Source organism: Rubritalea profundi, assembly GCF_002954445.1.
Taxonomy (GTDB): Bacteria; Verrucomicrobiota; Verrucomicrobiia; order Verrucomicrobiales; family Akkermansiaceae; genus Rubritalea; species Rubritalea profundi.
This window is the reverse complement of sequence record NZ_MQWA01000001.1, coordinates 1,650,573-1,706,470: the sequence shown is the minus strand read 5'-3', so window position 1 is coordinate 1,706,470 and position 55,898 is coordinate 1,650,573. Positions and strand designations below refer to the sequence as shown.

Genomic DNA, 55,898 nt, shown 5'->3' with positions numbered 1-55,898 from the left:
TAGAATACTCCGCTAGAAGCCGGGGAAATAAATAACATGAAACATATACTAAATAGCAAATGGGCGTTGATTTTGGTAGCAATTCTGGCGGTGATTTCGTCTGAGGCGAAAGCTGCGAAAGAAAACCTGCAGGGAAGCAAACCCAACATCATCCTGGTAATGACCGACGACCAAGGATACGGCGACCTCAGCTGCCACGGTCACCCTTACCTCAAAACGCCCAACATTGACAAACTTCACGGCCAAAGTATACGCTTTACCGATTTCCACGCCAGCCCGACCTGCGCCCCTACGCGCGCCGCACTGATGTCGGGTCGCGCCCCCTTTAAGAATGGGGTCACCCACACCATCCTCGAGCGCGAACGTATGGCGCTCAAGACCACTACCATAGGCCCAGGTGCTCAAAACAGCCGGCTACACTACTGGCATCTTTGGTAAATGGCACCTCGGCGACGCCGCCCCCTACCAGCCTAACAACCGCGGCTTCGACGAGTCGTTCATCCACGGTGCTGGCGGTATCGGCCAAAACTTCCCGGGAACCGAAAGCAACCCGCCAAACAACGGCTACTTCGATCCCGCCATCAAACACAATAACACCTTTGTGAGAACCAAAGGCTACTGCACCGACGTTTTCTTTAAACAATCCCTCGCATAGATCAAACAATGCAGCGATCAAAAGAAACCCTTCTTCGCCTACATCTCCACCAACGCCCCCATGGCCCGTTCATCGTTGCCGACAAATATAAAGTTCCCTATGTCGGAAAAGGGGCAACAGCCAATGGCAAAAAGGGTAAACGCAAAGACAACTCAGCCGCCTTCTACGGCATGATTGCAAACGTCGATGAAAATATGGGCGTGCTCATGCTGAAACTCGATGAGTGGGGGCTCTCCGACAAAACCCTGCTGATCTTTATGACCGACAACGGAAGCTCCGCCGGAAACTACAACGCCGGCATGAAAGGGAAAAAAGGCTCAGCCAACGAAGGTGGCTCCCGCGTCCCGCTCTTCATGCGGCTCCCAGGGAAAATAAAACCAGCCACCGATGTCGCACGCCTCACCCGCCACTACGACCTCTTCCCGACACTCGCCTCCATCGCCGCTGCCGCCATCCGAAAAAACCTCGACCTCGACCTCGACGGCCGCAGTTTGCTTCCCCTGATCGATAACCCCAAAGCCACTTGGCCCGACCGCTACACAGTTTTCCACAAAGGACGCTGGAACAAAAAAGACGCCGCAGGAAGATGGGGCCAAGGCAACACCGATCCGGATCAAGCCAAATATAAAGGCTTCGCCGTCCGCAACGAGTCATGGCGTCTCGTCGTAGACGCCCTCTACAACATCGAGAAAGACCCGGGCGAAACCACCGACGTCGCCCAACAACACCCGGAAATCGCCGCCACCATGCGCAAAAACTTCGACGTCTGGTGGACCGACGTCCGACCCCTGATGGTCAACGAATACGCCACCCTCGATACTGATAAACCCTTCCTCGACCAATACCTCAAACAAGAAAAATCAACTGGCATCCCCAAGTGGATTGAACCGAAACTGTAAGTTTTAAACTCCAAATACCAAGTTTCACTTTAGCGTCTTTCGGTTTTAAAAACAGACCACAACATGAATGTCCTGCACAAATTCCTCATAACTCAACTTTCAGTTTTGTGCGTCACTGCTGGCTCGGTGCAGGCCGATACACTGCCTAACATCGTCTTCCTGCTCGCCGATGACCAATGCACCTACTCCGTTGGTTGTTACGGCAACAAGGATGTAAAGACGCCGCAGATGGATCGTCTCGGGCGCGACGGCATCAGCTTCGACAAGCACTACAACACCTCCGCCATCTGTATGGCCAGCCGGGCTAACATCATGACCGGGATGTATGAATATAAAACCGGCACCAACTTCAGCCACGGCAACATGAAAGCCGAAACCTGGAAAAAATCCTACCCGGTTTTGCTGCGCGAAAGCGGATACCTCACAGCCTTTGCCGGTAAGTTCGGATTTGTCGTCGAGGGTCAGCGGCTTTGCGAAAGGGATTTTGACGCCTGGGGTGGGGGGCCGGGACAGACAAATTACCAGACGAGCAAAAATAAATCCATGGCCAGCTACGCCAAGGACTACCCCCACTCGACCCGCGCCTACGGAGCCTTCGGCCAGAACGTGATCAAACGGGCGGCTAAAGAAGGGAAACCCTTCTGCCTGTCGATCAGTTTCAAAGCACCACACCGGCCGGTCACGCCTGACCCTAAATTCGATCACGTTTACGCCGGTAAAACGTTTGTCAAACCCGCCAACTACGGAAGGAAATTCGCCGATCACCTTTCGGAGCAGAGTAAGCAGGGCCGGCAATACACGCGTTTCAGCGAGTGGAAATACGACACCGACTACGATGGAGTGATGGCCAAGTACCATCAGCAGATTTACGCCATCGACGTCTCGCTCGGAATGATCCGCGATGAGCTCGACAGGCAGGGTGCTGCCGACAACACCGTCATCATCTACACCAGCGACAACGGTTTCCTCTGCGGCTCTCACGGCTACGGCTCCAAGGTTCTCCCGCTTGAAGAATCCTCGCGTGTCCCGTTGATGATCTTTGACCCGCGCAGCAAGACATCGGGGAAAAAACTCCGGAGCCAGGCATTGAAAGGAAACATCGACTTCGCACCGACCCTACTCGAACTAGCAGGCCTGCCCGTGCCGAAAAACATGGATGGAAAAAGCTTGCTACCACTCATCGTAAACCCCGCCGGAGACGTCCGTGATCAGATGATATTGATCAACGTTTGGGGTGAAAAACCCACCCATTGTTTGACCACGCTCACCAAGAAATCAAAGTACACCTACTGGTGGTACGGCGGCGACGGGATGACGCCCGCCGAGGAACTGTTCGACACCTCGAACGACCCACTGGAACTGAAAAATCTGGCTAAGAATCCAGAACACAGCACCACGCTGAAACGCATGCGTAAAAAGTATGATGCCGAGCTGGCCGTGTGGAAAAAACACGCCGTCCCCTACAACAACTATCAACCCTACGGCACACTCTTCGATCGCAATATCCCGTGGTCGGAAAAGGGAGAATTGGCGGGCAGCCAAAAATCACCTAGAAAGAAAAAAAAGCCAGCGCAAGTAGCGCCATGAAATTCCCGGCGCCACAGCTCGATGCCATCGACCTAAGGGCTGGAATGAAGATCGCGTGAGCTCACTTGAGCGTCCTATTGTCAGAGGGGTTTTGTTCAAGGTGATTTTACCGGGGTCGCTATCGTTGCTCTGGCAGATAGGCCTAGGGCCCCGCGACCGTGGGTAGCGACGAGTGAACGTGGCGATTTCTAACAAGCGCCAAGGAACAGAAAATATGATCCAATACCGCTGCAGAATCCTTTTTTCTCTGATCAAATCTTGATCTGCGGCAAAGGGGTTTTCCATCTGCGTTCCAATAGAATAATAATGTTCTCTAAATGAATAACCTAACAATATTGGCGCTCGCGTCCAGCGTGGCCCTCAGCCAGATGAGTCTAGCAGAAGAAGCCAAGTCGGCTGATGATATTGCCAAATCTCTGGCAAACCCCAACACGCCATTGGCAAGTATGCAGCTAAAGAACCAAGTGCGTAGTTTCTCTGGCTCATTGCCAAATGCCTCAAGCCAGACTGGCTATACCGCCTTGTTTCAGCCGAGTCTTCCGTTTGCTTTGAACAATGGGAGTTTGTTGCTCTGGCGACCCGCACTACCGATCGTTGTCGATCAACCGGTCTTCAATGCTGATACATTAGATTTCGAGAGCGAAAGTGGTCTCGGTGACCTGGCCTTTGATCTGGCCTACTCAACCACATCCGATGAAGGTCTGTTGACTGCCTTTGGTTTGATAACGACCTTGCAGACCGCAAGCTCCAGTGCGCTAGGTTCTGGTAAATGGTCGATTGGGCCTGGGGTGTTAGTCGGTAAAATCACTGACAAGTACGTGCTTGGTGCTTTCCCTAACCACCAATGGGATGTCGCTGGATGGGGTGACAACTCAGTGCGACTTGGCTTCCTGGTGGTGGCTGGAATGTGGGATCGTCACCTATTTCTAGCTACGATTGGACTAACTCACAGTGGAATATCCCGATCAACTTTCAGGTTGGGAAAACCGTCATCTGGAATGAGACTCCTTGGAAACTCACTGCTGAAGTGAACTACTACGTCGAAAAATCCGATGCCTTTGGCGCCGAGTGGATGGTGAGCTTCAACATCGCGCCTGTGGTGCAAAACGCTCTGGCTAAAATTTTTAAGTAAACATAAAAACCTAGAAAGTAATATATATGAAATCGACTCTCATTCCCTTAGCGGCGATCTCTGGAGCTCTCTTGTTGAATTCCTTAGCCCACGCTGAAACCGCCGGTGGTGGTGACTTTGGCTCGCCCACCAGTATTGAGAACACCCTAGCCGACGACGATTACCCAACGCGATTGAAGCGCTGGAATGACCTCAAAAAGAAGGTCGAGGAGAAGACCGCCTTACACTATTCCTTTGAATACAGTTCTTTGGCTCAAGGCTACACAGATGCTGGTGCGGGTGAAGACTTTACCGCCAGTGGGATAGCTCGGTTCTACGGGACTTGGACACCATTCAACCATCAGCAAAAGAACTGGGGGCGGTTTTCCTTCCGCATAGACAACCGCCATCGCTACACCGATGTCGCACCGCAGAATGCAGGATTTACCGTTGGCCAGAGCTCGATCAATGGTTCGCTCTATTCTGGCCGTGAGTGGGGGCTGGTGAACCTGCAATGGACGCAGTCGTTGTTAGATGGACGGGTTGGTGTCTCTGTCGGCTTTGTTCCTGCGGACGATTATTTCCACGCCTATGCTCTAGCAAACCCACTCACCCACTTCTCTAACTTAGCCTTCACCACTGGCGGGGTGGTCTCGGTTCCCGACTCAGGAATGGCGATCGCAGGGGCGGGAATGCTAGGAGAAAATTTCTATTTCAAAGCCGGAATCCACGATGCCAATGGCAGCGCATCTGACCCTACCCTCGATGTCTTTAGCGACGGAGAATTTTACAAGAACCTCGAGATTGGTTGGACCTCTGAGCAAGCTAGACTCTACCTCGACAATGCCCACCTGGGCGTGTGGCACAGTGACAGACGCGATGCCGCTGGCGTGCCAGAAAGCTGGGGAGTCGCCTTCAACTGGTCGCACTACTGCGATGAGGGGCGCTGGATGCCCTTCGTCCGAGGTGGTTGGTCAGACGGTGGTGGCGCGCTCTACGAGAAATTGATCTCGGCTGGATTGAGCAAACAATTCCGCGAGAAAGACGTGTTCGGTCTCGGCCTCAGTTGGAGCGAGCCTTCAGATCCACTCGCTGGCCAACAATGGTCTAACGAATTGTTCTACCGTGTTCAGCTCGAAAACCTAGCCATCACCCCCAGTGTCCAAATGATCGTCAACCCATCCTACCGCCCCGACCAAGACGTGATGTTTATAGCTGGATTGCGCGCGCGAATTGTGTTTTAGTTAAAACTCAAAAATTCTAACAATTAAAAAATTATTCAAAACCACCCACCTAGGACTACTCGCTCTAGGAGTAGTATGTTCCAGCCTGACCACTCCCATGCTGGCTGAGGATGCTAAACAAACCATTGGCGAACGCATGCTTCACCATCGCGCGATCGATGCCGCGGTGTGGGCCATGCCCTTGATGAATTTCAAGTTTTATAGAGACGCACTTGCGGATGCGGGGGTGGGGCCGAACGACGTCGGCGACTACTCCAAACTCCAGGACTGGAAGTTCCAGACCGCTACGCCGAACAACACGACGCCCTACATCCTAAGCTATTGGAATTTAAAAGACGGGCCCATTGTGGTCGAGATGCCTGCTTCGGTGGAAGGGGTCGGCGTCTTTGGAACCATCATGGACGCCTGACAGAGGCCGCTCGACGATGTGGGTGCCAATGGTCGCGATGGCGGTCGCGGTGCGACATACCTGCTTGTCCCGCCCAATTACGATGGCCCACTGCTGCCGAACGCTTTGGTCTACGAGCAGGAAACCAATCACGGCTGGGTGGCCTTGCGTCCGATCATGGCGGGTGGTGCCACCAAGGAGAATCTAGCCAAGGCTACAGCGCTGACCAAGCAGATAAAGATCTACCCATTGTCCAAAGCCGCCGCCCCGCCGGAAATGAAATTCGTCGACCTCTACGGGAAATTACTTGAGATGACCTCAAAGATGGACGGGACGATCTACCGAGAGATTCACGAAATGATCGATCAGGAAGTCGCCTTAGATCGGGATCTTTCGATGATGGGGTTGTTGGCCCGCATCGGCCCTTAAGAAGGGGGAGCCCTTCAAGCCAGACGCAAAGTTGCAGTCCGTCTACGACAAGGCTGGACCCGAAGCGCTCGAGTAAATGATCGAACAATACCACCGCGTCCTAAACCCGTTCGTTTACGAGGGTAAGAAGTGGTCTGCGCTGGTCCCCGACGGTTCGCGGGAGACGGAGTGGCCTTACGAGTATCCTCCCTACTACGACTATTACGCGCGTGGCTCACTGTACTACGCGATTATCACCAGCGTAAAAAACTACGGTACCGCCACCTACTATCTGGACTGTGCGGAAACAGCCGACGGTGAATGGCTAGACGGCGGAAAGAACTACAAGCTAGTGATGCCCGCCAAGGTGCCAGTGAAGGATTTCTGGGCGATCACAACCTACGACTTAGAAAGCGCTTCCTACATCCGCAACATGAACAAGAGTAGCATCGACTCCAACATGAAGGACGTGAAGAAGAACGCCGACGGAACCTTGGACATCTACTTCGGACCCAAGCCTCCAAAGGGAAAGGAGAGCAACTGGCTGCCCACCGACCCGAAGCGTCGCTTCTTTCTGCTCGCTCGTTTTTATGGACCGGAGCCGAGGCTCTTCGACAAGGGATTTACTCTGAACAATGTCGAGCTCGTGGAGTGACGTCGAACCAACGAGAGAGACGAAAACCGTATACCTATAAATATGTCCCACATTTAAAATGAAAACACTACTCATAACACTGGCAGCCTGTGAGCTGATCATGGGCGCGGCTACATGATGAATGCTTTTGACAAGGGAGCGACCGGTTGTGGTGAACTCTCAAAGATTCTTGAGGCGATTACCGATGACCTCTGGAAGCGCGGCTATTCCAACGAAGACCTGCAGAAAATCTACGGCGGCAACAAAATGCGTGTCTACCAACAAGTATGGGAATGCGTCCCAGCCGAAGAGAAAAAGAAAGGCGCCGAGCATCGTGCGAAAGGCATCAAGAAGTTGAAACATGAAATTCTAGGCGACCCACACGACCCACTTAACCCGAAGGTGGCTGCCAGTCTCTAGGATTCTGCAGACTGCCAGTCTGAGGCTTGGCGATCTCAGCGTTGACGTGCGATCAGCGATTTTCTAACGTGGGAGTTATATGGCTGGGAAAAATCATAAAATGCGGGTTCGTGACACGATCGACTACCTCGAACTCTTTCCACACCTGGACGACGACGAGCGCGTCAATCTAGAGAACCAGTTGCGCGAGGGGTCTGCGTGGAGCATGAACTTCGGCGTGATGCTAGGTTGTTCTGTGATTCTTGCTGGCTTGGGGCTGCTACAGAACTCTGTGGCGGTAATTATCGGGGGCGATGTTGGTGGCTCCATTGATGACTCCGCTCATCGCGACGGGTCTGGGGCTGGTGCAGGGGAATTTTGATTTGTTACAAACGGCGGCAAAGTCGATGTGGCGAGGTGTTGCGATCGGGTTGATCTTAGGAATATTGTTACGAGTCGTCATTCCAGGAAGTGAGCTGACCCAAGAAGTCGAGTCGCGTGGATCTGCTAACATCCTTGATCTATTTATCGCCTTTTTTGCTGGAGCGGCGGCGGCCTATGCGATGGCTCGGCCTAAGATGTCTGGCGCGCTTCCCGGGGTAGCGATCGCGGTGGCATTGGTCCCACCTCTGACATCTTCGGGTATAGCGATCGGATCGCAGGACTGGATGATTGCATTGGGAGCCTTCATTTTACTACTGACCAACCTGGTGATGATTGTGCTCGGCAGCGCGTTGGTTTTCCGACTCCATGGGCTAAAAACCAAGGATTTGGAGGAAGGCGTAGCGCTGACGATGAAGCGTATTTTCACGGGACTGATTGGCGCCGGTGTTTTGGCCATGGCTCCACTGGGTTATCGTTTGATCGATCAAGTGCGTGAAGGTCAATCCAAGCCGGCAGCATTTCCTCTGGCCGAAGAGCTGTGGTACGCCGTGAACTCGCGGGTGGATGAAGAGAAGGGTGTGGAGCTGATGCGCGCGATACGTGCGGGTGTCGAGCGACCTGGCGATGTTTACATCTACCTGATCGCTGACAGACCGGTGAGGCAGCTGTTGTTGGATGACATTGACAAGCTAGTCAAACATCACATGGGCGAAGAGACCATCAGCATCGTCAAAGCTAGTCAAAGCGCCGCGATCCTGCCGATCACGAAAGAGGCCCCTACGTTTTCGAGGCCTCAATAGATCGAGGTGAAATGGTTAGCCATAATTAGGCTGGTGATGTAGGATCCCTTTACTTGAATTTTTGGCTGAGTAAGTGAAAGATTTTGTCCTGTAATCTCTTATCTATCTAATCAATGGGAATCCTACTATTTCGACTCCTAATATCTCGAAAATAGCCTGCAAGAATCCCGCAGGCTCTTGGCGTATGGATTCGGATCATCCGAACTAACCATCTACAAAAATAATGATTAAAAAACTATCACTCACCGCTGTCGCTCGTTTGTCACTGCTACTGGCACCTCTAGCTCTATGGGCACCTCTCGTTGCAGCTGAAGACAGCAAGACGCATCAAGTCAAAATCGAAGGCGCGGAAAAGCTGTTTAACGGCAAGGATTTAAGTGGTTGGAAAGGAAACCTCGATCTTTGGTCGGTTAAAGACGGCGTGATTCATGGAACGACCCACGGTCGTAAGATCAAAGGTAACACCTTCCTGATTCTAGATGCCGCTGATGTGGAGGATTTCCACCTGGTCTACGAAGCCCGCTGCCAAGGTAATAACTCCGGGGTGATGTACCGCAGCCTGGTCGTCGATGAAAAGAAGTTTTCGATGAAAGGATACCAGTGTGACCTTCACCCGAAAGCACCCTACCTCGCGATGATTTACGGCGAAAAAGAACGTGGCATCATCATCACGCGTGGCCAGAAAATGGTGATCGATGAGGCTGGGGAAAAAACCGTGGAGTCATCGGAAAAGCCGGGGGAAGTCGATTCATCCCAGTGGCAGACGTACGAGATAATCTGCAAAGGCAATCACATCATCCACAAACTGAACGGTAAGGTCGCCATTGACCTGACGGACAATTTCAAGGACCGGATCAAAAAAGGAAAAATCGGCCTGCAGCTCCACGCGGGTGAAGCCATGATGGTTGACTTCAGAAATATTCAACTGAAGCGATTGAAGTAATTTTTAAATTACCTAAGTGCACTGACTGCTCAGCGGTCGGTGAACTTTACTTTCATCTCAAAAATGAATCCTAACTGGCTCGGTGTTATCTCAGCGATTCTGGCGTTCGCAGCCTTCTCTGTGGTCTACCGAGGGGCCAAGGGCTTATCCATCAAGTCCAAGATCCTCCTATCTATTCTCGCGATATTTGCCGCTATGCCGGGCGCGAGTTTTGCGGCGTATTACGCGCACATTCTTCCCGAGCCTAGTTGGTATTACCAGTTCCGCAGTATTTGGGGAACAGAGTTGCTGATTGTGTTTCTGGGGATCGCAGGCGGATTGGTAGCCACGCTGTTGCCTCGGATGCTTCTCGTACTACCGCTTCTTGGAGTAGCGGCGTTCTCGATTGCTCCAATCATCAAGCCCTTCGTCGGTCCGATTCCAGGTGGCACGCTGCGGGACGAGTGGGATGGTGAGGTTTGTCTTCAGAGCACGCCGTCGACGTGTGGGGCCGCATCGACAGCCACTATATTGAAGCAATTTGGAGTCGATGCGAAGGAGTCAGAGATAGCAGCAGAAGCCCACTCGTACGGCGGAGGGACGGAGGCATGGTATTTGGCGAGGGCGGCAAGATCGCGAGGATTCGATGTCGACTTTGTGTTCCGCCCCGAATTCACACCAGAGGACGGACTTCCAGCAGTGGTGGGTGTCCGGCTGGAATCGATAGGGCATTTCATTCCAATTCTCGGCCAGCAGGGGGATCGGTTCATCATTGGAGACCCTCTGCGAGGAAGAGAATTGTTGTCGCGCGAGGAGTTACAGCAGCGGTATGATTTCACCGGCTTTCACATGCGAATCAAAAAGTAAAGGCGAGTAAGGCGCTCCCCCTGGCGAGTCGACATCCCCCCCCCTAATCCCAAAGCCTGTAGATACTCGGCGTTCCTGTTAGCGGATGCAAGCGCTCTGACGCATGGCTAAATTTCGTTAGTAGAGTTGTGTAGGGAAGATGATTTTGCTACGTAGGGAGCTGGTTCACAAAGCCACACCTTTCTATGCACAAACTCCTCATCGTTCTCTTACTCAGTCTCTGTTTTTGTAGCTGTGGTGAAAAGACTCCTAGCCTCAGTGATTCCCCAGTAAAACCGACAAAGGAGAAAACGCATGCTGAGCTTCACGCCAGTCTCGGCGATCAGCCTGGCACCAATGCTCTATCCAGCCGCTGTGCCGAATGCCATAAGGACATTCACCACCATTGGCAGAAGTCCCATCACGGCCAAGCTAACCGCTTGATGTCCACAGAGCTAGATGGCGAAGCTTTTCTAACGAAGAGCTGAAATCCATTGCGGCCCACTGGAAATTTACCAAAGACCCCGATTCATTTAGTGTTACTGCGAATGGAGAAAAACACCATGCGGGGATGGCGATCGGTCTGACTCCATTGATTCAATACCTTGTTTCTGCTGAGGGTGGGCGCTGGCAGACTCCCAGCGTGGCATGGGATCCAGCTAAAAAAGAATGGTTCGATGTGCTCGACGGCGACGACCGAACCGCAGCGGACTGGGGTCATTGGTCGGGCCGTGGTATGACCTGGAACACCCAGTGTGCCTGGTGCCACATGACGGATTATAAAAAAGGCTACGATGCTGCTACAGACAGCTATAAGTCTAACTGGAAAGAAATGGGTGTCGGCTGTACTCAGTGTCACGGCGATATAGCAGCCGCTCCAGATGCTAAAAATGGTTGTCTCATCGATCTCAAAAAGCACCACACTACCAAGAAGTCTAAAGGTCTAACGATTGATAACTGCGCCACCTGTCATAGCCGGCGTGGCCAGCTCGATGGAGACTTCCATGTGGGAGAAAAATTTGGCGACCACTTCCAGCTCCAACTTCCTACACAAGACCGCCTCTACTATGCGGATGGCCAGATTAAAGATGAAGACTACGTCTGGACCTCACTCCGCCTGAGCAAGATGGGTCACAAGGGCGTCAACTGCCTAGACTGCCATGATCCACACACAACAAAGCTAAAACTGCCGTTAGAGAACAACACTCTCTGCATGTCCTGCCACGGAGGAGGAAGTAATGGTAGGATTGACGGTGCAACAGTCATCAATCCGCTCAGCCACACCAAGCATGAACCTAACAGCACCGGAAGTTCCTGTGTCTCATGTCACATGACCCACACCACCTACATGGGCCGCGATCCACGCCGCGACCACGGCTTCCACGTCCCAGATCCATTGCTGACAAAGGAACTCGGCATCCCCAATGCCTGCAATAAGTGCCACACGGACAAAGACACAGATTGGGCGGTCAAATCAACTCAAGCCTTGTTCGGCGAAAAAATGCACACACCTGAGCGCGAGCGCCAACGCGCACGAACCCGTGCTATCGCCACTGCATTCAACGGTCAACAAAATGCAATCGACGCGCTGCTGAAATCCTATTCAAATGAAGACAACCCAGCATGGCAAGCGACTTTGCTGCAGGTCATGCGGGCGTGGTCGACAGACCCCCGAGTCCAAAAAATTGCCCTAGATGCCGTGAAGCACGATGACCCACTTGTCCGATCATCCTCTTGTGAGATTCTAGCATTTGGTACGGGAACCAGTACGGTGTTAGATTCGATGTTCAAGGATCCAGTCAAAGAAGTGCGGGTGGCAGCGGCCTGGGCCTCGCGTGCGCGTCTGTCCCAGTATCCAGATATGTTCAAGGAGCTGAAGGAGTCGCTCTCCTTTTCCGCAGATCAGCCGACCGGCGCGATGAGTATGGCGCAGCTTTCTCTGGACTCTAACCAGTTAGAAGAGGCTGAAAAGTGGCTGAAAAAGGCAGTGCATCAGGACCAAACATCAGCAGCAGGCCATGAGGCATATGCTGTTCTTCTTAGCCGTATGGGTAAGACTCAGCAGGCACTCGATCAGCTAGAAATAGCGATCAAACTAGAGCCAGATAATATCCGATTCAGCTACCTCATTGCGCTGACCTACGCTGAACTGGGTGATACAGAAAAGACCGAGACTCTACTGCGCGATATTGTGAAACGAGCCCCTACCCATGACAGATCTCACTACAACCTAGGACTTCTGTTAGCTGGTAAAGAAAAGTTAGGTGAAGCCATTTTATCGATCATGCGTGCAGAAAATGCGAATCCACAATCACCGGATTATCCCTACGCCCGAGCCACCCTACACATGCGCCAAGGGGACAACGAAAGGGCCTTCGAAGCCTGCCGCACAGCACTAGGCATTCAGCGCGACTACCAACCCGCACTGAATCTCATCCGCCAGATTGCACAGCAGCAACGGCGTAAGTAGTGTTCCGTTTACGGCGAGACACTACTGAGAGTTTTCAGGCTTCTTATACTTCTCCACCTTTGCTTGCTCAAAGGAATAGCTGACATTGATGTCGGCTTTGCCATCCACAAGGAAGAGCTCCTGGAGCTGAGTCTTTAGCTGAATTTTACCTGTCACTGTGACGGCCTCAAACATCCCTTTGCTTTCAAAGGGGGTCGTGACCACGACCAGAGCAATCTGATTCGGCGGTGGTGGTGGTGTGTGGATACAGGCGCCAACCCATGGAACTAACAAAAATTCCTTCACCTTTTTATCTTCAAATTCTAATGGCAGGACAAAACCTGAGAGAGTCACTAACTTTCCATTCAGCTTCTCGACTCCTAGGTTCGCACGCTTTTTGCGCAGTTCTTTGATCTCGTCACGCTTGGCGAGTAATCCGTCGATATCGATACTCTGATCGATCAACAACTTTTCAGAAGCCATTTTCTCTTTCACCATCTCCTCGCTCACTGGCTTACCATTTTTCTTGCCACGTATTTCTAGCTGGCGGACTCTGGCGACCATCGAGAGATTGAGCAATTGCTCTGACCTCAGTTTGATGAACGGATCTTCGAACTTATATTCAGCTTTCATGTCATCCCAAGTGACTTTCTGTGGTGCGTCATCAGCCACCGCTGACGCCATTAGGCCGATACCAAAGGCTGAATTGAAAAGAAGTGATTTCATAATTTAATAGTGAGTCCGTCTGAGAGTGAACTGCGGTAGCAGCGCCATGCTGGGAGAAGGGCAATGACCACGCCAGAGCAAAAGATGATTCCTAACATCGTCCACTCGGTAGAGGTCGGAGGCGTGATCTCGATCCACATTCCCACACGCTCTTGGATAAGCGGCCGCAAAGCAAACAAGGCGGCATAAAGCAAGACGGCACCAAGGACTATAGCGCTAAGTGTCACAAGCATCGCCTCACCTAACACCAGAGAAACGATGTGACGTGGTCGGGCTCCCACAGAGCGGAGAATCGCGATCTCCCTGCGGCGCTCCTTGATGCTCATCATCAGCGCGCCAAACATGCTGGCGAGCGACACAAAGAGCACCAAAATAGACACTACAAAAAGGATATTTTCTACTACGCCAACCACCTGCCACAGCTCGGTCAGAGCTACACCAGGAAGCACGGCGGTGAGAGCCTCGCCATCATGCACGTTGATCGCGCGTTGCAGCATCACGGCATCTGAGCGCGACTTCATGCCCACTAGAAATGCGGTGACTTCGGATGGTGTTAGATCCACTTCTTCCTCGCCAGCGAGCAATGCGTCAAAGGCATCTATGCTAGAGGCTTCTTTCTGGTGACTCGCGTGATTGCAACCCGCATGGTGGACGTGGCCCTCTCCGTTGTTGAAATCCAAATGGATCGCCTCGATCCCTTCCAGCGAGACATGCACTGTCTGATCAATCGGTGTTCCGGTTCGCTTGAGCACTCCCACCACGGTGAATGGATTCTCAGTATGCTCTACAAAACTCAACTCTCCCGAGCCATGCGCTAACACAATCTGCTGACCGATACTGTAGCCTAGACTTTCCGCTACCTCAGCACCTAGAACCGCATCGTAGGTGTCAGCGAGTACTTCGCCTTCAGCCAGCGCTAACATTCGCTTCTGACCGTATTTATAGTGCTTGAAATAGCCATTGTTAGTGCCTAGAACTGTGTAGCCTTTGTGGCTGTCGCCGAGCGAGATGGGAATCGTCCACGCCACCTGCGGGTTGGTTTTTATTTTCTGATAGGTTTCCCAGCTCACGTTGTCCGTGACATTGCCAATATGGAAAATTGACGTGAGCAAGAGCGATACCGAACCCGAGCGAGCGCCCACGATCAAGTCGGTCTCAGAGATCGTGTTGGTAAACCCATAGCGCGCTTCATTTCGAATACGCTCGACCCCTAACAATAAAGCCACTCCAAGCGCCAAAGAGGCCACTGTGATCACCACCGATCCCATGCGGTGCTTCATGCTTTTCACCGACAAACTATACGGGCTCATGATTCCTCACCTCCTAATAAATAGCTTCGATCAAATCGCTCAGCTAGAATCGAGTCGTGACTGACAAAGATCAATGTGGCTCCAGTGTCTTCACACTGCTGAAAAAGGAGGTCAACAAATGCTCGGCTGTTGGTCTCATCCAGTGCTGACGTCGGTTCGTCTGCCAGCACGATCTCAGGCCCACCAATTAAGGCGCGCGCCGCAGCCACCCGTTGTTGCTGGCCTACGCTCAGATCAATCACCCGACGCTCGATGAACTTTTCCATCCCGAGATGCCTGAGTAAGCGGAGACCCTCGGCTTTGGCATCGCTCACCCGCGCACTTCGCCGGTTGGAAAAGCGCAAGGGTAGGGTCACATTCTCTAACACCGAGAGAAAGGGGATCAAATTGAACATTTGGAAAATATAGCCAACGTGGTCGGCACGAAAAACGTCACGCTGAGAGTCGGACATTGAAGAGAGATTTTTACCTAACAACTCCACTGAGCCACTTGTCGGCTGAGCCACTCCAGAAAGCAGACTCAGCAACGAGCTCTTTCCGCTACCGCTGGGACCACCGACGAAAAGTTTTTCGCCCTGCCGAACCTCAAAGCGATCAAGCTCCAACACGACTTCTTGTTCCCAAGCAAAGCGTAGGTTATTGAGCTGAACTGCTATCTCTCCCTTCATTGGCTAAGAAACTAGGAATATCTTAGAAAATGGCGAGGAAATAGAAGCACATTTGGGATGAATATTTCTCAGATCGTCCTCGGGTCACTCTCCAAACGAGTTGCCAGCAAATGAGAATGTTTTAGTGGTGACACTTACAGGATCTGAGCTATGGCTAAATTATTGCGTTTTTTCTACAGACGCATCTAACAGTCTTTTTCTTCTCCAGACAACAAACAATCCCAATAAAAAATCAAATCTATCCAAACTTAAGAGCCAAGCTGACCCTTCTCGGAGGTCTCTGCATGGCGTCCCCCATAGTTGCCCAAGAAAAATCCACTCTGGTGGTTCCTCCTGTCACCGTCATTCATAACGTCCACGTCTGGGATGGGACGAGCGATAAACTGAAAAAGGACAATGACGTTCTGATCGTCGGCGACAAAATCCGCAAAGTCGCGAAGGACATCCCGACCGGCGGGACGGTCGAGGTCGACGCAGTTCGCAAGACGATGAAACAAGTCGCTGATGCGCCGGGCCTCGAGGGCGGAACCTATAATTTCAACGTCACCAACGACAAAGGGGAAGTGGAGAAAGTGGCAGCCAAGGTTACCGTGATTGACGGCAAGGGTGGTTATCTCATCCCGGGCATCATCGACTCCCACCAGCACATCATGCTGTCCAAAAAAACTGGACCTCTGGACATCTTGAACAACCAACTGCTCTACACTCCCGCTTACAATGCGATTCCCCAAGGCATGACCATGCTAATGATGGGCGTGACCTCCATTCGTGACACAGGTGGTCCATCGGTTGAACTGGGCAAGGCCATCGACGCCGGTTACGTGGATGGTCCTCGCATCTACTCTAGTGGTGCAGCAGTTAGCTGTACATCCGGTCACGGCGATTTTGGTGGGCAGGCTCCTGGTCAAGGACAGATGTATCCTGGTAGCACCGCTCAGTGGTCGTCCACAGTGAGTTTTATGACTCTTGCTGACGGGCCTCCCGAGGTTCGCAAGGCGACTCGTTGGGCTCTAGCTCAAGGGGCTAGCCAGATCAAGATCATGGCCGGTGGAGGTGTTGCCTCACTGAAGGACCCCCTTGAAAGTGTGGGTTACTCAGAGGCAGAAATGCGTGCGGCGGTGGAGGCTGCCACCGACTACGATACCTACGTCATGGCTCACGCCTACAATGATGAGTCGATAAAGCGATGCATCAAGGCTGGGGTCAAAGATATCGTGCCCGGCCATTTACTCAGCGAGGAAGTGGGCAAGATGATGGCCGAGAACGACGTCTGGCTCGGCAGCTTGTCTTCACCTTTTGGCCTGATGGATGTGCCTTGGTTTACCGAGGAAAATCGCAGGAAGGGTCGGGAAATTCTCAGCGGCTACGAGAACACCATGAAGTTGGCCAAGAAGCATGGCGTCAAGATGGGCTTCGGCACTGACGCCGCCGCCGGGATGGTGGACACTATCCTCTATGAGTTCGAGATGCGCTCGAAATTCTTCACGCCGCTAGAGATGCTGAAGCAGGCTACCTCAACCAATGCCGAACTGTTGCGCCATTCCAACTCGCGTGACCCCTACAAGGCCGCGCCGCTTGGCGTGATCAAAGAGGGAGCCTGGGCCGACATGTTGATCTACGACGGCAATCCATTGAAAAATATAGATTTCGTCACCAAGCCAAAGGACCACCTCAAGCTCATCATCAAGGGCGGCAAGGTCTATAAAAACGAACTCAAGTAGGTAAAGCTCTCGGTTCGATGAAATCAATTTTAGCAACGGCGACACTCTTTTTGAGTGTCGCCGTTTTTGTTCAAGCCCAGTGGCAGCCATTGCCGAGTGGTGGGATCTCTCGCGTGGCCTTTGGTTCTTGCGCCAAACATTGGCAGGCGCAACCGATCTGGAATGCTATCATTCAGAAGAAACCTGATCTCTTTCTCTTTTTAGGGGATAATATCTACGCGGACACCGATGGGAAGTCGGCTTGGTCGGTGACTGAACAGAGCCTTCGTGGCGAGTGGAATAGGCTGGCTGATAAACCTGAATTTCAAGCGGCTCAGGCGGCATTCCCTTTCTTGGCAACATGGGATAACCTCGGCTACGGAACGCACAATGGCGGTGCGGAGTACCCACTGAAACTGCAATCCAAAGCTGTCTTTCTCGATTTTTTTGGTGAAGCGCCCGAGGCAGCACGGCGTAGCCATTCGGGGATTTATGATGCAAAAGTCATTGGGCCTGAAGGGCAGCGGGTTCAGGTCATTTTGCTCGATACTCGCTACTACAAAGGAGCCTTTATCAAAGGAACGATGGGTAAGGAGGCGGCCAAAGAACGGAAAGTCGTGGGGAAATACGCGCTGAATACCGACACCTCTGTCACCCTCTTAGGAGAGAAGCAATGGCAATGGTTAGATGCTGAGCTCAAGAAGCCTGCCAAACTGAGATTGGTATGTTCCAGCAGCCAAGTCATCCGAGACGAAAAAGGGATGGATGAATGGGGAAACTACCCACACGAGTGCGCACGTTTGCTCCAGCTTCTCTCCACCACTAAGGGCTCCAAAACCATCCTCCTTAGCGGAAATGCCCATTTTACAGAGATCTCGGAATCGAAAAAATTTGGAGGATTGCTCGAGTTTACATCCTCAGGAATGACCCATACCAATCCCTACTAGCACAATGTAAAAACTCGTACAGAGTTGCTGGCCCATCAGATTCACTCAATTTTGGATTGCTAGAGATCGATTGGGAAAAGAGACAAATCGAATTACAAGCATGCGACGCCAAGGGTGATCCCTTGTTTAGTAAGCAAGTAAAGTTTCTACCATAGCGAGCTAACTAAGCATGAAGTGTTTCTTCCACGCGCTCGTTTCGGGGTCGGTCAATGTGTAAGCGATGTTCTTGATTCAGAGCAATCGCCGCCACTTAAGTGCTTGCTGAAGCACAGACAATAAGTAATTGTCCGAGCGAGCTAACATCAAAGTAGTCGGGCATTTGCGAAATCCAGCAAAGTTACTGACAAACTTCAGTTTTTTGTTCGCCTGGTGAGCGAATTCCGTGCATAACGCGAGCGAATTTCCACCGCAGAATCACTTCTTTATCATCCTCTTACGCCCTTTCCTATGACGACATCTGATCCACCTCCCTCGACAAAAAGCGACTCACTTCTCAGCCAGTTCAAATCCTTCCGTACCGTCTTCTGGCTGGCGGGCTGGATGGAGCTTGTCGAGCGCTTCGCCTACTACGGCGTGCGAGTGATACTGCCAGTTTTCATGGTGGCCGCGATCGACAATGGTGGTCCCGAACTTGACCAGATCCAGAAGGGCAGTTTATACGCGGTATGGGCTATTGTGCAGTCTTTCGTGCCCATTCTTTCCGGCGGCTTCGCTGACCGGTATGGCTATAAGATCAACATCGCCGGCGCGACGCTTCTCAAGATCATCGGTTACATGATCATGGCCTACTGCATGCCGCTGGCCGAGATGCTGGTCGGTATGCCGCTGGCCGAAGCCCGCGCCCTAGGCATCGACCAAGTCTACGGCGTCCTGTTCACTGGAGCGATGTTCGTCGCCTTCGGTACCGCGATTTTCAAGCCGGGCATCGGAGGCCTGGTCGCGAGCCAGCTCGACAAGAAGAACTCCTCTCTTGGGTGGAGCATCTTCTACCAGCTCGTTAATATCGGCGGCTTCTTCGGGCCGCTGGTCGCTGGATACCTGCGGGTGATCAGCTGGGACTGGGTGTTCATCATCTGCTCAATGGCTGTCGCTCTGAACTTCATCCCGTTATTCTTCTTTAAGGAACCCGCCCGCAAGGCGCTGGCGGAAGGCGAGAAGAAGCCTGGACCATGCCAGATGCTCTTCGAGTCGCTGCGCGGACTGCTCGAGCCGCGGCTGTTCTTCTTCACGATCAGCTTCGCCGGGTTCTGGCTGCTGACCTTCCAGCTCTTCGACATCCTGCCGAACTTCATCGACGACTGGGTCGATTCGCGACACCTTGCGGCGGCCTTGGCTTCAATCATTGGTGAGAGCGCCGTGCCCACGATCAACGGCGGCAACCTGACCCAGGAGTGGATGATCAACTTCAACGCCCTGCTGATCAGCCTCGGCACTTTCATGATGGGTTACTTCACCCGCAAGGTGCCCACGCTGGTCACCATCACCATCGGCATCGTGATGGCGATCATCGCCACCTATGGACTCGGCATGAGTATGAGTGGCTGGTGGATTCTCGGTGCCATCGGCTTCTTCTCCTTGGGCGAAATGCTGTCGGGCCCTGGCACCGCACGTTACATCGTGGAGATCGCTCCGCCGGGTCGGGAGGGACTCTACATTGGATACGGCAACTTCACTGTCGGCATCGGCTGGTCGATCGGCTCACTCATCGCTGGCCACCTCTACCAAAGCGGCGGCGACAAGGTGGTGCTCGCTAAGCGCTATCTCATCGATCAACTCGGAATGAGCGCGGACAAGGTCAACAGCCTACCTAAGCAGGAAGTCGTGCCAACGCTCGCGGAGGCGACTGGAACCGACGCTTTCGGGGCCGCGGATCTTCTCTGGAACACCTATGCCCCTTACTCCATGTGGTCGATTTTTGCGGCGATCGGCCTCGGATCGATGCTAATGCTCATCGCCTACAATTTCGCAGTTAACGGCGCCAACAAAAAACCGAATCACACTTTAAATGTCCATGGAAACCTGTGGGTGAAGGTCTTACTCATACCTATCACCGTCATCCTTATCGGTGCAACTATCTGGAGAATGAAGGTGGATATTCAGGTTCCCGATAGCGCTTGGTCTTCCGTTACTCTTGCCAACCTCGGTCTAATCCTCAATGCCACCTTCTTCTCGATGATGCTGATCATTTCCTTCCTGCCTTCCACCCGCCGTATGTTCCAGCCAGCAGGATCTACCGAGAGTTGAGGAAAGGTCTCGCATGCGTAATGCCGATCGCTTGCACCAACACCCGCCAATGCAACACCCGCCGATGCACCAATCGGCGGGCTCTCGCGACGGTCGATGGGGAGTTCATGCTGGTCACCTGTGTGGAATCGGCTGATGGTTCTGGTTGAAATACTGAACGCAACTCAGGACCAGGCCGCTGCTCAAAGGGAGCGACGTCCACTTCTTGAGCGGCGAACATCAAGCCGTGCTGGGGAATGCCGTCGGCGATGCCGTTACTCAAGCGCTCGAACGCAGGATTTCGGATAAAAATTAACAACGCACAAAAAAGAATAAAGTTGGCATGATAAAAAGATTATTACTCGCGCTGGTGTTGCTAGCATCCACGCTCCACGCCGAGATTATTCTACCCAAAGTAATCGGATCCGGAATGGTCCTTCAGCGGGAATCCCAAGCCGCCATCTGGGGCTCAGCCGATCCAGGAGAAGCCATCACCATCAGCTGCAGCTGGCTTAACAAACCCATCAACGTCAAAGCGGGTGCCGATGGTAATTGGTTGGCTAAACTCAAAACTGGCCAGGCCGGTGGCCCCCACACCATCAAACTAACATCCTCCAACTCTATTGAGCTGGAGGACGTTCTATTTGGTGAGGTATGGCTTGATTCAGGCCAGTCGAACATGGAGATGCCGATCGCTCCAGTATCCTCTGCCTACACTGGTATCAAGGACTGGGAGTCGGAGCTGGCCACCGCCGATTACCCACAAATCCGCCTCTTTCAGGTTGGCAATATCGCGAGCAAGGAACCGCAGAAGGATGTCCAGCCAGGTGTGTTGATCTACGGCGTCAAGGTCCCGCCATGCAAGTGGCAGAATTGCACACCCGAGACCGTCAAGCACTTCAGCTCGACCGCCTACTTTTTTGCTAGAAAGCTTCACAAGGACCTCGGTGTGCCCATCGGCATCATCGATGCGTCATGGGGAGGCACCGCCATCGAGCCATGGATAGGTAAAAAACACCTTAGCCAGGCCGGCTTCGACGAGATTGCCAGGAAGGGCGAAGACAAACCAGACCAACCCAACGCCAGAGGGATTTCCAGCCGACTCTACAATGGCATGATCGCGCCACTGATGCCATTCACCCTGAAAGGTGCGATCTGGTACCAGGGCGAAAGCAACCAAGCGAGGCCACAAACCTACAAGCGACTGATGCAGGCGATGATCGCCGACTGGCGGGATGGCTTCAAAAGTGATCTCTCATTCTATTACGTGCAGATCGCTCCATTTACCTACAAGCAAAATGCCGCCTACCTGCGCGAGCAACAGCTTCAGGCGCTTTCGATCAGAAAATCCGGTATGGTCGTCACGACGGATATCGGTGACCTCAAGGACATCCACCCGAAAAACAAACAGGAGGTCGGACGTCGACTCGCACTCCAGGCGTTGGCAAACGATTACGGTATGAAAGTCGCCTGTGATGGCCCACGATTGAAGGTGATGGAAATCAAGGACAGCAAAGCCATCCTGCATTTCGATCATGTTGGCGGCGGCCTGACCGTCTATGGCGGCGACGAATTAAAGGATTTTGAAATTGCCGGAGCCGACAAAAAATTCGTTAAAGCATCCGCCACGATCGTTGGTGATAAACTTGTTGTCGGAGCCCCCGAGGTCAAACAACCAGTAGCGGTGCGTTACGCCTTCTCCAGTCAAGCCACCGGTTCTTTAATGAACAAAGACGGCCTCCCCGCCTCCCCGTTCCGGACGGACGACTGGAAATAGCTTGCACTGGAACATATTGACATTAGCACCCTAACTCGACATCTATTCATCATGACCCGCTGCACGATCATCGTCTGTTTTCTATCCTTGCTAGCCCTTTCTGTGTTGGTGTCACCCGCCTCCGCAGAGGCCCGGCCACCGAATGTTATCCTGATCATGGCCGATGACATGGGCTACAACGATCTGGGCTGTTACGGCCATTCTGAAATCAAGACACCCGTTCTCGATCAACTTGCCAAGGAGGGCATCCGGCTAACCAGCTTCTACTCCGGCGCCACCGTTTGCACACCCTCGCGCATGGCCTTGTTGACCGGTACCTATCCGAGCCGACTCGGCTGGACCCAGGGGGTCGTGGGGTACTTGATCAGCACCAAACAGGGACTCAACCCTAAAGCCCTGACCATGGCCGAGGTTTTTAAAACCGAAGGCTACACCACTGGGCTCATCGGTAAATGGCACCTCGCGACAGCGAACCGCTCCGCCCTCACCGCCAAGGGTTTGATTCCACCTACTACATCAATAAAAGTAACAACCAGAGCAAGACGATCTGGCGCGGTGACAAAGCTGTGGAAAAACCCTTCGATAACCGCCTACTCACTGAGCAGTTCACCACCGAAGCTGTTCGCTTCATCCAGTCTAACAAAAACAAACCCTTCTTCCTTTACCTCCCGTTCACCGCACCGCATTTCCCTGTGCAGTCGCATCCCGACTGGAAAGGCAAGTCAGCCTTTGGAGGGGAGGGGATCAAGGCAAGGATACGAGATTACGGCGATGTCGTCGAGGAGCTGGACCATCGTATCGGCGATATACTCAAATCTTTAAAAACCGAAAAACTCGATCAAAACACCATCGTAATATTTACATCCGACAATGGACCGCAGGGGGGACAACTGGCCCAGGAAAAACCCTACCGTGGTAAAAAATGGAGTGCCCTGGAAGGTGGCACTCGCGTTCCATGTATTATCCGCTGGCCGGGTACCATCCCCGCCGGAAAAGAAAGTAACCAACTCATCGGCGCCATTGATTTTCTCCCGACACTGAGCCACGCCTGTGATATCGACCTGAAGGCCGTCAGCAATAATAGCCCAGTCATCGACGGAGTTAATGTCCTAGACTCACTCATAGGAAAAGCGGGCGCATCTCACCCGCGCAAGGACCTTCTCTACTGGCACGGAAAAACTGGTTTCCACGCATCCGCGTCGGCGATTGGAAACTCTTCCTCAACCGCGAGGGTGCCGAGCTCCCCAATGACACTGGCTCCGGCCTCGTCTTAATCAATCTTGCCAATGATGACGAGGAACTCACCGACCTCAGTCGCAAACACCCTGAGAAAGTCCAGGAGATGCAGGCTCTCGCCAAAACACGCCTTGCCAATATCAAGGCACACAGCATCCCGCTCGGGGGACAAGCTGGTGAGTAGAACAACGGTCGGAATTCGCGAGCATCAAGAAAAGGCCTTTGAAAGACACCTAGATAAAGGTCCGTGTTTCACCTTTGACGTAGCTACAGAAAGAAACAGATCATGTTGAGAAAATCAAAAATTAGAATCGCTCTATTGTTCTCGTACATCCTTGTCATGCAGGTTGTGGCAGCCCAAGAGAAAACCTTGATTATCGGGTTGATAGGCGACTCTACCGTTGCGAGTACCTATGGATGGGGGCCAGCCTTGGCGGCTGAAGTCAATGACCACGTGAAGGTGCTGAACTATGCAAAAAATGGGGCAACTCTAGATTCGCTATCCAAAAAACTGGATACGCTAATCAAGCAGAAACCGGACTATGTCCTGATTCAATTCGGCCACAACGACATGAAACGATATGAGACGAACGCTTACGGCGAAAAGCTAAAAGATTATGTGGAGAGAGTCACAGATGGTGGCAGCAAAGCGATCGTTTTGAGCTCGGTCACCCGTCGCAATTTTGATGAAAATGGTAAAATTGCACCTCGAATCATAAAGGGTGATCGATCATTGCCTGCATTCGCTCAGGCTGCTCAAGCCGTCGCCAAAGAAACCAAAGTGCCGTTTATTGATCTTAATTCTATCAGTATTGAGCACCACAACAAGATAGGGCCGGACGCGAGTGCGGCTTACAATTTCACGGACACTGATACAACGCACTTCAGCAAGAAAGGCGCCAAAGCCATTGCTGATTTGATCATCAAGGAACTCAAAGCTGCGGCCCCAGAACTGGTGAATTATTTAAATTGATTGTCGGCTAGTCCACGCCGGTCGCCATCCTCATCGGCTGCAGGCGGATTTAAATGCGCTCGAGCTTCAGTGGATAGGTGTTTCCTGAGTCGAACTGGGCGACGTAGAGGCTGTCGTCCTTACCGACGGTTAGATCATGTGGGTGCATGAAGATTGGGTCGGTGGTTTTCATTGGTTGGAGTTTGCCGTCGTCATCATATTGCGGAGCGCTGCCGGCGATGTTAGCGACGACGCGGAGGTCGTCATCTAGGATGGAGATGAAGCCGCGGCTCTTGCGGTCGGCTGGCCAGTTGTCGGCGAGGTGGGGGACGAAGAAGTGCTTGCCGTTTTGGTGGAGATGGCGCGGGTTGCCGCCGGGCAGCGGGGTGGAACCGAGAATCTTGCCGTCGAGGTCTAGGCGGAGGAGTTCTTGCTGGTCGCTCATGGCGATGAGTAGGGCGGGGTTGGCGATCGCGCAGGTCAGTGATGCCGCCGTGCGGTCCCCAGTGCTTGATGCCGCCTTCTTTGCCGCCGAAGGTTTTCTTGAGCGAGCCGTCGGCGCCGTAGTGCATGATGTAGTCGCGGCCGTAGCCATCGAGCACGAAGAAGTCGCCGTTAGGGGTATGGAGAGTCCAGGATGGGCGGTATTGGCGGGACTTTTCGTATTTTCCGGAAGCCTCGGGCCACGCCCATTGGTTGAGAATTTCACCGGAGAGGGTGGCTTTGAAAACCATGCCGCGGCCGAGATCGGTGAAGTAGAGGACTTCGCGATCGTTCTCGACGACTAATGAGAGGCCGTGGGCGCCGGGGTAGTCGTGGCCCCATTTGTGGAGCAACTTACCGTTAGAGTCGTAGACGATGACGTTGTTCTTCACTTCATCAGTGAGCAAGATGATGTGACCTTCACGGGTGCAGACGATGCCGTGGCAGTTCTTGACTGGCGTCTTGGGGCCGAGGACTCCCCAATCTGGAACCAGACGGTATTTGAAATCGCCCTGGCCGAGGACGGCTTCCTTTCCACTGAGAATGGTGGGGAAGGCTGCAGCTGCCGCGGTGGTGGCGAGGAAGTTACGGCGAGAAAAGGAGCGTTGGAGCATGCGGAAACTTATTCAAGCGCGCTTGTGATGTAAATCATTTTGAGTGCTCTGAGTTTGCTTTTTGAATGCGTTTAGGCATAGGGCTCCACCGACGAAATAAATAAAATTAGATTCTGGAGTTCTAGAAGAAATTCGACATCATTTTTCCAACAAGTATGAAACATCGTTCAATCATCAAGCCCCTAGCTGTTCTAGCACTCTTGCTTACCGGCCCGCTCAGCGCGGAAAACAAAAAGCCTAACATTGTCCTCATCCTCTCCGACGACCAGTCTTGGACGGATTACAGCTTTATGGGACACCCAGTCATCAAGACACCACAGCTCGATAAGCTTTCCAAGCAGAGTGTCACGTTCCGCCGTGGCTACGTGCCCACCGCCTTGTGCCGCCCCGCACTGACCACTCTGGCAACTGGCCTCTACTCGCACCAGAACATGATCACCGGCAATGACCCTGGAAGAACTGCAAAAAACAAGCAACACGCGGAAAGAACTGGCAAGGATCCTAGGGAGTTGTTGATTTCCAACGTCGATAAAAACCCGACCGTACCCCGCACACTCCGCCGGAGCGTTTGCTGAAAAAATACGCCACAGCCGACCGACCTATTTCAGTCGCCAAATACTACGCCATGTGTGAGTGGTTCGATGAAACCTGCGGCGAACTGATCGACGGCCTCGATCAAAAAGGCCTCTCCGAGAACACGCTCGTCATTTACCTCACCGACAACGGATCCAGGACCCGAAGAGTTCGCGCTTTGCCGCCCGCTCGAAACTCACCGCCTACGAAGGAGGCACCCGCACTCCCATCATGTTCCGCTGGCCCGGAAAAATCAAACCCGCCGACCGACCTGAGCTTTGCAGCAGCATCGACATCGTGCCTACCATCCTCGCCGTCGCCGGCGTCGATATCCCGAAACGTCTGCCCGGCCTGAACCTGCTCGCCAACCTACAAGAGGGAAAACCGATCAAACGCAACACCCTCTTTGGCGAAAATTTCGACCACAATATCGAGGACATCGAGGACCCGGAAGCGTCTCTGCTCAACCGCTGGGTGATCCGCGGCGACTACAAACTTCTACTCACCTACGATGGCGTTGCAGGCTCTGGATACGGCCGACGGGTACTACCCACGGACCCCCAGCCACAGTTGTTCGACCTCAAATCCGACCCCCACGAAAAAACCAACCTAGCCACCAAAAAACCTGAACTCCTCAAGGAACTCAGCGGCCTGATCCACGGCTGGTACCCGCTCAAAAATCGTAAGGTCAACACTCTGCCGAGGCAAAAATGATAAGGTGACATAGAGGGGGATTGGCGTCATAATTACGGACGCTGATGCAGTATAAATCATCCAGGAAAACCCTCTATTTTTGCTTGGATCCACGGTGGATTTTATCGATCGCGGTGGCCACCTTGCTAGCATCCTGCTCAGCCCCGACCTGGGTGAACCAGCCAAGCCAAGCACTACCGGCACAGCCACAGCTAGCGGAAAACAGCTACACATCTTTTGATGGTGACTCGCTAGGATACCGCAAATGGCTGCCCAGCAAAAGGGAGCCGAAAACGGTCATCATAGGGATTCATGGGATTTCCGGATATTCAGGTGATTATAAAAATCTGGCTAAATTCCTGCTCAAAAACAACCCGGACACGGCGATGTACGCCGCTGAAACACGTGGTCAAGGTATGGACCCTAAGCTGTGCCGACGCGGGGATATTTGTCATGTCGATGATTGGTACAATGACCTCTACACCTTTACCGGCCTCGTTCGGAAGGTGCACCCTAAGGCGAAAATTGTGTGGTTTGGTGAAAGCATGGGCTCACTGATCGCGATGCATTCCTATGTCCATACTCCCCCTGGCGCACAAAAACCGGATGCAATGATCATCTCTTCACCTATTGTGGATGTGAATGACAAGTTGCAACCATGGAAATACACCATGGTCCGAACTACCTCCCTGCTTTTTCCCACACTAAAAGTCTCACTCGAATCTCTCTCCGGTGGCCAGTCCGTTGTGGTGACCGAAGATGATATCCACGAAGACCAAGTCTTAAAGAATGAATGGTATATCAAACAATACACCCTGCGCTTGTTGCTTAAGCTCGGGAATATGTCCGCATCTCTCAACCGGCCCGCCTCGACAGTCGCCTGCCCGGTGCTGGTGCTTCACGGCGGGAAAGACATCTTTACTTCGGACAGCAGCGTCAGAAAGTTTTATGCTGGATTCCCAGGGGGCACGGATAAAAATATCAAAATATACCCCGGTTCCTACCACCTCCTGATGTACGACCACGAGCGCGATAAAATTTTTGCCGATATCTCAGAGTGGCTACACCAACTCAAATAAAATGGGTCTAGGAAACCCATTTTCGAACCTGCGGCACAAACAACCACGCACTAGAATCATTACCAATTCATCCATGCCATAGTTGGGAAGAGGAGCTAACGAAGAAAAAGTTGCGTTAGTTAGCTGAATCCAACTAGTGTTAGTTGAAAAGAAGCTAAGATCCAGCACGTTCAATCATACTACCCTTTCAGCGACCTCATGAAATATCCATTGACCCTACTTTCAGTCTTGCTCACCAGCCTGTGTTCCTTTGCTGCTGAGAAGCCTAACATTCTCTACATCAACATCGATGACCTCGGCTGGGCTGATGTTTCTATCAATGGTTCGAAATACTACGAAACGCCGAACATCGATCGGCTCGCCAAGGAGGGCATGATCTTCACCAATGGCTATTCCTCTGCTGCGAATTGTGCGCCCTCGCGCGCCTGTGCTATTTCCGGTCAGAGCACCCCGCGTCACGGAGTCTACACAGTGAAAAACTCGGATCGCGGAAAGTCCAGCACCCGCAAGCTCATTCCCACCAAGAACACCCTGCACCTTAAACAGGACAATCTCACCTTTGGTCACGCTCTGAAAGCTGCTGGTTACACCACTGCCACCATGGGGAAATGGCACGTCACCAAGGATCCGCTCAAAAATGGTTTTGACATCAATGTCGGAGGAACCGCTGCTGGTGGACCGTACAATGGCGGCTACCATTCCCCCTTCAAATACCCCAACCTAGAAGTCAAAGAAAAGGGCCACTACCTAACAGACGTCCTCACCGACAAAGCTATCGAGTTCATTGGCGAGCATAAAGCCGGCCCGTTCTGTCTCTATCTCCCCTACTTTACCGTCCACAGCCCGCTCCAAGCCAAGCCTGAGCTAGTCAAAAAGTATAAGAATAAAAAAGCCACCGAGGCGCAGAACAACCCCGTTTACGCAGCGATGATCGAGTCGCTCGACCAAAACATCGGCCGCGTGCTCGACGCCTTAGAATCTAACGGCATCACTGACAACACCCTCGTGATTTTCACCTCCGACAATGGTGGTGTCAATGTCTCCAGCCTCCAATGGCCGCTGCGTGGTGGTAAAGGCATGTATTATGAAGGCGGCATTCGCGAGCCCTTCTTCATCCGCTGGCCTGAGAAGATCAAGGCCGGATCCAGCTGCGACACCCCTGTCAGTAATCTCGATTTCTACCCCACCTTTTGTGATGTGGCTGGAACCTCAGCTCCAAAAGGCAAGATCCTAGATGGGCTAAGTCTCAATCCTCTGTTTGAGGGGAAAGTACTGGCTGAGCGCTCACTCTTCTGGCACTTCCCTATCTACCTACAAGGGTATGGAAAAGCTGACAGCCCCGGAATGAAAGAAGCTCAGGACACGCTTTTCCGCATTCGCCCAGGCTCAGCTATTCGCCACGGCGACTGGAAACTCATCGAGTACTTTGAGAATGGTGAGTTCGAACTCTACAATCTAAAGCAGGACGTAGGCGAGAAAAACAACCTCGCCAAGAAGCATCCAGAAAAGCTGCAAGAGCTTTACTCCAAACTCAATAATTGGCGGAAAGAACTCAATGCTCCAGTTCCGACTGAGAAGAATTCAAAGTTCGAAGGATGATTCACTCATCCAAATAATCCGTTCTAAACAATAAGAAGGGTATGTACTTTGACGTACACACCCTCCTCAATCATGTTAACAACCACATTAACTACACAATGAAAATTTTAGAACATGTCCTTCAGACGAAGCTGTTGTTTCAGCTCACCTAGCATCTTATCAACCGAGTTGAACTTCGAAGCAGTGAACCTAGAAAACTCTTTTCCTTTGGTGTCTAACAAAACTACTGTGGGTACACCAGAAACGCGATACTTTTCTAAAACTTTCTGATTTTTCGCTTTCAGTTTTTTATCGCCATTAGGAATATCGATTTTTACAAGAATGAAATCTTTCTCGGCACCTGATTTGAAAGCCTCTTTTGAGAAAACTTTTTTCTCCATCATCATACATGGAGGACACCAGTCGGAGCCGGTGAACTCAACAAAGAGAGGTTTATTCTCTTTCTTACTGAGCTTCTTCGCTTCGTCTATATTAGTCATCCAGCCTTCACCAGCAAACAGGCTGGTAGCGGTGACGGCGAGAGTGGCAATGGCGCTTAGTAGTGTTTTTTTTGGACTCATCATAAGCATAAGCGGCACGAGCAAGGTATTTTATTCCCAACTCTGAAATAAAATGCAAAAAGAACGTATGAACCAATCGACTGAAATCCTTATAGCCACTGGCAATTCCCATAAGACAGAAGAGATCAAAAATATTCTCGGAGGTAACTATGCGGTCGATGATTTGACTAGGAAAGATTTTGCAAAAGTCGATGAGACTGGCACCACATTCTTAGAAAATGCCACGCTCAAAGCCGTCGAAATCAGCAAACTCACCGACCAATGGGTGCTGTCGGATGACTCGGGACTCGAGGTAGATGCCCTGTACGGAGACCCAGGTGTCTATTCCTCTCGCTATGCTGGTGAGGATAGTAATGACGCTGCCAACAACGCTAAATTACTTGCAGAGCTGAAGAAACTACCCCGCGAATGCAGCCGAGCAGCACGCTTTCGCTGTGTCATTGTGTTGGCAAAAAATGGCGAACGAATGGCGCATTTTTCAGGCGCAGTGGAAGGGCGCATCATCGACGTCTTGAGCGGTGATGCTGGCTTCGGCTACGACCCACTGTTCATTCCAGAAGGGTACGATCAGACCTTCGCTCAGCTCCCTATCAGCGCAAAAAATCAGCTCAGCCATCGCTCTATGGCTCTTGAGGCTGCACTCCCATGGATTAACGAGAACCTCTAAATTTCGGGCATTTTAAACTCGAAGATTGCCTTGAAGTGCCTTTGGTATATCAGTCCTATAGCTGTTGCTTAGCTTTTATTAGATGGACGAAGAAAGATACGAAATTAATTCCCTCTTAGGGAAAGGCCGCACTGGCGGAGTCTATGCAGCTGAGGACACTCAGATGAGTAGGACCGTTGCTGTTCGCCGCTTCTATTCCGCTGGTGGAGACACCTCATCCGCGGACTGGGAAGAAGAATTTCTGACAATTGCTCAAAAGTTAGGCAACCTCCAAGATTCAAACCTGCTGACAGTGCTCGATGCAGGAGTGGACGAAGATGGAGCCTTTCTCGTCTCACAGTTACTTGAGGGACAGCGTCTCTCTGATGTCGTTGTCCAAGCTCCTTTTGAGGAACATGAGGCTCACGAAATGGCCAGTCAGTTGCTCGACGCTCTCACTTACTCGCACGAAGCCGGCTTCATCCACGGGGCTCTCACAGCGGGTTCTATCATGCTCACTAGCCGCGCACGCGGAGGCTACCGCTACATCATCATGGACATGGGCCTATCACGGCTCGCTCCTTTGATCCAGGGAGCCGACTCCAGCTACGCCATGATGGCCGACCCCGCACTATTAGCACCAGAGATTTTCGACGGCGAGCCTGCGACTGCGGTCTCAGACTACTACATGCTCGGCCACTTGGTCTATCTCAGCTTGATTGGTGGCCATCCATTTGCGTTCAAGCCCATCGACGAAGTCAAAGACCTACATAAATCTGGAGCCTTTCCACCCATCTCTAACTACAGAGAGGATATCACACCTGCATTTGTTGACTGGCTCAAAAGTCTCACTCACTATGATATTTCCAAACGCCCACAGTCAGCGGCAGAAGCCCTCAAGACGCTTCCCAAACTTCCTCCTAAAAAAAGCACAGTAGCTGTGTCAGCTACCCCACCCGCGCCACAGCCCTCTGCCCAAGTTCAGGTACCACTTCCACCGGCAGCCAACCGCTCGGCCCCAGTAGTCGCATCGCCCTCTATCAATACTCTCAGCGCTCCACAAGCAAAGGGTAAAAAGAAGCTGATCCTCGCCATCATACTCCCTCTGTTACTCATTGCGGGTGTTAGCATAGCTTACATTGAACCTCAGGACTCTAACGCGGAGACATTCTACCAAGAGGAAGCTGAGAAGACTGAGACTAAGCCAATCAATGCAAAGCTAAAATCCTCCAAAATCATCAGCTTTGACATCATTTCTATAGAGGGAATGCATCCCACTAAGGGCCATAAGGACCGCAAGGTATTCAGTGACGGGAAGCTAGACTGGGTTGTTTTTAAAGCCCCACTCAGTGATTGGGATAAATTTAGCCTCGCAAAGAGTAATTTCATCCAGAAGCCATCTCTCATAGGCAAAGCATTAGACTCAAAAAAACCAGCCGGCAACCTCACCTTCTTAGTCCGCAAGGGAACGAAGATAAATCCAAACCTTTACGCCGAGTCCTCCGACATAGGTGATGGCTGGAGAATCAAAATCTCCAATAAGCAAGCCAAGACCACGCTCGAACTTATACTCCATTTCACCTCGTGGAACTGCGATGCCAAACTCCGCATCCTCTCCGCAGATGGAACAACAGAGCTGATCCCAGCCTACGATTATAAAAGCGACAGCGAGAACACCTCCTTTCGCACCACAATCATGCTGGATAAAGAGCTGCTCGATGATCACAGATCTTTCCTTCTCGAGCTCACCACCACTGAAGCCAAGCCAGGGAATCCCTCCGGCCTCACACTCAGTGCCCTCATCGTAAAGTAGGACGAGTGCCTCCGACACCGTTCTAATTTGCCTATCTAGCAAAACGGACTCTCAGTCACGCTGTAGCCTCTATCCTTCTACCTGCTTGAAATGCTTGTAGAGGTCTTCTACTTTGTAGCGAGCCCATGGGGTCTTGCGGAGGAACTTAAGGCTCGATTTAACGCTCGGGTCCTTGGCGAAACAATTGATGCGAATACGGCAAGCCATGTCATCCCAACCGTAAAAATCGACCAACTCATTGAGCATCGTCTCAAGGGTAACTCCATGGAGGGGGGCGTTCGGGTGCTCACGTTTTTCGCTCATTCCCCTCAGCATCCACACTCCTCGTCTACTGTCACGACCTATCGCTTTGTAATCTGCTCAAAAACGTGTAGCGTGCCGCCGTGGATTCAATCACCCAAGCAGCTCTCGGCGGACTCTGTGGCGAACTTCTCCTGCGCAAACAACTCGGCTGGAAGGGCGCGGCGTGGGGCGTCTTTTTCGGCACTCTACCAGATCTCGACCTTGTGATCGCCCCCTTTGTCGATTCTATGGACTGGCTGCGCACCCACCGCAGCCTGTCGCATTCACTCTTTCTCATGCTGCTAGTCAGCCCCTTGTTTGGCTATTTGTTGGGCAAGCTCCACAGCAAAGTCAGCGTAGCGCGAGGCACCAGTTTTGTCCTTCTCACTTGGTCCACCCACGTGCTGATCGATTGCTTCAACAGCTACGGTACACAGATTTTTGTACCTTTCAGCGACTATCGGGTCACGCTCAATAACATGTCGATCATTGATCCACTCTTTACCGTGCCGATGGTGGTGGGGAATTTCATTTGTTTGTTTCTTGTTCGCGATGGGAAAAAATGCACATGGGTCGTTTGGGCCACTACTGCCTGGATCAGCCTCTACACATTGGCCAGCTTCATCATGCTAGGGCGCGCTCAAGATCACTTTAGAAATGAACTCACAAAAGCTAACATCGAGACTAAAAACATTCTCGTCTCCCCGAGCTAGCCAATATTTTTCTCTGGAGAATGGTTGCACGTGATGAAGAAAATTACTATGTGAGTCATTGGTCGGTGTGGGATTCTGCTGATCGGACCTTCCACCTCGACCGAGTAGAGCGCACCCCAGAGTTAGCGAGCCCCTTCCTGGGCAGTAAAGCATTCGAAACCTTAGATTGGTTTAGTCAGGGATGGTGGAAAGTCGTGCAGCAGTCTGATGAACCGAACAGCATTTACCTGATCGATATGCGTTTTGGAGAAATGCGTCAGCCCAACCAGAACACTACAGTCAAAGCTCCACCATTCGTATGGAAACTCAGCGTCGATGAGCAAGGGAAAGTCACTTCAAGCCAAGTATCCTTCCGCTCAAAACTCGACTTTAAGAAAGCCATTTCCCAGCTAAAGCAGCTCAAAGAACGGATTGCTGGTCGCGCGCCCGAATGGACTGAGAGTATTTGGCCGTGGGAGCAAGCTTCGGAAAATGCTCAGTAATCTAGATTGCGACTTTCCACTTCTCCTCTCCTGATCTAATATGCGCATTTGCTATGTTTCGCTTTTTTCCAATATCACTCATCCTTCCTTTTTTCGCCAGCTGTAGCTCGAGCGACTACGGCAAAGTCAGCTATTCCAGCGCCCCTCAAGTCATCAATGTCTCCGACTGGGACCCGAAGGAAAAGCAGCGATCCGGCAACAGCTATAGCCCTAACGATCAGTCTGCCCTCAAAGCTAACGGCGCAAAGGCACTCATCGCCCGCTGCGCCAAAGGTGGCTACATTGACAGCAAATGCGCCGACTTCCTTGTCGGAGCCGAACGTCAAGGAATGCTGTTAGGCTCCTACTACTACGTCCTCCCTGTCGAATCAGCGAGCCGCCAAGCCGACCGCTACCTCAGCCGCCTGCGCAGCATCAAATCGAGCCGAGGCTTGCGCACATCTAAGGTCCTGTTAGTGGCCGATTTCGACACCCATTGTAGCGCAAGCTTGATGGCGGGATTCGTCAGCGAGATCCACCAGCGCACGGGCATTCATCCTGTCGTCTATCTAGAAAACAGCTCGACGATCCGCAACACCCTGCGCCACGCCACTCCCGCGCAGAAAGCAAAGCTTCGGCACTGCCCATACTGGCTAGCACTCTATTCAAATCGAAATACCGGTCTAGAAACCCCGCTCAAGCTGGCCCATGCCTCAGGCGTATGGCACGACTGGGCAATGTGGCAATACGGTGGGGTATTCTGGCAAGGTGGTCGCTCGAAAATCCACCACTACCAAGGAGGCAACTGGAAGACGCCAGCGTACTTCGGTAACCTCGACCGCCCGATCGAGCGCAGTGGCTTCAATGGATCAGAAGGCCAACTTCGCTCTTTCTGGAACAAGCATTCCTGGGCGTGGTAGGGGATGAGGCTTGGTTCTCATGGATAGCATGAAAGGAATCCACCTGTTAGAACTGCGCCATTATAGAGCAAGACGAAGTTCGAAGACCTGGAGCTATGCCCGTTGGCCTAAATGCTGGAATTTCGCCACCCGCTCTAGAGATTATTAGTTGAGCAACGGAACAACAATTGCCGTACCCTGGAAGCCACGGGAAAAGTCCGCTGAATCCGAGCTCTTTGTGCATTGAGTCTTTCACCTCTCTGCCAGCTTTGATTACAAGATTCGCCCATTCAGTACAGGCCATGCCACTTGGCGGAGGAATCATAACTGAACCGCGCGTCGGTTGCTTGTGGTAATCTCTCTTGAGGTTCTCAACCACTGCTAGCAAGCTCTCAACCTTTGCACCTGAGAAAGTTACCTTTTCACGGTCGTCAGGATGTACCTCCAGCCACACGTGTGTCCCCCTCCCGAGGAAGGAACCAAATGCTTTATGACTATTGAGGATAACCATGTCTGCTTTATAGGAAGAATGAACTGCTACTTCTATTCCCAATTTAGGACATAAAAGAAGAAATCTGGCGAATCCGCAGAGTCTGCGCACCCGGTAAACAGTCGATGGTGGGTTGTTTACCTCTTGGAATAAAAAAGAAGCTGGAAGCATCTTCTACGGCGTAAAAAAGCCGAGTTCGGGAGAACGAACTCGGCTTTAAATTTTTGGTGGCTTAGTCAAAGGCTTCATCCTGCCGGCACTGAAAACTGCCAACTGAAAACTTCTAACTAGAGCGAAGCGATTACATCATTCCGCCCATGCCGTGGTCGTGACCACCTGCATCAGCAGCTTCTGGCTCTGGGATGTCTGTGATGAGACACTCAGTAGTGAGAAGGAGACCTGAGATAGAACAGGCGTGCTGAAGAGCGGAGCGTGTCACCTTAGTAGGATCTACAACACCAGCTTCGATGAGGTCCATGTACTCGTCAGTTGCTACGTTGTAACCAATGTTACCTTCAGCTGCCTTTACCTTGTCAACGATGAGTGCGCCTTCGCGACCTGCGTTTGCTGCAAGCTGGCGGAGTGGAGCCTCGATAGCGCGGCGAACGATCTCTGCACCGGTTGCTTCGTCACCAACGAGGTTGATAGTATCAAGAGCTACCTGAGCACGGATGAGAGCTGCACCACCACCAGGGACGATACCTTCCTCAACAGCTGCACGAGTCGCGTGAAGAGCATCGTCTACACGATCCTTCTTCTCTTTCATCTCTGTCTCAGTGGCAGCTCCTACGCTGATCACTGCAACACCGCCTGCGAGCTTAGCAAGACGCTCTTGGAGCTTCTCGCGGTCGTAGTCGGATGTTGTGTCTTCGATCTGCTTACGGATCTGGCTGACACGGCCAGAGATGTCGTCAGAGGAGCCTTCACCTTCGATGATTGTTGTGCTGTCCTTGCCAATTACGATGCGCTTAGCGGAACCGAGGTCTTCGAGTTCAACGGACTCAAGTTTGATACCGAGTTCTTCAGTGATGACTTTACCACCAGTGAGGATCGCGATGTCTTCGAGCATTGCCTTGCGGCGGTCGCCAAAACCAGGAGCCTTTACAGCTGCGATGTTGAGTGTGCCGCGGAGCTTGTTGACTACGAGAGTGGCAAGTGCTTCACCTTCTACGTCTTCAGCAATGATGAGAAGTGGACGGCCAGTCTTGGCTGTCTTCTCGAGAAGTGGAAGCATGTCCTTGAGGTTGGAGATCTTCTTCTCGTGGATGAGAATAAGAACGTTCTCGATAGAGCACTCCATGCTCTCAGGGTCGTTAACGAAGTAAGGAGAAAGGTAACCCTTGTCGAACTGCATACCTTCAACAACGTCGAGAGTTGTTTCGATACCTTTTGCTTCTTCGACAGTGATTGTGCCGTCTTTGCCTACCTTGTCCATTGCTTCAGCAATGATGTTACCGATCTCTGTGTCCCAGTTAGCTGAAACTGTAGCTACCTGAGCAACTTCCTTTGATTCGGAAACTGGCTTGGAGATTTCGGCAAGCTTAGCGACGACCGCCTCGGATGCCTTAAGGATTCCGCGTTGAAGGCTGATCGGGTTTGCACCAGCAGTCACGTTGCGAAGACCTTCTTTGTAGATAGCCTCTGCGAGCACTGTTGCTGTTGTTGTGCCGTCACCAGCCACGTCGTTGGTCTTGGAAGAAACTTCCTTGATGAGCTGAGCGCCCATGTTCTCGTAGGGATCTTCGAGCTCGATTTCCTTTGCAACAGTAACACCATCTTTGGTGATTATTGGGGAACCGAACTTCTTGTCGAGGATCACGTTACGACCTGCAGGCCCGAGAGTTGCTTTTACAGCGCGTGAAAGCTTCTCCACTCCGCGAAGGAGGGATTGGCGTGCCTTTTCGTCAAATTCTAATTGCTTAGCCATGATTTATTTATGTTTTAAAGTGTGATTTGAGAATTAGTTAATAATTCCGAGGATGTCGGATTCAGTAACAATGAGGTGTTCATCTCCGTCTACTTTGACGTCAGTGCCGCCATACTTAGAGATAAGTACTTTGTCGTTTACAGAAACGGAGAACTCAAATGCTGAGCCGTCTTCGTTTTTACCACCTGTACCGAGTGCGATAACAAGTGCTTCTTGTGGTTTTTCTTGAGCAGAATCTACGAGAACGATGCCGCCTGCAGATACTGTCTCAGTGTCTACGCGCTTAAGCAGCACGCGTTGTCCGATTGGTTTGATTGCCATAATTAGTATTAGTTTCTATTTTTGTTGTATGATTTATATTTTGGTCAAAGGACAGGGGTCAAGAGTCAATAGGTTCAGATCTTGGACCGATAGAGCTTATGTAAGAATTGAGGCGACGTTTTAGTTGCTCTAGTTGAACATATAATACTCTGCCTTTTTCTTTCTCTATCAGATTTCTGTGAACTGCTTTTTCTATCCAAGTCTGAGTCTCTAAGAGAATGCCTCGGGAGTAAAAACAGAATTTCTGATTCTCTTTGAAATGATACCTGCCGTAACCTTCTGAAATATTTGCAGCAATTGAATCCGCGCTGCGAATCAGTTGCTTGCCAAGAGTGTCCTTCGCTAAATAGTCCCAAGCTAAAACCAACGACCAGACTTCTTCCCCGAGACTCATAGCCTCACGGTAAATTTCTAGATCGTTGATTGATTGACTCATCTTATAAATAGCAAAGTAATAAAGGTCACTAGCCGGAGCATCTTCCTAGCCCCTTGACTAATGACCTATGACTCTTGACGGCGAAGCCTAGTCTTCGACTACCTCTGCGTCGACTACCTTGCCTTTAGCTGCCTTTGGCTCGGATGACTCAGCTTCTGGAGCTGGAGCACCGCCCATGTCTGGAGCGCCTTGGGCACCGCCAGCTGCTTGTGCCGCCTGAGCGAGCTGCTGGAGCATTGCTTCTAGTTCGTCCTTAGATGACTTGATCTTGTCGATGTCGTCTTCCTTGAGTGCTTCTTTGACTGCGTCAACCTTGCCTTGAATTTCTAGCTTAAGATCTTCTGGTACTTGGTCACCCATTTCTTCGATCTGCTGTTCAACTTGGTGAACCATGTTGTCAGCGTCGTTCTTGAGCTGGATAGCTTCTGCACGCTTTGCATCTTCTTCCGCGTGCTCTTCAGCTTCGCGCTTTGCCTTCTCGATTTCTTCGTCGGAAAGTCCGCTTGAGCCTTCGATGGAGATCTTGTTCTCTTTGCCAGTCTTCTTGTCCTTGGCAGAAACGTGGAGGATTCCGTTGGCATCGATGTCGAAGGTCACTTCGATTTGTGGCTCGCCGCGGCGTGCTGGCTCGATGTCACCGAGGTGGAAGTTACCGAGAATCTTGTTGTCCATGAACATCTTGCGCTCACCTTGGCAGATGCGGATATCTACACCTGGCTGGTTGTCTGCTGCTGTGGAGAATGTCTGTGACTTCTTCGCTGGGATCGTGGTGTTACGCTCGATCATTGCCGTAGCAATCTGGCCTGCAGTCTCGATAGAGAGTGTCAGTGGAGCCACATCGAGAAGGAGTACATCCTGCACGTCGCCCTGGAGAACACCGCCCTGGATACCTGCACCGATCGCAACCACTTCGTCAGGGTTTACGCCCTGGTTTGGTGTCTTTCCAGCAAGATTTTTCGCAGTTTCTACTACTTTAGGCATGCGTGTCATGCCTCCCACGAGAACGAGCTCGTCGATTTCTGATGGCTTGAGGCCAGCTTCCTTGAGACAGTCGATGACTGGCTTCTTGGTGCGAGCGAAGAGTGATTCAGTGAGTTGCTCTAGCTTAGCACGAGTGAGTGTCTTCTGAATGTGCTTAGGACCAGTCTCGTCCATTGTGATGAACGGAAGGTTGATGTCGTATGTCTGTGCTGAGGAGAGAGCGATTTTTGCTTTCTCAGCTTCTTCCTTGATACGCTGGAGTGCGTCGGCCTGCTTGGCGAGGTCGATGCCTGAGTCATTTTTGAACTCATCCACAATCCAGTGGATCAGAGTGTTGTCCCAGTCGTCACCGCCGAGCTGAGTGTCGCCGTCAGTTGCTAGCACTTCGAAAACGCCGTCGTCGATGTCGAGTACGGAGATGTCGAATGTGCCACCACCGAGGTCGTAAACAGCGATTTTTTCTTCGCTCTTCTTGTCGATGCCGTAAGCAAGAGCTGCAGCAGTCGGCTCGTTGATGATGCGGCGCACCTTGAGACCGGCGATCTCACCAGCTGCCTTAGTGGCGGAACGCTGGGAGTCGTTGAAGTAAGCAGGGACGGTGATCACTGCTTCAGTGATGGTTTCACCCAGCTTGGTCTCAGCGTCAGCCTTGAGCTTACCGAGAACCATGGCTGCGATTTCCTGTGGAGAGTATGTTTTCTTCTCGCCGTCGACTTCCACCTGAATGTGTGCGTCGCCATTGTCAGCTTTTACGATGTCGTAAGGCGTGTTTTTGTCGGTGTCAGTGAGTTCATCAAACTTGCGGCCGATGAGGCGCTTTGCTGAGAAGATGGTATTCTTCGGGTTAGTCACTGCCTGGCGCTTAGCTGCCTGGCCGACGAGACGCTCGCCGCTTTTTGTGAATGCCACGACGGAAGGAGTTGTGCGTGCACCTTCAGAGTTCTCCAGAACAGTAGCTTCGCCACCGTCCATTACTGCCATACATGAGTTGGTAGTGCCTAAGTCGATTCCTAGAATTTTAGCCATAATAGTTTGTTTCGTTTTGAGTTAAATGATTTCGGCCCACTGCTTTTCAGAGAGAGCTTTCTTTTCTACCTCTCCTTTTGCAAGATTCGTGCCAGCTTCCATAAATGTCATCCACCCCTTGAATATCAGTCAACTAAGTCTACCTCATAAAAATAAAAACCCTGCATTGGGTCACTTTGACGCAGCCAAGTGTGACTCACCCGCGCCATTTTGACACGATCATGCCATTTTGACACGATCGTGCCATTTCTGGGTATTCACCAGAATTGGGCTCCAACAGCTGGAACGATACAAAAATGGACACCAAGAAAGCACGGATCTTGTGTTCTTTTCCCTTGCCAGAGCAGAGACGCTCGTTAACTTTGCTCATCAAGCTTATCAAGCTTATCAAGCTTATCAAGCTTATCAAGCTCATCAAGCTCATCAAGCTCATCAAGCTCATCAAGCTCGTCGTTGCGACAGGCTTGATTCCATACATATCCATACCGCGTTGCCATCAGGCACCATACAGACGCAAATCATAACTCGCCGATGCGTCGGCACAAAACAAAATCAAACCAAATCAAAAAATGAAAATTAAGTACAAAACTCGACTACGCAAGGGATTTTCCCTCGTAGAACTCCTCGTGGTGATTGCGATCATCGCGGGTCTCGCGGCCATGTCCTATGGTCCTATTATGAAGCAGGTAAAAGCCGCAGCTAAAACCACCGCGCTCAACAATGCCAAACAGATCCACGTAGCTCTGTTTAGTTTCGCTTCAGATAATAACGGAATCTTCCCTAATGAAAACACAGGTGAAGATGGAAGCACTGCCGAAGAGTGCTTCACCCAACTACTAGAAGCTGGCAAGATTGACGAAGAAGTAACTTTCTGGAACAAAGAAAATAGCGTTCTCGGAGTTGTAAGCGGTACCGCTCCTCCTGAAGAAGACGGCGAGCTGGTATCTGGTGAAAATGCTTGGGGATATGTCGTAGGCCTCAATACTTCATCTCGTACCAATATCCCTATCATCTTTGACTCCGTTTCAGGTGTGGGATCATTTGATACAGCAGTTTGGGAAGGTCAAGCAATCGTGGTTAAAATCAACGGTTCAGCGCAGGCAATGAAAATTACATATGATGGCCCAGCGATCGATAGCTCCGGCGAATCGCAGCAAGGACCAATCGAAGAAAACGACAAGGATATCTTTGAGCGTGTTGAAAACATAGATGATGCTGATGTCCTCGTACCTGGCGGCTAAACTAGCTTAGTCATAATTCTCAAAACCGGAGGGATCACCCCCTTCGGTTTTTTTGTGCCCAGACATTACTTCAAACTAGCATCTTTTTACTTCAATCCTATATTTAGCCGTATGAGCTGGAACATCGAAGACGCCCGCGAACTTTACGGAGTGCAGCGCTGGGGCAATGGCTATTTTGACATCAACAGCGATGGTGATGTTGTAGTCCAGCTGCGGGACGGGGATTCTACGGTTCCCGTTTCACTGCAAAAAATCATTGAGGGCCTAGCCGACCGAGGCTCCGCAATGCCACAGCTATTACGTTTCCGTGATTTGCTAGACAGACGAATCGAAGACCTCAACGAGTCCTTCCTCACAGCAATCAAAGAAACATCCTACCAAGGAAGCTACCGCGGCGTTTACCCGATCAAAGTCAATCAGCAGCAACAAGTTATCGAAGAGATTTCTGAGTTCGGCAGGAAATATAACTACGGTCTAGAAGCGGGCTCGAAACCTGAACTCATTGCGGCCCTAGCCTACATGCAGGATCCCAATGCCTACCTCATTTGTAATGGCTATAAAGACGACGAGTTTATTGACCTCGCGCTGCGAGCCATCCAGATGGGCATCCGGGTGATCATGGTCCTAGAAATGCCCAGCGAGCTCCCAGCCATTATCGCGCGCTCTAGAGCACTCGACATCCGTCCCGAGCTAGGCATTCGCTTCCGCCTCTCTACCAAATCTGAAGGCCACTGGGCTGAATCTGGTGGTGACCGCTCGGTATTCGGCCTCAACTCACCGCAGTTGATCGACGCCATCGACCTACTCAAGTCCGAAGGATTTCTAGACTGCCTCACACTATTTCACTACCATCAAGGCTCTCAGCTGCCGAATATCCGTGCCATCCGTGAAGCAGCGACTGAGGCGGTGCGGGTATTCGTCAGCCTTGCTCAAGAAGGGGCTCCCATGGAAATTCTCGATATGGGTGGCGGTCTCGCCGTCGACTACGATGGCTCACACTCCAACTTTGCCTCCTCCTGCAACTACTCACTCAAGGAATACGCTGCAAACCTGATCGAAGTGGTCCAACAGCACTGTGATGAAACAAACATCCCCCACCCCACACTCGTCACTGAGTCTGGCCGCGCCGTTGTCGCCTACTACTCGGTCCTCGTTTTCAATATCCTCGATGTCACAAGATTTTCCCAACCTGAGGAACCTGCCGCTCCAGCAAAAGACGCCCACGACATGCTGCACAACCTTTGGGAAATTCGTAACCGCATCGATAGGAACGACCTTCAAGAATGCTTCAACGACGCCCTCTTCTATCGCGATCAAGTCCGCGACCTATTTCGCCACGGAGTAATTGACCTTCGGGCTCGCTCCGCCGCAGAAAAGATCTACTGGCACGTCTGCACCAGAATTGCTGCGAAAGCGCAACTCCTCGACCACATTCCCGAGGACCTGCAGACACTCCAGTCCAACCTGATTGACTTTTACTACGCCAACTTCTCGGTCTTCCAATCGCTTCCAGATTCCTGGGCGATCGACCAGCTCTTCCCCATCATGCCGATTCATAAGCTCGATACTGAGCCAACGCATCGCGCAATTCTCGCCGACATCACCTGCGACTGTGACGGTAAAGTCGACCGCTTTATCAACCGAGACGGCACCACCACCTATCTCCAAGTCCACGACCGCCAACCTGGCGAAGAGTACAACATCGCTGCTTTCCTGGTAGGGGCTTACCAAGAAACTCTTGGTGACTTACATAACCTATTAGGTGACCCTCACGTGGTATCTGTCGGTATCGAAGAAGGCGAAATCATCTACACCCACGAAGTCGAAGGTGATAGCGTAGCTGACGTACTTTCCTACGTAGAATACGATCCCAAAGATCTGGAAAAGCGATTCCGCAATTTTGCAGAGAAAGCCGTCAGCAAAGGTAAAATCAGCGCTAAACAACGTAAGCTCATTGTCGATGCCTATCGTAACGGCCTCAGCGGCTATACTTACTACGAAAGCTAAATCCAGCCTAGCCGACCAGCGTTGGGAACTGGGCTCTTTTAGAGCTTAATGCTAGGAACATCCACGTAGTCTAACATCTTCTTGCTCTTCTTATCGACCCTGAGAATTTTGTCCCCCAGAAGGTAAGCTCCAACATCATCAGAAATCTTGAATCCGGCAGGGAGATCTGCGGAAGAAAGAGGATTCATCCTGCCAAACCATTCGTCGTCGATCTGCCAACCTGGCTTCACCTTTTTCTGCCAACCTGGAGGCAATCCTCCGTCTTTATCTGCATACTTCTTGTAAAAATTCTGCACATTCTTTTTGTCTGCATCACCAAACTTCCAGTCATCTAGTTTATCCACTTTCTTGTCGAATTTCTTATCTAGATGTTTGTCTAGATCCTTGCTCGATTTCTTATCGAAATCCTTTTTATCGTATTTAGGCTTATCAACTTTCCCTTTTTTAGCGCTTTCCCTTTGCCGCCATCTTTGCCGCCATCTTTGCCGCCATCTTTGCCTTTAGCTGGAGACTCTGTGGCAGTACCGAGCCACATAACGGATGCACAGAGCGCAACAGTCGCCCATTGAATTGGAGTTTTCATTGTATTTAGTTTTTGGTTATTCTTTGGAATCTAACAATCCCAACTAAGTAATAGTGATAACATATGTTTAGAAGATGTTGCAAGACTCCCAGCTCCCAAGAGTGTGGCTGAACGAGCCGAGGTAAGTATTGCTAGTGACTGTGTGACAGTTTAGAAATGGCTGTAATGAGTAAGAATCGTATCCCTGCAGCAGTGAGCCAAGCGCCCCTGAGTGAAGGCGTCGAGCGCAAGCTTGAGGGACGTATTTTGTCTGGTCAGTGGCTACAGGGCTACAAGTTGCCTTCTGAAGGTAAACTCTGTGAAGAATTTGGTGTGAGCCGTACCGCGGTGCGCGAAGCATTACGCGAGCTGAGAGGGCGAGGGATTATTGAAACTGTCAACGGCAGCGGAAGTTACGTGTCGGGCGGAAATCTGGAAATGGTTTCCAAGGCGATGACTGCCTACTCGAGCCTCACGACAGACGCCAAGGCGACTGAAGATTTGATGGAATTCCGAGTGTTGATGGAAGGCGCTGCAGTGGGGCGCTTGGCTCGTAGTCGGCGGAACAAGGCGACACGACTCCAGCTGCTAATCGATGTGCTCGACCAAATGCATGATGCAAAAGATACAGCAAAATTTGGAAAGTTGGATTCCAAGTTCCACCTAGTCATCCTAGAGACATGCAACAATGCCTTCATCAACATGATTGGTCAGACGTTGCACGCGCAGTACCAACGTTACATTGCTCAGGCGCACATAGGTGCAACTGAAGGGATGCGGCAACAGACACTCTCTGAGCATTCCGCTGTTGTTGAGGCGATCAAAAACTCTGATGCAGATGCCGCACGCGAGGCTTTGGAAGAGCATTTGAGCGCCGCTGCAGAGCGAACCCAGATACTAAGAATCAAAAAATAATAGATATAAATTCAAACGCCAGATCACTTGATAAAAAAAGCGCAGCTATGACAGCGGCGCTTTTTCATGCTTTGAAAGGTGTGTTGGGCTCTAGATGGAAACCAAAATGTTCTTACCGTAGAGCACGGTCCATGCGGCTGCAGTGGCCAAAGTGAGGAGTATGATCCAGGAGATGAGGTCAGGTAGCAACTTGCGCTTGACGATGACGAGCGCACCACCGAGTGCGAGCCAGATAGCGAGTTTGATAAACATCCATGGAGCCATATTATTGTTATATTTTGCTGAAATGAGTCCAAAGCCGGAGATGATGATGAGTAGCAGGCCGATGCCGTGAGCGATGGCTGCGCCTTTGCTCCAAGACTTCATACCGTAGGCGAAGCCCATGAAGAGTGTGATGATGCCGACGATGTGGATTAGCTTGTAGACGTTGAAGTCGATTAGTGATGCGATGATAGTCATATGCGTTGCTTGTTGCCGCGACTTATACGAGTAGAGCTATTCCAGTGCAAGCCAATCTCATAGCGATAGTCGCAGTCCTCGGTTCTACTTCTCTTCACACTGCACTACAAAAGTAGCATTGCCTCACTTATACCACTTAGAGCTTGAAAAGAGACTAATGCTGGAGTGATTTCTTGAGAAATCAAGGCTCGCCGAAGGAGTGGTGCAGCTTGCCCGCCACAGCCTCTCAATTCGTGCGATTCGTGCGGATTAGTGGTAGAGAAGTTTCTTCGTTCCAGAATTTCGAATCTTTCGCGTTTTTCGCGTTTTTCGCGTTTGAGATCGTTCCATCATGCTGGCTCGCGGTCTGAGCTCAGAGGCATGGATCACTCAGCGATACGGCTATAATTTGACAAACCGTGGAATAAATGGGAGCATCAAATCCTCTCATGAGAGAAGTGACTAAAAAGCTGACAGGTATTTTTCTATTCTGCGTGATGACAATCGTCGTCGCGTTGGAGACGCCTGCGCTTAAGTACTGCCTCTGTGACAGCTCTTTTGTGATGAGCGATTGTGCCTGTGAGGATGAACTCGTGACGCAGGAAACTTCATGTTCTTCATGCTGTAGTGTCGAGCCAGTCACCAAACCCGATTGTAAAACGCATGGTGAGAAAGAGGACTGTATACTGAGTTTCACAATGGACCTCGGAGAGTATCACCAAGGAAGTAATTTCGAGTTCTCACCGCTTGATACGCTTGTCTTGCTTCCACCTGTCGACTACCTACTTGTAGATCATTTCGTGCCGGAGCAGGTGTACCACACGCGTGGTAGCCCAGAGTCTCCGCCACCGCTTGCTTCAGTGCCTCTTTTTGTAAGGCATTCTGTCTTTTTACTTTGATATTGAACAGCCACGACGTCTATCCGTTTTGATGGATACGTGGCGATATGTGTAGCCAGGCCTAACAATCCGTTAGTTTTCCCTGTGCTAGGATACGCTCTTGCGTAGCTTGCCCCCATGTTGAGCTTTCCCGCCGCGCAGACTCACCATTTTTTTCATCACAATTTATTCAATTCAATGTCATTAGATATACTCACTCAAAGTGGAGGGGACTCCTCTCCCACCAGCATGACACCCAACAAGCGAGTTTCGCTGACTTGGCTCCTCCCGCTGGGATTACTCCTAGGATTCATCCTCATATTAGCCTTCCTTTTTGGCTCTAGGCTCATGCCAGCCACTCATGTGCAGACTGCTCCAGTGGTTACGGTGCGGGCAGCAGAGGGTGAACAAGTCACCTCAGGCGGCGGCAGTCAAATGCTCTTCCAAGCTTCCGGTTGGGTCGAACCAGACCCCTACACCACGTACGTCCCAGCCTTGATCAATGGCATCATCGATAAGCTCGAGGTGCTCGAAGGCCAGTCTGTAAAGAAAGGGCAACTCTTAGCCACCTTGATCGATGACGAGCAAAAACTCACCCTCCAAGCCGTTCAGAAAAAGTACCAAAGCATGGAGAAAACGATCGACGCCCACTGCATGGGAATTCCCATCGTGGAGGCTCAAATTGCGGCTGCGGAAAAGAAAATCGTAGCAGGCATGAGCTTGCTCGATCAAGAACGCGATAATCTCAAACGACTTGAGTCGATTGGTAAGAATGCTGTTTCTGAGCAAAGTATCGTGCAAGCTAGGTTTAGCGTGGCGCGGCATGAAGCACTCTTGGCGCAAGTCAAAACTGAAGTGCCAGAGCTCACCGCCAAGATCGAACAAATTACAGCGGAAAAAGAATCGATGCTCGCTTCTCTGAGTGAACTCAAAGTCGAAGAAGCCCAGGCGCAGTTGGCCTTAGATCGGACTAGAATCACAGCGCCGATCGATGGTGTTGTGCTCCACCTTCACGCAGCACCCGGCAAAAAGCGCATGCTCCAAATGGACGATCCGACCTCTTCAGTAATTGTTGAATTGTATGACCCAGAGCAACTCCAGGCGCGCATTGATGTCCCTCTTACTGAAGCCGCTGGGCTGGGAGTTGGGCAGAAGGTCGAGATGGTAAGTGACTTGTTATCTAATAAAGTACTCCACGGCGTAGTGACTCGGATTAGTGGCCAAGCCGACCTCCAGCGCAATACGCTGCAAGCGAAGGTAGCGATCGAAAATCCTGACACTCGATTGCGTCCAGACATGCTCGTGCGGGCTAAATTCTATTCCGCTCCAAGTGGAAATAATGCTGGAGTTGCCAGCGCTGGGAGTTTGTCGCTCTACGTTCCAGAGTCCGCCATGGTGGGCGATTCACAGCTCTGGGTAGTGAATTCATCAAATCTAGCAGAACTCCGCACCATCGAGCTGAGTCAAGACCACCGAGACGACCACATCCGTGTGCTCTCTGGTGTCAAATCCGGTGAGCGAGTGATCCTCCCACCTCACACCGAGCTTGCTGATGGCAAGCGTATTCAAGAATCAAACACCCCTGAGTAAAATGAAAAATTTAATAGAAATCAAAGACGCGACAAAGTCGTTTCACAAAAATAAAGAAACCATCACCCCGCTCGACAAGTTGTCGTTAGATGTGGGTCGCGGTGAGTTTCTCTCATTGATGGGGCCATCTGGATCGGGCAAGACGACCTTGCTCAATTTGATTGCTGGGATCGATTCTCCGACTTCGGGCGAGATTCTCATCAATGGCAATGACATAGCAAAGCTCTCAAGGTCTCAGCTCACTCGCTGGCGCGCCCAGCATGTCGGCTACATCTTCCAGCTCTACCACCTCGTGCCGATTTTATCAGCCTACGAGAATGTCGAATTACCGCTGTTATTAGGAAAGTGGACTAAGGCTGAGCGCAAAGCAAAGGTGATGGCCGCTCTGGATCTAGTGAAACTTTCCGACCGTGCCCAGCACCGACCATCAGAGCTTTCTGGCGGCCAAGAGCAACGCGTCGCTATTGCCAGAGCGATTGTACACGACCCAGAGTTGTTGGTTGCCGATGAGCCAACTGGCGATCTTGATCGGGAATCTGCCGACTCAATTTTGAGGCTGCTAGGTGACCTAGCTGAGAAGCATGGGAAAACGATTGTGATGGTAACCCACGACCCGAAAGCCTCGGCTGCCGCCCACCGTGCATTGCAGTTAGAGAAGGGTAAACTTGTAGGCGAGGGGCATTTACTTAGCCACTAAAGGATGAAAATATTTATTCTAGCTCTAAAGAATCTCACGCGCCACCGGATGCGTTCCTTGTTCACTATCCTAGGTGTTGCGGCGGGGATGTTTCTCTACACCTCGGTGCAGACAATGCAGCACTCGCTCTCAGTTGCCACCGAGACCAATGCTGCGGACACCACTCTAGTGGTTTACCGTGAGAACCGTTTCTGCCCGATGACTTCCCGTCTTCCCGAGCACTATGCTCCGATGATCAGTAAAATTGATGGGGTGCGCGAAGTGATTCCAATTCAAATTGCCGTCAACAACTGCGGAGCCTCGCTCGATGTCATCACCTTCCGAGGTGTGCCACCAGAAACCCTGCAGCAGTACAGCCCAGACCTGAAAGTTCTTTCTGGCTCGTTTAAGGATTTCACTAGCCGCTCAGATGCGGCCCTTGTCGGCGAGCATTTTGCCAAACGCCGTGGGCTATCAGCGGGAGACAAGTTCGAGGCCGTGGGGGTCAATGTCCATGTGGCGGGGATTATCACATCAGATTCACCTCAGGATATGAATGTAGCCTATGTCCATTTGCCCTTCCTCCAGCAAGCCTCAAAAATTGGTTTAGGTGTGGTCACTCAGTTCAATGTGAAGGTCGAGTCCTCAGATATGCTGGACTCTGTTGCCGCCGCGATCGATGAGACATTTCGCTCGGACCAACAACCGACAAATACCCGCCCAGAGAAAGCATTCTTCGCTGAAACTGCCAAGCAAATGATCGAGCTCATCAGCTTTACCCGCTGGCTTGGACTTGGAGCTGTGGCTGCTGTGTTAGGTCTCGTCGCAAATGCCGTTTTACTCATCGTGCGCGGCAGGGTGAAAGAAACGGCAATTCTCCAAACCCTCGGATTTTCTCGTGGCGCTATCGGCTTCATGGTTGTCTGTGAAGGCGCTTTGTTAGGATTGATCGGCGGACTCTTTGGGGTGCTTGGCTCCGCTCTTTTCTTCCACTTTAAATCATTCACGCTGGGCAACGAGGGACTGACCTTAGCCCTCACACCTTCTTCCATGGTTGTTGTCACTGGCCTACTCGTTGCGGTTTCGCTCGGTTTGTTGGCCTCTATTTACCCCGCCTACAAGGCGACTTCTCGTCCACTTGTACAGTCACTTAACGCATAATTCTATGTTACCATTTTCATACGCACTCAGAAATTTGTTCCGCGATCCAGCAAGGCTCGCACAGACTGTCGGTGGCTCAGCGCTCGTCGTCTTGTTGCTCGTCGCAGCTGTTGCTTTAAACCAAGGAATGGACAGGGTCCTAGCCACCTCGGGGTCCTCAAAAAATGTGATTCTTATGGGCAAAGGCTCAGAGGAATCGATAGAGCGCTCAGAGGTGCACCTCGAGGCCGAAGCCGCTGCTGCCACTTCCATCCGTGGGCTCGATTCCCAACTCGGAGTCAGCGCCATCTCAGGCGAGATCTTCTACCAAGCCCCGCTCGAAACCGAATCGGGAAATGTCGAGCAAGCCTTGTTCCGAGGTGTGCTGGAAAGCGCTCTGCTAGTGCACTCTACAGTACGGGTGTTAGAGGGGCGTTTCCCCCAGTCGGGTGAAGTCATGGTCGGTCATCTGGCGCATCGGAAGCTCGGAGTAGATGCCGAACAAACAGCGATAGGTAAAATACTGAAGTTTGAAGACGCGAGCTTTACCATCGTCGGGATTTTCGAAGCTCCTTCTACTGTGCTTGAGTCAGAAATCTGGTTCGACCGCAATGACCTAGCAGCTATCACCCAGCGAGATACCTTGTCGTCGATCACTTTGCGGATGGATTCGGCTGAGTTTGATGATGTCGAGATCTTTACCTTCCAGCGCAATGACCTAGAGCTCTCGGCTATCCGTGAGGATTCCTACTACGAAAAGCTCAGCATCTTCTACAAACCTATCAAGATGATGACTTGGGTGACTGCAGCTCTGGTTGCGGCTGGCGCAGTGTTCGGCGGACTCAATACGCTCTATGCGGCGTTTGCCGCGCGGGTGACTGAGATGGCAACCTTGCAGTCGATCGGCTTTACCCGTGGAGCCTTGTTTGTTTCGCTGATTCAAGAGTCTTTGTTGGCCACGCTTACTGGCACCTTGGTGGCATTTGTCACTGCTTACTTCTTGTTAGATGGTCTTACCATCCCTTTTTCCGTGGGCACATTTTCGCTCACTCTCACACCAATGGTGATTGGTGTTGGCCTTGTCGCCGGTTTCCTATTAGGAACTTTGGGAACATTGCCGCCAGCCTTCCGTTGTCTCGCTCCCGCACTGCCCAGTGCACTTCGTTCACACTAAAAAACCAAAAAAAATTGATATGAAACTACAATACATTACCGCACTCGCTCTAGCACTAGGGCTCGCCTCATGCTCAGAAAAGCCAGAACAAGCCAATGCACCTGAAGTTACTACAGCTACTACAGGACTGGCCTCATTACTCGTCACCGATGCTCAAGCCGATGCGTTCAGCATTGCCAAGCTAAGGACCTCAGCAAAAGTAGGGGATGATGTCGTCTTCTCGGGGAAAATCATCGGTAGCGCCACCGTCTTCATCGAAGGTAGAGCCATCATGGTCATGGGGGATCCGGAGAAAATCACCTCATGTGATCTCCACCCAGGAGACAGCTGCACGACTCCTTGGGATGTTTGTTGTGATGACCTCGATGTCATAAAGAACTCGATCGTGACCGTACAGGTTGTCGACGCCGACGGAAAACCGCTCAAACAAGGATTCCGCAACGTTGGGGGTATCAAGGAGCTCTCTAAACTAGTCGTCAGCGGCAAAGTCGCAGAAGGCTCTAACGAGGCCAACATGCTCATCAATGCAACCAGCCTTTTCGTAGTAAAGTAAGTAGCACTGGCGTCTCGTCAGCTTCAAAACTTTACGTTGCAAGCGCACTAAACACGAGAAATCCGCGGCCACGCTACTCTTGCTCCGTTCCGCCGAGCGTCACGTTGATGTTGTATTTATTCTGCAGGTGCGAGTGGGAGCGGCTGGCTTGGCTGGATTTTGGGTAGCGTTTGCAGGTGAGCTGGAAGGTGCGGATGGCTTTTTCTTTGTCCTTGGCTTCCTCGTAGGTAAAGCCAATTTGAAATGACGCCTCGGGAGCGGATTTATCGATGATCTTGATTTGGTTGTAGAGGACGATGGCTTCCTTTTGTTCGCCGAGGCGGCGGTGACACTTGGCCATGGCGAAGTAGTCGCTGGGGAAGCGATCGACCTGGCGGTAGCTGGCGATGGCTTTATTCCAGTCGCTGAGTTTCTCGTAGCAACTGGCGATGGCCCAGAAGTGGTCGCCGGAGTGGTCGCCATCGATTTCGAGCATTTCGCGGTAGATCGCTATGGCTTTATTCCAGTCTGAGAGATTCTCATAGCAACTGGCGATAGCCGATAAATGGGCGAGGGAATGGTCGCTGTCGGTTTCGATCAGTCTCCGGTAAACCTTAATGGCTTCTAGGATTTTTCCATCCTCCCGCAGCATAGCTGCAAGGGCTATCTGGCCGGCTGCCTTATCGTCGAACTCGCCGAAGATCCGGCAGGCTTCGTGGAGTTTGTCGCGGGCTTTATACCAGCTAGCCATGCGCCCGCGGAGTGCATCGTTGAGGCCGAAGCGTTCGCCAATTTCCCGATAGATTTTCATCGTGTCGCTGTGGCGGCCGAGGGTGGCGTGCAGGCCGGCTGCTTGATAGAGGAAGTTGGTGGCCAGTTCTGGTCGGGCGACTGCTTCAGCTCTGAGGGTGGCGATGAGTTGGTCGCCGAGCTTGTGTGCGCCAGTCTTGGTTTTGGGGTCTTTGAGGAGGATTTGCAGGCTTTTTAAGGAGAGTTTGTAAACTTGGTCGAAGAGGGCGGGGCCAGTGTAGCTGGTGGCGAGAGCTTTTTTGCCTTCGTCAAGCCTTTGTGCCATACAGTGGAGCTCGGCGAGTTCGTGACAGGCTTTGATGCAGGCGGCTTTGGAGGTGTCGGTGCGCTTGACCTTATAGGTGAGTTCGTTGAGCAGGGAGAGGTGTTCCTCCATGTCCTGATGGAGACGGGCGTAGTGCAGTAGGTCATGGCGGGAGCGGATTGCGATTTTGTGATCTGGGTATTCCCTGATGAGAAAGCGGAAGGCTTTTTGGGCGCTTTTGACTTCGCCCATGGTGCGCTAGGAATCGCCCATGCAATAGGCGGCGATGGTTGCTTCGTGGGACATTGGCCAGTAGTCGATGACCGACTGAAACCCGCCACGCAGTGCGGATTTTGGCTTTTTCAACTTCATCATCGAGTAGCTCCACATCAACTGGGCGTAGGGTGCGCCGGGGCTCTTTTCGTAGAGGGTGAGGAATTTCTCGTACTCGGCGAGGGCGACTTTGAAGTTGCCGCTGAGGAAATGTTTCTCGGCGATCTTCATCTGGTAGCGTTCCATCGAGCGCATCTTTTCGAAGGTCTCGACCTGGATTTGTTGCAGGCTGGAGCGGGCTCCGTTGGAAAGTGGGGAGAGGGCCATGAAGAGCAATAAGGTGATGGTGCGCAGGAGCATGATAGTTGTTAGGCGTCGGCTTACTTCTTGGTTCTTTCGAGCCATTTGTTGTACTAGGAGTGGGCGTAGTAGATGATGTTGACGCCGAGTTGGTAGCTGGATTCCCAGACCTCGCGCGGGACGCCGGAGTGGCCGTCGGCCCAGGCGTCGCCGATGTCGCCGGGGTGGTAGTAGGCGACGAGTCGACCGTCAACGACCCAACCAAGGGCGTCGGAGCGACCATGGGGGGCAACGATGGGAAGACGCGGCAGTGGGTAGGGAATGCGATGGATGGTGTGGTCGAGATAGACCGAGATCGGTTCTACTTTTGGCAGGATTTTTTGCATCATCGAAATGAATTGCCCTTCCCAGCCGGAGCTGCCGCCGTTGTCGCCGAAGAGCATGGCGTGGTTCTCTAGCAAGTAGCTGCGCATGATTTTTATTTCTTTGCCGCTGAGGCTTATTTTTTGCTGTCCGGTCATGTAGACCATCGGTGGGCTTTTGCGTGCGGGGAAGCTCTTGAGCCGACCAATCTCCATCGGCTCGGGTCGGTCACTGACCGGGTGGCCGTCGGTGAGGAGGTTGAGGTCGGAGCCGCGGTCCATGTCCTGTTGCCAGTCACCGCCGTTGTATTTCAAGCGGATGAAGCGAACTTTACCACGGGTCGTGCCGGCTGAGAACCCTGCACCGTCGCCCTTGCCCTGGCCAATCTTGTAGAGGTGCTCGGTGACTTCGAGGACCTGCAGTTCGATGTCATCGATCGGTGGTGGGTTGAAAAGGATGCTGCTGTAGGGGTTGATGACATACTTCTTATTGATGACCTTCTGGATTTTGACGATCTGTCTGAGCTGCTTTTCTTCACCACCACCGATCGGCGATTCGTAGATGCTGCAGCCGGAAAGTCGGGTCAGAATCAGCGCCATCGTGCCGAACAGGCAGGTGTAGGTAAGCAGGGTGAAAATCGACTGGTGGAGCTTGTTGTTCTTGCGGCCGAAATACCAGGCCACGAGTTGGCGCGGGTCCCAGATGTGCTTTTTTGAGTTCGGGTCGGGGGCGCGTTTTGTTTCGCGGTCGATCCACCAAACCGCCCAGCCAAGCCCGAGGAAAAAGGCCACGGCGGTGCCGATCTGGTTGATGGTTTCGGCGAGTGCGTAGGAAAAGCTGTGGTGGGGAAGATGGGCGGCGAGCTGCCAAAGCGGGATATAGGAAATGCTGAGGACGGCGCGGCGGACGACAAGGGAGGAATGACGGCGGCGGCGGATCCAGTAGTAACAAACTGGCAGGGCGGAGAGGAAGCCGATCGTCAGCGACCACACACCCAGCCGAAACCACGCATGGGCATCTATCCAAAGCAGACACCAGACGACAGCGTAGGCCCCAGTCCAGACGAGCGGTCGGAGGAGCCAGTCACGGACGTTGAGGAGTCTGGGCTTAGTGGGCATCAGGGTGGTAAATTCTGGCTATTCCAGATCCTTTAGAAAATTTTCACCTTTGTCCTCGAGAGGATTCGTGTTCGGAGCGGCGGGAAGTGTCTCGTTGACGCCGAGAGGGGCCAGCGGGCCGGGTGTTTCGCTGGGGGTGGCTTTGGTGGCAGCGACGGGAGCTGCCGGGACCGCGACTGCGGGTGTCGCCGTGGCAACGGGCTCTGGAGCGGGTTCGTCTCCGAAGAAGTAGGGGATGGCGGTGAGGGCGAAGATGGCTCCGGTAACGAGAACGACGGAAAGGATGGTGGCTCGGATGAGTTGGCTGGAGGCGACCACGCCGAGCATTTCCTGGGGGCTCTTTCCTCTGAGCTCGCGCAAGAATTCTTGCAGTTCTTGCAGTTCTTGCAGTTCTTGCAGCTCTTGCAGCTCTTGCAGCTCTTGGACGGTGGCGGTGGAATTGCTTTTCAGCACGCGCAGGTCAGCCTTGGTGCTGGCCATGGCGGTGTGGGCTGGATTGGAGTTTTCTGATGGGCCTTTCATGGTTTGGTAGAATTTTCTTCAGGTTCTAGAATGTGGACGAGATCTCCGCCAGCTTCACTGATCGCGGCGATGACGGGTTCGAAGTGGGAGGCTTTGGCCTCTTTGTGGACTTTGAGGAAGACATTGCGTTGGCCGGATGGCGTGTCGCCGAGCAGGGTGGTGAGCGCTGAGGCTAGCTCGTCCGGCGAGATTTCCTTGCCGTCCAGATAGGTCTTGAAGCCGGTGTCAATGGCAACGCTTGCCAGTGGGGCTGCCGCCATTTCAACATCCTTGAGCTTGGCGGGCTGCCACTGGATGTGGCTGTCGTCTTGGGCGCGGGCTAGGATGACAAAAAAGATCAGCAGCAAAAAGCCGATGTAGCCCATCGCGAAGGAGGGGACAGAGGCTGTTAGTTTTTTGCGTGGGAGTTTCATTCGACGTTGATGACGCTTTCGGTTTCGAGTTCGAGTGTGAGGATGCCACCAGCTTGTTCGATTGCCTGGGAGACTGCGATCCAGAGTGGATACGGGGTGTCTGGCGAGCTCTTCACCACGACGATCCGGTCGGATTCGCTGGTCTTTTGTTTCAAGGCGGCGGTGATGCGTTTGGAGAATGCTGGGAGTTGTAGCGGGCTGCCGTTGAGGACTATGCTGGTGGGGGTGATGGTGACCTCGATGTTTTTGCTCTGATCGCGTTTCTCCGCTTGCTCCTCGGTTTTCGGCAGGATCTTGGAGAGGCCGGTTTCCGGTTGCACGGCGGCGCAGACGAGGAAGAAGATGATCAGGGTTTCATCACGCAGGCCCTTTCGTGGCTTTCGCGTTTTTCGCGGTAGGGATCCGTTTCATCTTGCGGGCGGGGACGCTGAAGCCCCGCCGCGGTCGTCAAGCCGACCCAGCCGCAAAGCGGTGTCAAGCCACGCGCAGTCCAAAGAGGGGAGCGTTTGATCTACGTTCGATTGGTAGGGACGTCCTCTCCGAGGCGTCCGGCGGGGTTGATGCGTGGGTGGCTTTGCTCTAGGCATTTCCGTGTGCTGACCCTGAGACGGATTGTTGGAGCTGTTGGGGGTCTAGGAATTGTCTCGGATCTAGGTTTTTATGGAAGTCAACCTAGCCGGACGTTTTCGGAGAAACGTCCCTGCCTATTCGTGAGATTCGTGTCATTCGTGGTAGAAACGTTTCATCACGCAGGCCTTTCGTCGCTTTCGCATTTTTCGCGGTAGAGATCCGTTTCATCCTGCAAGCGGGGACGATGAAGCCCCGCCGCGGTCGTTAAGCT

At 52.0% G+C, this 55,898-nt stretch carries 60 protein-coding genes and 4 pseudogenes; 43 read left to right on the top strand and 21 right to left on the bottom strand.

What is annotated here, in order from left to right; genetic code table 11:
* Window positions 1-36 precede the first annotated feature (36 nt).
* From BSZ32_RS20055 to BSZ32_RS07430, 15 genes and pseudogenes are all read left to right on the top strand, one after another.
* Window positions 37-438 carry a sulfatase-like hydrolase/transferase gene (locus tag BSZ32_RS20055; RefSeq protein ID WP_206018760.1) on the top strand — a complete coding sequence of 134 codons (402 nt, stop codon included), beginning with the start codon at window positions 37-39 and terminating at the stop codon, window positions 436-438.
* Window positions 398-655 carry a sulfatase-like hydrolase/transferase gene (locus BSZ32_RS20050; RefSeq protein ID WP_206018759.1) on the top strand — a complete coding sequence of 86 codons (258 nt, stop codon included), beginning with the start codon at window positions 398-400 and terminating at the stop codon, window positions 653-655. The genes BSZ32_RS20055 and BSZ32_RS20050 overlap by 41 nt, the downstream gene beginning before the upstream one ends.
* 8 nt (window positions 656-663) lie before the next feature.
* Entirely contained in the window at window positions 664-1,554 is an 891-nt protein-coding gene (locus BSZ32_RS19195; RefSeq protein ID WP_206018758.1) for a sulfatase-like hydrolase/transferase, read from the top strand.
* A 63-nt stretch (window positions 1,555-1,617) separates the two neighbouring features.
* Window positions 1,618-3,141, top strand: a complete 1,524-nt coding sequence (locus BSZ32_RS07485) for a sulfatase family protein (protein ID WP_105042869.1) — start codon at window positions 1,618-1,620, stop codon at window positions 3,139-3,141.
* Between the two features lie 317 nt (window positions 3,142-3,458).
* Window positions 3,459-4,172, top strand: coding sequence for a hypothetical protein (locus BSZ32_RS07480; protein WP_129589651.1), 714 nt, complete (start codon window positions 3,459-3,461; stop codon window positions 4,170-4,172).
* Window positions 4,173-4,299: 127 nt separating this feature from the next.
* Complete coding sequence (locus BSZ32_RS07475; protein WP_105042867.1) at window positions 4,300-5,496, top strand: carbohydrate porin; 1,197 nt, start codon at window positions 4,300-4,302, stop codon at window positions 5,494-5,496.
* 97 nt (window positions 5,497-5,593) lie between these two features.
* Window positions 5,594-6,313 (top strand): annotated as a pseudogene (locus tag BSZ32_RS19705) (DUF1254 domain-containing protein).
* A 76-nt stretch (window positions 6,314-6,389) separates the two neighbouring features.
* Window positions 6,390-6,947 carry a DUF1214 domain-containing protein gene (locus BSZ32_RS07460; protein WP_105042864.1) on the top strand — a complete coding sequence of 186 codons (558 nt, stop codon included), beginning with the start codon at window positions 6,390-6,392 and terminating at the stop codon, window positions 6,945-6,947.
* 108 nt (window positions 6,948-7,055) lie between these two features.
* Window positions 7,056-7,346: pseudogene (locus BSZ32_RS07455) on the top strand (dipeptidase); the annotation flags it as partial.
* Window positions 7,347-7,425: 79 nt separating this feature from the next.
* Window positions 7,426-7,707: a DUF389 domain-containing protein gene (locus BSZ32_RS18340; RefSeq protein ID WP_129589650.1), complete on the top strand. Its 282-nt coding sequence runs from the start codon at window positions 7,426-7,428 to the stop codon at window positions 7,705-7,707.
* A complete protein-coding gene (locus BSZ32_RS07450) occupies window positions 7,658-8,509 on the top strand; it encodes a DUF389 domain-containing protein (protein ID WP_165788718.1) in 852 nt (283 codons plus the stop codon). The genes BSZ32_RS18340 and BSZ32_RS07450 overlap by 50 nt, the downstream gene beginning before the upstream one ends.
* 223 nt (window positions 8,510-8,732) lie before the next feature.
* A complete protein-coding gene (locus BSZ32_RS07445; protein WP_105042862.1) occupies window positions 8,733-9,452 on the top strand; it encodes a 3-keto-disaccharide hydrolase in 720 nt (239 codons plus the stop codon).
* 63 nt (window positions 9,453-9,515) lie between these two features.
* Entirely contained in the window at window positions 9,516-10,298 is a 783-nt protein-coding gene (locus tag BSZ32_RS07440; RefSeq protein ID WP_105042861.1) for a cysteine peptidase family C39 domain-containing protein, read from the top strand.
* A 185-nt stretch (window positions 10,299-10,483) separates the two neighbouring features.
* Window positions 10,484-10,765 (top strand): hypothetical protein, encoded by a 282-nt coding sequence (locus BSZ32_RS07435; protein ID WP_105042860.1) that lies wholly within the window; start codon window positions 10,484-10,486, stop codon window positions 10,763-10,765.
* Between the two features lie 83 nt (window positions 10,766-10,848).
* Entirely contained in the window at window positions 10,849-12,747 is a 1,899-nt protein-coding gene (locus BSZ32_RS07430) for a tetratricopeptide repeat protein (RefSeq protein ID WP_105042859.1), read from the top strand.
* A gap of 21 nt (window positions 12,748-12,768) precedes the next feature.
* Here BSZ32_RS07430 and BSZ32_RS07425 read toward each other — a convergent pair whose 3' ends face one another.
* The 3 genes from BSZ32_RS07425 to BSZ32_RS07415 are packed head-to-tail and all read right to left on the bottom strand — an operon-like array spanning window position 12,769 to window position 15,430.
* On the bottom strand, window positions 12,769-13,452 hold the full coding sequence (locus tag BSZ32_RS07425) for a DUF3299 domain-containing protein (protein ID WP_105042858.1): 684 nt from the start codon (window positions 13,450-13,452) through the stop codon (window positions 12,769-12,771).
* Window positions 13,449-14,762 (bottom strand): ABC transporter permease, encoded by a 1,314-nt coding sequence (locus tag BSZ32_RS07420; RefSeq protein ID WP_105042857.1) that lies wholly within the window; start codon window positions 14,760-14,762, stop codon window positions 13,449-13,451. The genes BSZ32_RS07425 and BSZ32_RS07420 overlap by 4 nt, the downstream gene beginning before the upstream one ends.
* Window positions 14,759-15,430: an ABC transporter ATP-binding protein gene (locus BSZ32_RS07415; protein ID WP_105042856.1), complete on the bottom strand. Its 672-nt coding sequence runs from the start codon at window positions 15,428-15,430 to the stop codon at window positions 14,759-14,761. The genes BSZ32_RS07420 and BSZ32_RS07415 overlap by 4 nt, the downstream gene beginning before the upstream one ends.
* 284 nt (window positions 15,431-15,714) lie before the next feature.
* On the opposite strand from BSZ32_RS07415, the gene BSZ32_RS07410 reads away from it, so the two are divergent.
* From BSZ32_RS07410 to BSZ32_RS07380, 7 genes and pseudogenes are all read left to right on the top strand, one after another.
* Complete coding sequence (locus BSZ32_RS07410) at window positions 15,715-17,151, top strand: metal-dependent hydrolase family protein (protein WP_105042855.1); 1,437 nt, start codon at window positions 15,715-15,717, stop codon at window positions 17,149-17,151.
* Between the two features lie 17 nt (window positions 17,152-17,168).
* Window positions 17,169-18,077, top strand: coding sequence for an alkaline phosphatase D family protein (locus BSZ32_RS07405; RefSeq protein WP_105042854.1), 909 nt, complete (start codon window positions 17,169-17,171; stop codon window positions 18,075-18,077).
* Between the two features lie 447 nt (window positions 18,078-18,524).
* Window positions 18,525-20,321: an MFS transporter gene (locus BSZ32_RS07400; protein ID WP_105042853.1), complete on the top strand. Its 1,797-nt coding sequence runs from the start codon at window positions 18,525-18,527 to the stop codon at window positions 20,319-20,321.
* A 322-nt stretch (window positions 20,322-20,643) separates the two neighbouring features.
* On the top strand, window positions 20,644-22,077 hold the full coding sequence (locus BSZ32_RS07395; protein ID WP_105042852.1) for a sialate O-acetylesterase: 1,434 nt from the start codon (window positions 20,644-20,646) through the stop codon (window positions 22,075-22,077).
* Window positions 22,078-22,128: 51 nt separating this feature from the next.
* Window positions 22,129-22,500, top strand: a pseudogene (locus BSZ32_RS20570) (sulfatase-like hydrolase/transferase); the annotation flags it as partial.
* A 29-nt stretch (window positions 22,501-22,529) separates the two neighbouring features.
* Window positions 22,530-23,351 carry a sulfatase-like hydrolase/transferase gene (locus BSZ32_RS07385; protein ID WP_105042851.1) on the top strand — a complete coding sequence of 274 codons (822 nt, stop codon included), beginning with the start codon at window positions 22,530-22,532 and terminating at the stop codon, window positions 23,349-23,351.
* A 248-nt stretch (window positions 23,352-23,599) separates the two neighbouring features.
* Complete coding sequence (locus tag BSZ32_RS07380; RefSeq protein WP_105042850.1) at window positions 23,600-24,286, top strand: GDSL-type esterase/lipase family protein; 687 nt, start codon at window positions 23,600-23,602, stop codon at window positions 24,284-24,286.
* Between the two features lie 49 nt (window positions 24,287-24,335).
* Here BSZ32_RS07380 and BSZ32_RS07375 read toward each other — a convergent pair whose 3' ends face one another.
* Window positions 24,336-24,710 (bottom strand): hypothetical protein, encoded by a 375-nt coding sequence (locus BSZ32_RS07375; protein WP_105042849.1) that lies wholly within the window; start codon window positions 24,708-24,710, stop codon window positions 24,336-24,338.
* A 49-nt stretch (window positions 24,711-24,759) separates the two neighbouring features.
* Between BSZ32_RS07375 and BSZ32_RS07370 the strand changes: the two genes are divergently transcribed.
* The 7 genes and pseudogenes from BSZ32_RS07370 to BSZ32_RS07350 all read left to right on the top strand — a co-directional run bounded on the left by BSZ32_RS07370 (window position 24,760) and on the right by BSZ32_RS07350 (window position 29,306).
* Window positions 24,760-25,053 carry a hypothetical protein gene (locus BSZ32_RS07370; protein WP_129589649.1) on the top strand — a complete coding sequence of 98 codons (294 nt, stop codon included), beginning with the start codon at window positions 24,760-24,762 and terminating at the stop codon, window positions 25,051-25,053.
* Between the two features lie 39 nt (window positions 25,054-25,092).
* Complete coding sequence (locus BSZ32_RS07365; RefSeq protein WP_165788717.1) at window positions 25,093-25,395, top strand: hypothetical protein; 303 nt, start codon at window positions 25,093-25,095, stop codon at window positions 25,393-25,395.
* A 122-nt stretch (window positions 25,396-25,517) separates the two neighbouring features.
* The gene (locus BSZ32_RS19190; protein WP_206018756.1) at window positions 25,518-25,937 is read left to right on the top strand and encodes a sulfatase-like hydrolase/transferase; all 420 of its coding nucleotides are present in this window, start codon (window positions 25,518-25,520) and stop codon (window positions 25,935-25,937) included.
* Window positions 25,931-26,044, top strand: a pseudogene (locus BSZ32_RS20315) (hypothetical protein); the annotation flags it as partial. The gene BSZ32_RS19190 and the pseudogene BSZ32_RS20315, both read left to right, overlap by 7 nt.
* 122 nt (window positions 26,045-26,166) lie before the next feature.
* Window positions 26,167-26,649, top strand: coding sequence for a sulfatase/phosphatase domain-containing protein (locus BSZ32_RS19700; protein WP_343125942.1), 483 nt, complete (start codon window positions 26,167-26,169; stop codon window positions 26,647-26,649).
* Between the two features lie 44 nt (window positions 26,650-26,693).
* A complete protein-coding gene (locus BSZ32_RS07355) occupies window positions 26,694-27,707 on the top strand; it encodes a serine aminopeptidase domain-containing protein (protein ID WP_105042846.1) in 1,014 nt (337 codons plus the stop codon).
* 198 nt (window positions 27,708-27,905) lie between these two features.
* Window positions 27,906-29,306, top strand: a complete 1,401-nt coding sequence (locus tag BSZ32_RS07350; protein WP_105042845.1) for a sulfatase — start codon at window positions 27,906-27,908, stop codon at window positions 29,304-29,306.
* Window positions 29,307-29,413: 107 nt separating this feature from the next.
* Here the strand turns inward: BSZ32_RS07350 and BSZ32_RS07345 are convergent, their stop codons facing one another.
* On the bottom strand, window positions 29,414-29,869 hold the full coding sequence (locus BSZ32_RS07345; protein WP_165788716.1) for a thioredoxin family protein: 456 nt from the start codon (window positions 29,867-29,869) through the stop codon (window positions 29,414-29,416).
* Window positions 29,870-29,918: 49 nt separating this feature from the next.
* Between BSZ32_RS07345 and rdgB the strand changes: the two genes are divergently transcribed.
* Together rdgB and BSZ32_RS07335 are read left to right on the top strand one after the other, a co-directional pair.
* A complete protein-coding gene (rdgB, locus tag BSZ32_RS07340) occupies window positions 29,919-30,533 on the top strand; it encodes an RdgB/HAM1 family non-canonical purine NTP pyrophosphatase (protein WP_240610581.1) in 615 nt (204 codons plus the stop codon).
* 82 nt (window positions 30,534-30,615) lie between these two features.
* A complete protein-coding gene (locus tag BSZ32_RS07335; protein ID WP_105042843.1) occupies window positions 30,616-32,325 on the top strand; it encodes a serine/threonine protein kinase in 1,710 nt (569 codons plus the stop codon).
* Window positions 32,326-32,394: 69 nt separating this feature from the next.
* Here BSZ32_RS07335 and BSZ32_RS07330 read toward each other — a convergent pair whose 3' ends face one another.
* The gene (locus tag BSZ32_RS07330; protein WP_105042842.1) at window positions 32,395-32,628 is read right to left on the bottom strand and encodes a VF530 family protein; all 234 of its coding nucleotides are present in this window, start codon (window positions 32,626-32,628) and stop codon (window positions 32,395-32,397) included.
* Window positions 32,629-32,708: 80 nt separating this feature from the next.
* Here BSZ32_RS07330 and BSZ32_RS07325 point away from each other — a divergent pair, with 80 nt between their 5' ends.
* The 3 genes from BSZ32_RS07325 to BSZ32_RS07315 are packed head-to-tail and all read left to right on the top strand — an operon-like array spanning window position 32,709 to window position 34,701.
* Window positions 32,709-33,320 carry a metal-dependent hydrolase gene (locus BSZ32_RS07325; RefSeq protein ID WP_105042841.1) on the top strand — a complete coding sequence of 204 codons (612 nt, stop codon included), beginning with the start codon at window positions 32,709-32,711 and terminating at the stop codon, window positions 33,318-33,320.
* 20 nt (window positions 33,321-33,340) lie between these two features.
* Window positions 33,341-33,802, top strand: coding sequence for a hypothetical protein (locus tag BSZ32_RS07320; protein ID WP_105042840.1), 462 nt, complete (start codon window positions 33,341-33,343; stop codon window positions 33,800-33,802).
* A gap of 53 nt (window positions 33,803-33,855) precedes the next feature.
* On the top strand, window positions 33,856-34,701 hold the full coding sequence (locus BSZ32_RS07315) for a GH25 family lysozyme (RefSeq protein ID WP_105042839.1): 846 nt from the start codon (window positions 33,856-33,858) through the stop codon (window positions 34,699-34,701).
* A 46-nt stretch (window positions 34,702-34,747) separates the two neighbouring features.
* Here the strand turns inward: BSZ32_RS07315 and BSZ32_RS07310 are convergent, their stop codons facing one another.
* The 6 genes from BSZ32_RS07310 to BSZ32_RS18765 all read right to left on the bottom strand — a co-directional run bounded on the left by BSZ32_RS07310 (window position 34,748) and on the right by BSZ32_RS18765 (window position 40,358).
* Complete coding sequence (locus BSZ32_RS07310) at window positions 34,748-35,191, bottom strand: hypothetical protein (protein ID WP_105042838.1); 444 nt, start codon at window positions 35,189-35,191, stop codon at window positions 34,748-34,750.
* A gap of 280 nt (window positions 35,192-35,471) precedes the next feature.
* Window positions 35,472-37,100, bottom strand: a complete 1,629-nt coding sequence (gene groL / locus BSZ32_RS07305) for a chaperonin GroEL (RefSeq protein WP_105042837.1) — start codon at window positions 37,098-37,100, stop codon at window positions 35,472-35,474.
* Window positions 37,101-37,130: 30 nt separating this feature from the next.
* A complete protein-coding gene (locus BSZ32_RS07300; protein ID WP_240610580.1) occupies window positions 37,131-37,418 on the bottom strand; it encodes a co-chaperone GroES in 288 nt (95 codons plus the stop codon).
* A gap of 58 nt (window positions 37,419-37,476) precedes the next feature.
* The gene (locus tag BSZ32_RS07295; protein ID WP_105042835.1) at window positions 37,477-37,854 is read right to left on the bottom strand and encodes a four helix bundle protein; all 378 of its coding nucleotides are present in this window, start codon (window positions 37,852-37,854) and stop codon (window positions 37,477-37,479) included.
* Between the two features lie 87 nt (window positions 37,855-37,941).
* Complete coding sequence (dnaK, locus tag BSZ32_RS07290) at window positions 37,942-39,861, bottom strand: molecular chaperone DnaK (RefSeq protein ID WP_105042834.1); 1,920 nt, start codon at window positions 39,859-39,861, stop codon at window positions 37,942-37,944.
* A 356-nt stretch (window positions 39,862-40,217) separates the two neighbouring features.
* Complete coding sequence (locus tag BSZ32_RS18765) at window positions 40,218-40,358, bottom strand: hypothetical protein (RefSeq protein ID WP_165788715.1); 141 nt, start codon at window positions 40,356-40,358, stop codon at window positions 40,218-40,220.
* A 72-nt stretch (window positions 40,359-40,430) separates the two neighbouring features.
* On the opposite strand from BSZ32_RS18765, the gene BSZ32_RS07280 reads away from it, so the two are divergent.
* Together BSZ32_RS07280 and speA are read left to right on the top strand one after the other, a co-directional pair.
* Entirely contained in the window at window positions 40,431-41,102 is a 672-nt protein-coding gene (locus tag BSZ32_RS07280) for a type II secretion system protein (RefSeq protein ID WP_105042832.1), read from the top strand.
* A 111-nt stretch (window positions 41,103-41,213) separates the two neighbouring features.
* On the top strand, window positions 41,214-43,109 hold the full coding sequence (gene speA / locus BSZ32_RS07275; RefSeq protein WP_105042831.1) for a biosynthetic arginine decarboxylase: 1,896 nt from the start codon (window positions 41,214-41,216) through the stop codon (window positions 43,107-43,109).
* 38 nt (window positions 43,110-43,147) lie between these two features.
* On the opposite strand, the gene BSZ32_RS07270 is transcribed toward speA, so the two are convergent.
* Together BSZ32_RS07270 and BSZ32_RS07265 are read right to left on the bottom strand one after the other, a co-directional pair.
* Window positions 43,148-43,453, bottom strand: a complete 306-nt coding sequence (locus BSZ32_RS07270) for a hypothetical protein (RefSeq protein WP_105042830.1) — start codon at window positions 43,451-43,453, stop codon at window positions 43,148-43,150.
* A 32-nt stretch (window positions 43,454-43,485) separates the two neighbouring features.
* Window positions 43,486-43,692, bottom strand: a complete 207-nt coding sequence (locus BSZ32_RS07265) for a hypothetical protein (RefSeq protein WP_105042829.1) — start codon at window positions 43,690-43,692, stop codon at window positions 43,486-43,488.
* 165 nt (window positions 43,693-43,857) lie between these two features.
* Between BSZ32_RS07265 and BSZ32_RS07260 the strand changes: the two genes are divergently transcribed.
* Window positions 43,858-44,586 (top strand): FadR/GntR family transcriptional regulator, encoded by a 729-nt coding sequence (locus tag BSZ32_RS07260; protein ID WP_165788714.1) that lies wholly within the window; start codon window positions 43,858-43,860, stop codon window positions 44,584-44,586.
* Window positions 44,587-44,676: 90 nt separating this feature from the next.
* On the opposite strand, the gene BSZ32_RS07255 is transcribed toward BSZ32_RS07260, so the two are convergent.
* The gene (locus BSZ32_RS07255; protein WP_105042827.1) at window positions 44,677-45,045 is read right to left on the bottom strand and encodes a hypothetical protein; all 369 of its coding nucleotides are present in this window, start codon (window positions 45,043-45,045) and stop codon (window positions 44,677-44,679) included.
* 1,106 nt (window positions 45,046-46,151) lie between these two features.
* Here BSZ32_RS07255 and BSZ32_RS07245 point away from each other — a divergent pair.
* From BSZ32_RS07245 to BSZ32_RS07225, 5 genes are read left to right on the top strand one after another with little or no spacing between them, the layout of a single operon-like run.
* Entirely contained in the window at window positions 46,152-47,492 is a 1,341-nt protein-coding gene (locus tag BSZ32_RS07245) for an efflux RND transporter periplasmic adaptor subunit (protein ID WP_206018752.1), read from the top strand.
* A 1-nt stretch (window position 47,493) separates the two neighbouring features.
* Window positions 47,494-48,189, top strand: a complete 696-nt coding sequence (locus BSZ32_RS07240; RefSeq protein WP_105042824.1) for an ABC transporter ATP-binding protein — start codon at window positions 47,494-47,496, stop codon at window positions 48,187-48,189.
* 3 nt (window positions 48,190-48,192) lie between these two features.
* Complete coding sequence (locus tag BSZ32_RS07235) at window positions 48,193-49,329, top strand: ABC transporter permease (RefSeq protein ID WP_105042823.1); 1,137 nt, start codon at window positions 48,193-48,195, stop codon at window positions 49,327-49,329.
* Between the two features lie 4 nt (window positions 49,330-49,333).
* On the top strand, window positions 49,334-50,482 hold the full coding sequence (locus BSZ32_RS07230; RefSeq protein WP_105042822.1) for an ABC transporter permease: 1,149 nt from the start codon (window positions 49,334-49,336) through the stop codon (window positions 50,480-50,482).
* Between the two features lie 19 nt (window positions 50,483-50,501).
* Window positions 50,502-51,035, top strand: a complete 534-nt coding sequence (locus BSZ32_RS07225) for a PAAR domain-containing protein (RefSeq protein ID WP_129589646.1) — start codon at window positions 50,502-50,504, stop codon at window positions 51,033-51,035.
* 73 nt (window positions 51,036-51,108) lie between these two features.
* Here the strand turns inward: BSZ32_RS07225 and BSZ32_RS07220 are convergent, their stop codons facing one another.
* From BSZ32_RS07220 to BSZ32_RS07210, 3 genes are read right to left on the bottom strand one after another with little or no spacing between them, the layout of a single operon-like run.
* Window positions 51,109-52,320, bottom strand: coding sequence for a tetratricopeptide repeat protein (locus tag BSZ32_RS07220; protein ID WP_105042820.1), 1,212 nt, complete (start codon window positions 52,318-52,320; stop codon window positions 51,109-51,111).
* Window positions 52,321-52,326: 6 nt separating this feature from the next.
* Window positions 52,327-52,746 (bottom strand): tetratricopeptide repeat protein, encoded by a 420-nt coding sequence (locus tag BSZ32_RS07215; protein WP_129589645.1) that lies wholly within the window; start codon window positions 52,744-52,746, stop codon window positions 52,327-52,329.
* Window positions 52,747-52,754: 8 nt separating this feature from the next.
* The gene (locus tag BSZ32_RS07210) at window positions 52,755-53,687 is read right to left on the bottom strand and encodes a DUF4159 domain-containing protein (RefSeq protein ID WP_165788712.1); all 933 of its coding nucleotides are present in this window, start codon (window positions 53,685-53,687) and stop codon (window positions 52,755-52,757) included.
* A gap of 156 nt (window positions 53,688-53,843) precedes the next feature.
* On the opposite strand from BSZ32_RS07210, the gene BSZ32_RS18760 reads away from it, so the two are divergent.
* Complete coding sequence (locus tag BSZ32_RS18760) at window positions 53,844-54,158, top strand: hypothetical protein (protein WP_165788711.1); 315 nt, start codon at window positions 53,844-53,846, stop codon at window positions 54,156-54,158.
* Here BSZ32_RS18760 and BSZ32_RS07205 read toward each other — a convergent pair.
* From BSZ32_RS07205 to BSZ32_RS07195, 3 genes are read right to left on the bottom strand one after another with little or no spacing between them, the layout of a single operon-like run.
* Window positions 54,141-54,644: a hypothetical protein gene (locus BSZ32_RS07205; protein WP_105042817.1), complete on the bottom strand. Its 504-nt coding sequence runs from the start codon at window positions 54,642-54,644 to the stop codon at window positions 54,141-54,143. The genes BSZ32_RS18760 and BSZ32_RS07205 overlap by 18 nt on opposite strands.
* Window positions 54,641-55,057 carry an ExbD/TolR family protein gene (locus BSZ32_RS07200; protein WP_105042816.1) on the bottom strand — a complete coding sequence of 139 codons (417 nt, stop codon included), beginning with the start codon at window positions 55,055-55,057 and terminating at the stop codon, window positions 54,641-54,643. Before BSZ32_RS07200 ends, BSZ32_RS07205 begins: the two co-directional genes overlap by 4 nt.
* The gene (locus BSZ32_RS07195) at window positions 55,054-55,401 is read right to left on the bottom strand and encodes an ExbD/TolR family protein (RefSeq protein WP_276308456.1); all 348 of its coding nucleotides are present in this window, start codon (window positions 55,399-55,401) and stop codon (window positions 55,054-55,056) included. The genes BSZ32_RS07200 and BSZ32_RS07195 overlap by 4 nt, the downstream gene beginning before the upstream one ends.
* Between the last annotated feature and the right edge of the window lie 497 nt (window positions 55,402-55,898).

Coding starts and splice junctions, on each gene's coding strand:
- BSZ32_RS20055 (WP_206018760.1), top strand. CDS start 37: ATGAAACATATACTAAATAGCAAATGGGCGTTGATTTTGGTAGCAATT.
- BSZ32_RS19195 (WP_206018758.1), top strand. CDS start 664: ATGCAGCGATCAAAAGAAACCCTTCTTCGCCTACATCTCCACCAACGC.
- BSZ32_RS07485 (WP_105042869.1), top strand. CDS start 1,618: ATGAATGTCCTGCACAAATTCCTCATAACTCAACTTTCAGTTTTGTGC.
- BSZ32_RS07480 (WP_129589651.1), top strand. CDS start 3,459: ATGAATAACCTAACAATATTGGCGCTCGCGTCCAGCGTGGCCCTCAGC.
- BSZ32_RS07475 (WP_105042867.1), top strand. CDS start 4,300: ATGAAATCGACTCTCATTCCCTTAGCGGCGATCTCTGGAGCTCTCTTG.
- BSZ32_RS07460 (WP_105042864.1), top strand. CDS start 6,390: ATGATCGAACAATACCACCGCGTCCTAAACCCGTTCGTTTACGAGGGT.
- BSZ32_RS18340 (WP_129589650.1), top strand. CDS start 7,426: ATGGCTGGGAAAAATCATAAAATGCGGGTTCGTGACACGATCGACTAC.
- BSZ32_RS07450 (WP_165788718.1), top strand. CDS start 7,658: ATGACTCCGCTCATCGCGACGGGTCTGGGGCTGGTGCAGGGGAATTTT.
- BSZ32_RS07445 (WP_105042862.1), top strand. CDS start 8,733: ATGATTAAAAAACTATCACTCACCGCTGTCGCTCGTTTGTCACTGCTA.
- BSZ32_RS07440 (WP_105042861.1), top strand. CDS start 9,516: ATGAATCCTAACTGGCTCGGTGTTATCTCAGCGATTCTGGCGTTCGCA.
- BSZ32_RS07435 (WP_105042860.1), top strand. CDS start 10,484: ATGCACAAACTCCTCATCGTTCTCTTACTCAGTCTCTGTTTTTGTAGC.
- BSZ32_RS07430 (WP_105042859.1), top strand. CDS start 10,849: ATGGCGATCGGTCTGACTCCATTGATTCAATACCTTGTTTCTGCTGAG.
- BSZ32_RS07425 (WP_105042858.1), bottom strand. CDS start 13,452: ATGAAATCACTTCTTTTCAATTCAGCCTTTGGTATCGGCCTAATGGCG.
- BSZ32_RS07420 (WP_105042857.1), bottom strand. CDS start 14,762: ATGAGCCCGTATAGTTTGTCGGTGAAAAGCATGAAGCACCGCATGGGA.
- BSZ32_RS07415 (WP_105042856.1), bottom strand. CDS start 15,430: ATGAAGGGAGAGATAGCAGTTCAGCTCAATAACCTACGCTTTGCTTGG.
- BSZ32_RS07410 (WP_105042855.1), top strand. CDS start 15,715: ATGGCGTCCCCCATAGTTGCCCAAGAAAAATCCACTCTGGTGGTTCCT.
- BSZ32_RS07405 (WP_105042854.1), top strand. CDS start 17,169: ATGAAATCAATTTTAGCAACGGCGACACTCTTTTTGAGTGTCGCCGTT.
- BSZ32_RS07400 (WP_105042853.1), top strand. CDS start 18,525: ATGACGACATCTGATCCACCTCCCTCGACAAAAAGCGACTCACTTCTC.
- BSZ32_RS07395 (WP_105042852.1), top strand. CDS start 20,644: ATGATAAAAAGATTATTACTCGCGCTGGTGTTGCTAGCATCCACGCTC.
- BSZ32_RS07385 (WP_105042851.1), top strand. CDS start 22,530: ATGGCACCTCGCGACAGCGAACCGCTCCGCCCTCACCGCCAAGGGTTT.
- BSZ32_RS07380 (WP_105042850.1), top strand. CDS start 23,600: ATGTTGAGAAAATCAAAAATTAGAATCGCTCTATTGTTCTCGTACATC.
- BSZ32_RS07375 (WP_105042849.1), bottom strand. CDS start 24,710: ATGAGCGACCAGCAAGAACTCCTCCGCCTAGACCTCGACGGCAAGATT.
- BSZ32_RS19190 (WP_206018756.1), top strand. CDS start 25,518: ATGAAACATCGTTCAATCATCAAGCCCCTAGCTGTTCTAGCACTCTTG.
- BSZ32_RS19700 (WP_343125942.1), top strand. CDS start 26,167: ATGTTCCGCTGGCCCGGAAAAATCAAACCCGCCGACCGACCTGAGCTT.
- BSZ32_RS07355 (WP_105042846.1), top strand. CDS start 26,694: ATGCAGTATAAATCATCCAGGAAAACCCTCTATTTTTGCTTGGATCCA.
- BSZ32_RS07350 (WP_105042845.1), top strand. CDS start 27,906: ATGAAATATCCATTGACCCTACTTTCAGTCTTGCTCACCAGCCTGTGT.
- BSZ32_RS07345 (WP_165788716.1), bottom strand. CDS start 29,869: ATGATGAGTCCAAAAAAAACACTACTAAGCGCCATTGCCACTCTCGCC.
- rdgB (WP_240610581.1), top strand. CDS start 29,919: ATGCAAAAAGAACGTATGAACCAATCGACTGAAATCCTTATAGCCACT.
- BSZ32_RS07335 (WP_105042843.1), top strand. CDS start 30,616: ATGGACGAAGAAAGATACGAAATTAATTCCCTCTTAGGGAAAGGCCGC.
- BSZ32_RS07330 (WP_105042842.1), bottom strand. CDS start 32,628: ATGAGCGAAAAACGTGAGCACCCGAACGCCCCCCTCCATGGAGTTACC.
- BSZ32_RS07320 (WP_105042840.1), top strand. CDS start 33,341: ATGGTTGCACGTGATGAAGAAAATTACTATGTGAGTCATTGGTCGGTG.
- BSZ32_RS07315 (WP_105042839.1), top strand. CDS start 33,856: ATGTTTCGCTTTTTTCCAATATCACTCATCCTTCCTTTTTTCGCCAGC.
- BSZ32_RS07310 (WP_105042838.1), bottom strand. CDS start 35,191: ATGGTTATCCTCAATAGTCATAAAGCATTTGGTTCCTTCCTCGGGAGG.
- BSZ32_RS07300 (WP_240610580.1), bottom strand. CDS start 37,418: ATGGCAATCAAACCAATCGGACAACGCGTGCTGCTTAAGCGCGTAGAC.
- BSZ32_RS07295 (WP_105042835.1), bottom strand. CDS start 37,854: ATGAGTCAATCAATCAACGATCTAGAAATTTACCGTGAGGCTATGAGT.
- dnaK (WP_105042834.1), bottom strand. CDS start 39,861: ATGGCTAAAATTCTAGGAATCGACTTAGGCACTACCAACTCATGTATG.
- BSZ32_RS18765 (WP_165788715.1), bottom strand. CDS start 40,358: ATGGCAACGCGGTATGGATATGTATGGAATCAAGCCTGTCGCAACGAC.
- BSZ32_RS07280 (WP_105042832.1), top strand. CDS start 40,431: ATGAAAATTAAGTACAAAACTCGACTACGCAAGGGATTTTCCCTCGTA.
- speA (WP_105042831.1), top strand. CDS start 41,214: ATGAGCTGGAACATCGAAGACGCCCGCGAACTTTACGGAGTGCAGCGC.
- BSZ32_RS07265 (WP_105042829.1), bottom strand. CDS start 43,692: ATGAAAACTCCAATTCAATGGGCGACTGTTGCGCTCTGTGCATCCGTT.
- BSZ32_RS07260 (WP_165788714.1), top strand. CDS start 43,858: ATGAGTAAGAATCGTATCCCTGCAGCAGTGAGCCAAGCGCCCCTGAGT.
- BSZ32_RS07255 (WP_105042827.1), bottom strand. CDS start 45,045: ATGACTATCATCGCATCACTAATCGACTTCAACGTCTACAAGCTAATC.
- BSZ32_RS07245 (WP_206018752.1), top strand. CDS start 46,152: ATGACACCCAACAAGCGAGTTTCGCTGACTTGGCTCCTCCCGCTGGGA.
- BSZ32_RS07240 (WP_105042824.1), top strand. CDS start 47,494: ATGAAAAATTTAATAGAAATCAAAGACGCGACAAAGTCGTTTCACAAA.
- BSZ32_RS07235 (WP_105042823.1), top strand. CDS start 48,193: ATGAAAATATTTATTCTAGCTCTAAAGAATCTCACGCGCCACCGGATG.
- BSZ32_RS07230 (WP_105042822.1), top strand. CDS start 49,334: ATGTTACCATTTTCATACGCACTCAGAAATTTGTTCCGCGATCCAGCA.
- BSZ32_RS07225 (WP_129589646.1), top strand. CDS start 50,502: ATGAAACTACAATACATTACCGCACTCGCTCTAGCACTAGGGCTCGCC.
- BSZ32_RS07220 (WP_105042820.1), bottom strand. CDS start 52,320: ATGGGCGAAGTCAAAAGCGCCCAAAAAGCCTTCCGCTTTCTCATCAGG.
- BSZ32_RS07215 (WP_129589645.1), bottom strand. CDS start 52,746: ATGGCTCGAAAGAACCAAGAAGTAAGCCGACGCCTAACAACTATCATG.
- BSZ32_RS07205 (WP_105042817.1), bottom strand. CDS start 54,644: ATGAAAGGCCCATCAGAAAACTCCAATCCAGCCCACACCGCCATGGCC.
- BSZ32_RS07200 (WP_105042816.1), bottom strand. CDS start 55,057: ATGAAACTCCCACGCAAAAAACTAACAGCCTCTGTCCCCTCCTTCGCG.